At 70.1% G+C, this 54,800-nt stretch carries 47 protein-coding genes and 1 pseudogene (2 of these 48 cut by a window edge); 22 read left to right on the forward strand and 26 right to left on the reverse strand.

The window, feature by feature from the left end; all coding sequences use genetic code 11:
* Positions 1-598 carry the 5' portion of an acyl-CoA dehydrogenase family protein gene (locus tag TCCBUS3UF1_RS05870; RefSeq protein WP_014515593.1) on the reverse strand. It extends 548 nt beyond the left edge of the window, so the window shows 598 of its 1,146 coding nt (coding positions 1-598); its start codon is at positions 596-598; the stop codon falls past the left edge of the window.
* A gap of 53 nt (positions 599-651) precedes the next feature.
* Positions 652-1,743, reverse strand: coding sequence for an IS4 family transposase (locus TCCBUS3UF1_RS05875; RefSeq protein WP_014514485.1), 1,092 nt, complete (start codon positions 1,741-1,743; stop codon positions 652-654).
* A 138-nt stretch (positions 1,744-1,881) separates the two neighbouring features.
* On the opposite strand from TCCBUS3UF1_RS05875, the gene TCCBUS3UF1_RS05880 reads away from it, so the two are divergent.
* The 3 genes from TCCBUS3UF1_RS05880 to TCCBUS3UF1_RS05890 all read left to right on the forward strand — a co-directional run bounded on the left by TCCBUS3UF1_RS05880 (position 1,882) and on the right by TCCBUS3UF1_RS05890 (position 6,276).
* A complete protein-coding gene (locus tag TCCBUS3UF1_RS05880) occupies positions 1,882-4,776 on the forward strand; it encodes an ATP-binding protein (RefSeq protein WP_041433788.1) in 2,895 nt (964 codons plus the stop codon).
* The gene (locus tag TCCBUS3UF1_RS05885; RefSeq protein ID WP_041433789.1) at positions 4,754-5,137 is read left to right on the forward strand and encodes a response regulator transcription factor; all 384 of its coding nucleotides are present in this window, start codon (positions 4,754-4,756) and stop codon (positions 5,135-5,137) included. The genes TCCBUS3UF1_RS05880 and TCCBUS3UF1_RS05885 overlap by 23 nt, the downstream gene beginning before the upstream one ends.
* A 62-nt stretch (positions 5,138-5,199) precedes the next feature.
* Positions 5,200-6,276 (forward strand): TRAP transporter substrate-binding protein, encoded by a 1,077-nt coding sequence (locus TCCBUS3UF1_RS05890; RefSeq protein ID WP_014515596.1) that lies wholly within the window; start codon positions 5,200-5,202, stop codon positions 6,274-6,276.
* A 7-nt stretch (positions 6,277-6,283) separates the two neighbouring features.
* Here TCCBUS3UF1_RS05890 and fdhF read toward each other — a convergent pair whose 3' ends face one another.
* The 5 genes from fdhF to TCCBUS3UF1_RS05915 are packed head-to-tail and all read right to left on the reverse strand — an operon-like array spanning position 6,284 to position 12,302.
* Entirely contained in the window at positions 6,284-8,323 is a 2,040-nt protein-coding gene (gene fdhF, locus TCCBUS3UF1_RS05895; protein WP_041433790.1) for a formate dehydrogenase subunit alpha, read from the reverse strand.
* Positions 8,323-8,925: a 2Fe-2S iron-sulfur cluster-binding protein gene (locus TCCBUS3UF1_RS05900; protein ID WP_014515598.1), complete on the reverse strand. Its 603-nt coding sequence runs from the start codon at positions 8,923-8,925 to the stop codon at positions 8,323-8,325. The genes fdhF and TCCBUS3UF1_RS05900 overlap by 1 nt, the downstream gene beginning before the upstream one ends.
* The gene (locus TCCBUS3UF1_RS05905; protein WP_014515599.1) at positions 8,915-10,387 is read right to left on the reverse strand and encodes an NADH-ubiquinone oxidoreductase-F iron-sulfur binding region domain-containing protein; all 1,473 of its coding nucleotides are present in this window, start codon (positions 10,385-10,387) and stop codon (positions 8,915-8,917) included. Before TCCBUS3UF1_RS05905 ends, TCCBUS3UF1_RS05900 begins: the two co-directional genes overlap by 11 nt.
* A gap of 15 nt (positions 10,388-10,402) precedes the next feature.
* Positions 10,403-11,446: a galactokinase gene (gene galK / locus TCCBUS3UF1_RS05910; protein ID WP_014515600.1), complete on the reverse strand. Its 1,044-nt coding sequence runs from the start codon at positions 11,444-11,446 to the stop codon at positions 10,403-10,405.
* A 7-nt stretch (positions 11,447-11,453) separates the two neighbouring features.
* Positions 11,454-12,302, reverse strand: coding sequence for a metal ABC transporter substrate-binding protein (locus tag TCCBUS3UF1_RS05915; protein WP_014515601.1), 849 nt, complete (start codon positions 12,300-12,302; stop codon positions 11,454-11,456).
* 72 nt (positions 12,303-12,374) lie between these two features.
* Between TCCBUS3UF1_RS05915 and TCCBUS3UF1_RS05920 the strand changes: the two genes are divergently transcribed.
* From TCCBUS3UF1_RS05920 to TCCBUS3UF1_RS05975, 12 genes are all read left to right on the forward strand, one after another.
* Entirely contained in the window at positions 12,375-13,697 is a 1,323-nt protein-coding gene (locus TCCBUS3UF1_RS05920) for an aminotransferase class III-fold pyridoxal phosphate-dependent enzyme (RefSeq protein ID WP_014515602.1), read from the forward strand.
* Positions 13,698-15,368: an ABC-ATPase domain-containing protein gene (locus TCCBUS3UF1_RS05925; protein ID WP_014515603.1), complete on the forward strand. Its 1,671-nt coding sequence runs from the start codon at positions 13,698-13,700 to the stop codon at positions 15,366-15,368. It begins immediately after the preceding gene.
* Positions 15,369-15,370: 2 nt separating this feature from the next.
* Positions 15,371-16,753 carry a PucR family transcriptional regulator gene (locus TCCBUS3UF1_RS12340; RefSeq protein WP_014515604.1) on the forward strand — a complete coding sequence of 461 codons (1,383 nt, stop codon included), beginning with the start codon at positions 15,371-15,373 and terminating at the stop codon, positions 16,751-16,753.
* 68 nt (positions 16,754-16,821) lie between these two features.
* A complete protein-coding gene (gene gabT, locus TCCBUS3UF1_RS05935) occupies positions 16,822-18,123 on the forward strand; it encodes a 4-aminobutyrate--2-oxoglutarate transaminase (protein ID WP_014515605.1) in 1,302 nt (433 codons plus the stop codon).
* Positions 18,120-19,241, forward strand: a complete 1,122-nt coding sequence (locus tag TCCBUS3UF1_RS05940; protein WP_014515606.1) for an ABC transporter ATP-binding protein — start codon at positions 18,120-18,122, stop codon at positions 19,239-19,241. Before gabT ends, TCCBUS3UF1_RS05940 begins: the two co-directional genes overlap by 4 nt.
* Positions 19,234-20,139: an ABC transporter permease gene (locus TCCBUS3UF1_RS05945; protein ID WP_014515607.1), complete on the forward strand. Its 906-nt coding sequence runs from the start codon at positions 19,234-19,236 to the stop codon at positions 20,137-20,139. The genes TCCBUS3UF1_RS05940 and TCCBUS3UF1_RS05945 overlap by 8 nt, the downstream gene beginning before the upstream one ends.
* On the forward strand, positions 20,136-20,927 hold the full coding sequence (locus tag TCCBUS3UF1_RS05950; protein WP_014515608.1) for an ABC transporter permease: 792 nt from the start codon (positions 20,136-20,138) through the stop codon (positions 20,925-20,927). Before TCCBUS3UF1_RS05945 ends, TCCBUS3UF1_RS05950 begins: the two co-directional genes overlap by 4 nt.
* On the forward strand, positions 20,924-21,949 hold the full coding sequence (locus TCCBUS3UF1_RS05955) for a spermidine/putrescine ABC transporter substrate-binding protein (RefSeq protein WP_014515609.1): 1,026 nt from the start codon (positions 20,924-20,926) through the stop codon (positions 21,947-21,949). The genes TCCBUS3UF1_RS05950 and TCCBUS3UF1_RS05955 overlap by 4 nt, the downstream gene beginning before the upstream one ends.
* Positions 21,950-21,958: 9 nt before the next feature.
* On the forward strand, positions 21,959-23,302 hold the full coding sequence (locus TCCBUS3UF1_RS05960) for an aspartate aminotransferase family protein (RefSeq protein ID WP_014515610.1): 1,344 nt from the start codon (positions 21,959-21,961) through the stop codon (positions 23,300-23,302).
* Complete coding sequence (locus TCCBUS3UF1_RS05965) at positions 23,286-23,954, forward strand: GNAT family N-acetyltransferase (RefSeq protein WP_014515611.1); 669 nt, start codon at positions 23,286-23,288, stop codon at positions 23,952-23,954. Before TCCBUS3UF1_RS05960 ends, TCCBUS3UF1_RS05965 begins: the two co-directional genes overlap by 17 nt.
* Positions 23,951-25,420, forward strand: coding sequence for an amidohydrolase (locus tag TCCBUS3UF1_RS05970; RefSeq protein ID WP_014515612.1), 1,470 nt, complete (start codon positions 23,951-23,953; stop codon positions 25,418-25,420). The genes TCCBUS3UF1_RS05965 and TCCBUS3UF1_RS05970 overlap by 4 nt, the downstream gene beginning before the upstream one ends.
* Complete coding sequence (locus TCCBUS3UF1_RS05975) at positions 25,398-27,110, forward strand: aldehyde ferredoxin oxidoreductase C-terminal domain-containing protein (RefSeq protein ID WP_014515613.1); 1,713 nt, start codon at positions 25,398-25,400, stop codon at positions 27,108-27,110. The genes TCCBUS3UF1_RS05970 and TCCBUS3UF1_RS05975 overlap by 23 nt, the downstream gene beginning before the upstream one ends.
* Here the strand turns inward: TCCBUS3UF1_RS05975 and TCCBUS3UF1_RS05980 are convergent.
* Positions 27,083-28,630, reverse strand: a complete 1,548-nt coding sequence (locus TCCBUS3UF1_RS05980) for an acyl-CoA dehydrogenase family protein (protein ID WP_014515614.1) — start codon at positions 28,628-28,630, stop codon at positions 27,083-27,085. The genes TCCBUS3UF1_RS05975 and TCCBUS3UF1_RS05980 overlap by 28 nt on opposite strands.
* Positions 28,631-28,726: 96 nt before the next feature.
* On the opposite strand from TCCBUS3UF1_RS05980, the gene TCCBUS3UF1_RS05985 reads away from it, so the two are divergent.
* From TCCBUS3UF1_RS05985 to TCCBUS3UF1_RS05995, 3 genes are read left to right on the forward strand one after another with little or no spacing between them, the layout of a single operon-like run.
* A complete protein-coding gene (locus TCCBUS3UF1_RS05985; protein WP_014515615.1) occupies positions 28,727-29,128 on the forward strand; it encodes a MarR family winged helix-turn-helix transcriptional regulator in 402 nt (133 codons plus the stop codon).
* Positions 29,125-31,164, forward strand: a complete 2,040-nt coding sequence (locus TCCBUS3UF1_RS05990) for an MDR family MFS transporter (RefSeq protein ID WP_014515616.1) — start codon at positions 29,125-29,127, stop codon at positions 31,162-31,164. Before TCCBUS3UF1_RS05985 ends, TCCBUS3UF1_RS05990 begins: the two co-directional genes overlap by 4 nt.
* A 4-nt stretch (positions 31,165-31,168) precedes the next feature.
* The gene (locus tag TCCBUS3UF1_RS05995) at positions 31,169-32,704 is read left to right on the forward strand and encodes an urea amidolyase family protein (RefSeq protein ID WP_014515617.1); all 1,536 of its coding nucleotides are present in this window, start codon (positions 31,169-31,171) and stop codon (positions 32,702-32,704) included.
* 3 nt (positions 32,705-32,707) lie between these two features.
* Here the strand turns inward: TCCBUS3UF1_RS05995 and TCCBUS3UF1_RS06000 are convergent, their stop codons facing one another.
* Both TCCBUS3UF1_RS06000 and TCCBUS3UF1_RS06005 read right to left on the reverse strand, forming a co-directional pair.
* Positions 32,708-33,910 (reverse strand): acetyl-CoA C-acyltransferase, encoded by a 1,203-nt coding sequence (locus TCCBUS3UF1_RS06000; protein WP_014515618.1) that lies wholly within the window; start codon positions 33,908-33,910, stop codon positions 32,708-32,710.
* A gap of 115 nt (positions 33,911-34,025) precedes the next feature.
* Positions 34,026-35,970: pseudogene (locus tag TCCBUS3UF1_RS06005) on the reverse strand (thioredoxin domain-containing protein).
* A gap of 59 nt (positions 35,971-36,029) precedes the next feature.
* Between TCCBUS3UF1_RS06005 and nadC the strand changes: the two are divergent.
* From nadC to bfr, 4 genes are all read left to right on the forward strand, one after another.
* A complete protein-coding gene (gene nadC, locus TCCBUS3UF1_RS06010) occupies positions 36,030-36,857 on the forward strand; it encodes a carboxylating nicotinate-nucleotide diphosphorylase (RefSeq protein WP_014515620.1) in 828 nt (275 codons plus the stop codon).
* Positions 36,858-37,019: 162 nt separating this feature from the next.
* Positions 37,020-37,943, forward strand: a complete 924-nt coding sequence (gene nadA, locus TCCBUS3UF1_RS06015; protein WP_014515621.1) for a quinolinate synthase NadA — start codon at positions 37,020-37,022, stop codon at positions 37,941-37,943.
* A gap of 2 nt (positions 37,944-37,945) precedes the next feature.
* Complete coding sequence (locus tag TCCBUS3UF1_RS06020) at positions 37,946-39,439, forward strand: L-aspartate oxidase (protein WP_014515622.1); 1,494 nt, start codon at positions 37,946-37,948, stop codon at positions 39,437-39,439.
* 19 nt (positions 39,440-39,458) lie between these two features.
* Positions 39,459-39,935 carry a bacterioferritin gene (gene bfr / locus TCCBUS3UF1_RS06025; protein ID WP_014515623.1) on the forward strand — a complete coding sequence of 159 codons (477 nt, stop codon included), beginning with the start codon at positions 39,459-39,461 and terminating at the stop codon, positions 39,933-39,935.
* Here bfr and TCCBUS3UF1_RS06030 read toward each other — a convergent pair.
* The 16 genes from TCCBUS3UF1_RS06030 to TCCBUS3UF1_RS06105 form a co-directional block, all read right to left on the reverse strand.
* Positions 39,932-40,255: a helix-turn-helix domain-containing protein gene (locus TCCBUS3UF1_RS06030; RefSeq protein ID WP_014515624.1), complete on the reverse strand. Its 324-nt coding sequence runs from the start codon at positions 40,253-40,255 to the stop codon at positions 39,932-39,934. The genes bfr and TCCBUS3UF1_RS06030 overlap by 4 nt on opposite strands.
* A gap of 16 nt (positions 40,256-40,271) precedes the next feature.
* Positions 40,272-42,275 (reverse strand): phenylacetic acid degradation bifunctional protein PaaZ, encoded by a 2,004-nt coding sequence (paaZ, locus tag TCCBUS3UF1_RS06035; protein WP_014515625.1) that lies wholly within the window; start codon positions 42,273-42,275, stop codon positions 40,272-40,274.
* A gap of 9 nt (positions 42,276-42,284) precedes the next feature.
* Positions 42,285-42,740 carry a 1,2-phenylacetyl-CoA epoxidase subunit PaaD gene (gene paaD, locus TCCBUS3UF1_RS06040; protein WP_014515626.1) on the reverse strand — a complete coding sequence of 152 codons (456 nt, stop codon included), beginning with the start codon at positions 42,738-42,740 and terminating at the stop codon, positions 42,285-42,287.
* The gene (gene paaC / locus TCCBUS3UF1_RS06045) at positions 42,734-43,495 is read right to left on the reverse strand and encodes a 1,2-phenylacetyl-CoA epoxidase subunit PaaC (RefSeq protein ID WP_014515627.1); all 762 of its coding nucleotides are present in this window, start codon (positions 43,493-43,495) and stop codon (positions 42,734-42,736) included. Before paaC ends, paaD begins: the two co-directional genes overlap by 7 nt.
* Positions 43,485-44,012, reverse strand: a complete 528-nt coding sequence (locus TCCBUS3UF1_RS06050) for a phenylacetic acid degradation protein (RefSeq protein ID WP_014515628.1) — start codon at positions 44,010-44,012, stop codon at positions 43,485-43,487. Before TCCBUS3UF1_RS06050 ends, paaC begins: the two co-directional genes overlap by 11 nt.
* A 9-nt stretch (positions 44,013-44,021) precedes the next feature.
* The gene (gene paaA, locus TCCBUS3UF1_RS06055) at positions 44,022-44,993 is read right to left on the reverse strand and encodes a 1,2-phenylacetyl-CoA epoxidase subunit PaaA (protein WP_014515629.1); all 972 of its coding nucleotides are present in this window, start codon (positions 44,991-44,993) and stop codon (positions 44,022-44,024) included.
* Positions 44,980-45,558 (reverse strand): TetR/AcrR family transcriptional regulator, encoded by a 579-nt coding sequence (locus TCCBUS3UF1_RS06060; RefSeq protein WP_014515630.1) that lies wholly within the window; start codon positions 45,556-45,558, stop codon positions 44,980-44,982. Before TCCBUS3UF1_RS06060 ends, paaA begins: the two co-directional genes overlap by 14 nt.
* Positions 45,559-45,622: 64 nt before the next feature.
* On the reverse strand, positions 45,623-46,549 hold the full coding sequence (locus TCCBUS3UF1_RS06065) for a tyrosine-type recombinase/integrase (RefSeq protein ID WP_014515631.1): 927 nt from the start codon (positions 46,547-46,549) through the stop codon (positions 45,623-45,625).
* 54 nt (positions 46,550-46,603) lie between these two features.
* Positions 46,604-49,201 (reverse strand): pyruvate, phosphate dikinase, encoded by a 2,598-nt coding sequence (gene ppdK / locus TCCBUS3UF1_RS06070; protein WP_014515632.1) that lies wholly within the window; start codon positions 49,199-49,201, stop codon positions 46,604-46,606.
* A gap of 65 nt (positions 49,202-49,266) precedes the next feature.
* Positions 49,267-50,064: an SDR family oxidoreductase gene (locus TCCBUS3UF1_RS06075; protein WP_014515633.1), complete on the reverse strand. Its 798-nt coding sequence runs from the start codon at positions 50,062-50,064 to the stop codon at positions 49,267-49,269.
* 33 nt (positions 50,065-50,097) lie between these two features.
* On the reverse strand, positions 50,098-50,523 hold the full coding sequence (locus TCCBUS3UF1_RS06080; protein WP_014515634.1) for a thioesterase family protein: 426 nt from the start codon (positions 50,521-50,523) through the stop codon (positions 50,098-50,100).
* Between the two features lie 2 nt (positions 50,524-50,525).
* On the reverse strand, positions 50,526-51,863 hold the full coding sequence (locus TCCBUS3UF1_RS06085) for a phenylacetate--CoA ligase family protein (protein WP_014515635.1): 1,338 nt from the start codon (positions 51,861-51,863) through the stop codon (positions 50,526-50,528).
* Positions 51,826-52,224 (reverse strand): hydroxyphenylacetyl-CoA thioesterase PaaI, encoded by a 399-nt coding sequence (gene paaI / locus TCCBUS3UF1_RS06090; RefSeq protein WP_041433793.1) that lies wholly within the window; start codon positions 52,222-52,224, stop codon positions 51,826-51,828. The genes TCCBUS3UF1_RS06085 and paaI overlap by 38 nt, the downstream gene beginning before the upstream one ends.
* A complete protein-coding gene (locus TCCBUS3UF1_RS06095; RefSeq protein WP_014515637.1) occupies positions 52,221-52,946 on the reverse strand; it encodes an ABC transporter ATP-binding protein in 726 nt (241 codons plus the stop codon). The genes paaI and TCCBUS3UF1_RS06095 overlap by 4 nt, the downstream gene beginning before the upstream one ends.
* Positions 52,946-54,700 (reverse strand): ATP-binding cassette domain-containing protein, encoded by a 1,755-nt coding sequence (locus TCCBUS3UF1_RS06100; protein WP_014515638.1) that lies wholly within the window; start codon positions 54,698-54,700, stop codon positions 52,946-52,948. Before TCCBUS3UF1_RS06100 ends, TCCBUS3UF1_RS06095 begins: the two co-directional genes overlap by 1 nt.
* Positions 54,700-54,800 carry the end of a branched-chain amino acid ABC transporter permease gene (locus TCCBUS3UF1_RS06105; protein WP_014515639.1) on the reverse strand. 877 nt of this gene lie beyond the right edge of the window, so only the last 101 of its 978 coding nucleotides appear in the window; its start codon lies off the right edge, out of view; it ends in the stop codon at positions 54,700-54,702. The genes TCCBUS3UF1_RS06100 and TCCBUS3UF1_RS06105 overlap by 1 nt, the downstream gene beginning before the upstream one ends.

The raw sequence follows: 54,800 nt of genomic DNA on the forward strand, positions 1-54,800 counted from the left end.
GGATCTTCACCGCCTGGAAGCCAGGGGTGCCCTTCTCCACCACCAGGGCCACCACCCCCTTGTGGCGGAGTTCCGGGTTTAGGGTGGCGAAGACCACCACCCACTCCGCCTCCCCCCCGTTGGAGATCCACATCTTGGTGCCGTTGAGGACGTAGTGGTCCCCCTGGCGCACCGCCCGGGTTTTGAGGGCCGCGGCGTCAGAGCCGTTTCCAGGCTCGCTGAGGGCGAAGGCCGCCAGGGCTGGCTTCTCGGTGAGGGGGCGGAGGAAGCGCTCCTTTTGTTCGGGGCTGCCCGCTAGGAGCACTGGGGTGATGCCCAGGTCGCTGGCCATGGGGATGGTGTAGATGCCCATGCAGGCATAGGCCAGCTCCTCCCCCACGATCACCTCGTCCAGCATCTTGAGGCCCATCCCCCCGTAGGCCTCGGGGATGATGGCGTTTAGAAGGCCCACCTCGTGGAGTTTCTCAATGACCGGCCAGGGTACCTCCTCCTTCGCGTCGTACTCCGCCGCCACCGGCAGGATGACCTCTTTGGCAAACCGCCGGGCCAGGGCCTGCAGCTGCTTCTGTTCCTCCGTGAGGCTGAAGTCTATGGGCATGCCCACCTCCTAGAGCAAGGGGCCCACTCTTTGACCAAGTCTAAGATTTTGCCCTATGTACACGTCAAAACCTCCATAGGGCATAACCCCAAGGGACTTCCGCGCCTTCCTCCCCCTGCACCCCAGAGGGCAAGCGCCCAAAGGGTGAGCAGGTCCAGCCCCGCCCGGAAGAGGCTCTGTCCCAGCCTCCCGTGCTTCTTGGGCCTCACCGGACGCACCCGGTGCAGCACAAGCCCCGTCCGAAACGCCCACACGAAGGCCAGGCTCAAGGGGACCAAAAGCCGCGAAAGCCTCTCCCCCCGCGTCACGTGCGTGGCCTCCAGGTCAAATCCCCGCCCCTTCAGGGCCCCAAAGAGCCGCTCTATCCCCCACCTGAGCCCGTACACCTCCAGCACCCGGTGAGGGTCCAGGTCCGTAGCCACAATCAGCCACTCCCGGACCCCAAGGCGCAACCCCACCACCCACATGCGCCGCCCGTAGACCCAGTACCGCCGCCTGGGCACCCGGCTCTCTCCCACCTTCAGGGAGGCAAAGAGCTCCCAGGCCCGAGGGCCCGAGCCCAACCGCCACATCCGGGTGTTGGCCTTGATTCGGATGCACCGGGGGATGCCCTTCTCCTCCAGGTACCGGAACCACGCCTCCCCTATGAACTCCCGATCCGCCAGGAACCCCTCCACCCGGAGGTGGGGGAAGTGGGCCCTCAGGAAAGCCAAGGCCCTCTCCATCAGGGCGATGCGTTCGGGGGTGGAGGAGTTGCCGTCGTGGGGAAGGAAGCTCCAGAACAGGGGGACGGCCAGGCCTTGGTACAGGAAGGCCAGCATCAGGAGGTTGACCTTGCTCTTCCCCAGCTCCCACTCGGTCCGGTCCATGACCAGGAGGAGCCCTTGGGGTCGGAGGAGGGCGAAGATGAAGCGGGCATAGCCCTCCCCGTCCAGCCCCGGCCAGGCCAAGAACCGCTGGAACCTTCGGTAGGCGGAGCGGGGGTCAGGGCTGGCTATGGAGCCGAGGGAAAGAGCGAGTCTGGGGCCGCTTGTGGTGCGGGCGGTGACCAGAGCCATCACCAGGGCGGCCAGGAAGGTGAGGCGCCTGAGGTCGGCCTTCCAGTATCGCTTCAAGGCGTTGATGAGTGGGGTAAGCTGTTCCATGGGGACCACCTCCTATGGGTACCTGCCCATCCACGTGGGCGCAGGTCCATCCTAAAGGGGTGGTCCCACGTTTTGACGTGTACTGAGGATTTTGCCCTTCCCCTTGCAACCCAGCCCCCATGCTACCATTGGAGGCAGATGAGACTCGTGGGCCAGCTAGAGATTCTGGGGCGTTTTCAGCGGGCGCTGCTCAAGGAATTGGAACCCGTACAAATCTTACGCAACCTCCTGGAGGTGGCCACGGAGGAGGGGGTGGAGCGGGCCGCCCTCTTCCTCTACCACCCCGAAACCCGGGAGCTCATGGGGGAGGTGGCCTCGGGCCGGGGGCGGCACTACACGGTTTCCGCCATCGTCCTTCCCCTGTACCAAAAGGGACCGGTGCAGGAAGCCTTCTTCGCCGCGGGACCCGTCAAGCGGGGGGAGGAATGGCTTCTGCCCGTGGTGGGGGAGGAGGACTCCTATTGCTGGGCTGACCCCGAGGCCCGCTGCAGCGTCCGACCCCGGGCCACCCGGGACACCCGGGCCCTGGTCTGCCCCTCCTGTCCCCGTTTTGTCCCCAAGGGGGTGCTGAGCCTGGAGGGGGTTCCCCCGGCCTTGCAGCCCCTTCTGCCCCTTCTGGCCCAGCTCACCGCCTTGGCCCTGAAGAACGGGGAACTCCTGGCCGAGCGTAACGCCGCCTTGTCCCGGCTTTCCCGCCACGTGGAGGCCCTTTCCCACGTGAGCGCCCTGGCCCGCGAGGTGGCCAAGGCCCTGGAGCCGGATGCCGTGCTGGCCACCCTGGCCCGCTCCCTTTCCGAGCGGTTTGGCTTTTACCGGGTCACGGTGGCCCTGGTCAAAGGGGATCGCCTGGAGGGCCACCTGACCGTCAAGGGTTCTTCCTTGTACTGGACGGAGGGGCGAAGCCGTATCCACCTGGCCTGGGGCTCCTCCCCAGACCCCCTGGCCCGGGCGGTGCGGGAGCGTAGGACCCTGGTCCTGACCAAGGGGGAGCTTCCCCAAGGGGTGGCCCAGGAGGCAGGGGCCAGCGTGGCCTATGTCCCCATATTGGCCGAGGCCGAGGTTCTGGGGGCGGTGGCGGTGGACCATGGGCCCGGCGGGGGCTTGGTGAACGAGGACGAGGTGCGCTACGTGGAGCTCCTCTCGGGGGTGGCCGGGGTGGCCCTGAGGAACGCCCAGCTCTACCGGGAGAAAACCCAGCTTTCCCTGGCCTTGGCCGCGGAGCGAAGGCGGCTTTCCCAGGTGCTGGAGGAGCTTCCCGACGGGGTGGTGGTCCTCTTCGGGGACCGGGGCTTTGCCAACAGCCGGGCGCGGCAGGTCCTTGGGGTGGGCCCGGAGGTGGACCTTATGGACCTTCCCGGGGCCTTGGCCCCGGCCCTGGAAGGGGGGCGGTTGGAGCTGGCCCTGCGGGGGGGCAGCTACAGCGTCCGGGGGCGGCGCCTGGAGGAGATGCGCCTTCTCGTCCTCCACGACATCAGCGAGCGCACCCGCATGGAGCGGGTCTTGAGGGAGCAGGTGGCCTTCACCCAGGGGCTGGTGGACGTGGCCCAGGCCGCCTTGCGGCAGACGGGGATGCGTGCCTTGGCCGAGGCCATCGTGAGCCGCCTTCAGGCCCTTTTCGCTGCCGACGAGGGGATGCTCCTGGCCGAGGGGGAAGGGGAGCTGCAGGCGCTCTACAGCACCTGCCCCCTGCCTGCCCCCTTGCCCCGCCCCAACCTCCTGGAGCAGGCCTTGGAGGCCGGGGCCCCCTTGGGGGTGGAGGCCTTGCCTCCGGAAGCCTGCGCCTTGGCCGGGGGCCTGGGGTTAAAGAGTGCCTTGGTGGTGCCCTTCCGGGCCGGGGGATTTGAGGGGGGGCTCCTCTTGGGCTATCGGCAAGGGAGGCGTTTTGGGGAGCGGCTTTTGGGCCGTCTGCACCAGGTGAGCACCCTTCTCGCCTTGGTCTTGGAGAAGGCCCACTTCCTGGAACTCCTCGAGGCCGAGGAGGAGCGCCTGAAGGCCCTCATGGAGAACTCGCAGGACGTGGTCTATGTCCTGGACCGGGAGGGCCTGGTCCGCTTCGTGAGCGCCAGCGTCCGCACCGTTTTGGGTTACGACCCCGAGGGGTACAAGCGCGCCCCCGTGGCCGCCTTGGACTTTGTCCACCCCGAGGACCGGCTGGCGGCGGAGGAGCTTTTGCGCGACCTCCTGGCCCATCCTGGGGAGGTGCGCACCGGGGAGTTCCGCGTCCTCCACGCCGACGGCACGCCCATCCCCATGGAGGCTTGGGGGCGGAACCTCCTGGACGAGCCCCGGGTCCGGGGGGTGGTGGTGAACCTGCGGGACCTGCGGCCAAGGCTGGAGGCCGACCGCCTGAAGGGGGAGTTCATCGCCGCGGTTTCCCACGAGCTCCGCACCCCCTTGGCGGTGATCATGGGCCTGGCGGAGCTCTTGCGGGAGGAAGGGCTTTCCCCCTCAGCCCAGGAGTCGGTGGACCTGATCCTGGAAAGCGCCTTCCGCCTCAAGACCATGGTGGATAACCTCCTCGACACCAGCCGCCTCGAGGCGGGCCGCTTTGAGGTGGCCAAGCGGCCGGTGAACCTCAAGCCCCTCCTGCAGGAGCTGGCCCGAAGCTTCCAGGGGGTGGCCCGGCTTTCGGGGGTGGATTTCCAGGTGGAGTTGGGCGAGCTGCCCCTTTTGGAGGCGGATCCCGATCGGCTGGTGCAGGTGGTGGGCAACCTTCTTTCCAACGCCTTCAAGTTCACCCCCCCAGGGGGGCAGGTGCGCCTGCGGGCCAGGCCGGAAGGGGAAAGCCTCCTCCTGGAGGTGGCCGACACCGGCCCTGGCATTCCCCAAGAGGAGCTTCCCCGGCTTTTCCAGCGCTACGCCCGGGCCAAGAACGCCCGGGCCCGGGGGGTTTCCGGCACGGGGCTTGGCCTATTCATCTCCAAGCACATCGTGGAGGCCCACGGGGGGAGGATGGAGGTGGAAAGCGAGGAGGGGAAAGGAAGCCTCTTCCGGGTTATCCTACCCCTGTATGGCCCGCATCCTGTTGGTTGAGGACGAGCCCCTGGTGGCCCACATGGTGCGCCGCATGCTGGAGCGGGCCGGCCACCAGGTGGCCTGGGCGGCCTCGGGCCAGCTGGCCCTGGAGCGGCTCGCCCAGGAAGCCCAGGGGTTTGACCTGGTGGTCTGCGACCTGGTGATGCCCGGCGTCTCGGGGGTGGAGGTCATCCGGGAGGTGCGGCGCCGGGGAGGGCCACCCGTGCTGGCCCTTTCCGCCAGCGTTTCCGCCCAAAGCCAGGAGGAGGCCTTAAAGGCGGGAGCCCAGGCCTTTTTGGGCAAGCCCTTTGAGGGCCAGGCCCTCCTGGCCCAGGTGGAACGGCTCCTGCAGGGCACCCCGGGGGCAGCCGGGCCCTAGCCTGGTGGGGCTTTGACCTCCCGGACGCTTCCCGGTAAACTGGAGCCCACCAAGGAGGGAGCATGAAGCGGAGGGACTTCCTCAAGCGGGCTGGTGTGGGTCTGGCGGCAAGCCTCGCCTACACCGCCTACGCCCAGGCCCAGCCCCAGGTGCGCTGGCGGCTCGTCTCCAGCTACCCCAGAAGCCTGGATACCCTGTACGGCGGGGCCGAAGACCTGGCCCGGCGGGTGGCCGACCTCACCGAGGGGCGCTTCCAGATCCGGGTCTACCAGGCAGGGGAGATCGTGCCCGGGGCCCAGGTCCTGGACGCGGTGCAGCAGGGCACCGTGGAGGCGGGGCACACCTACGGGCCCTTTTACGTGGGCAAAAACCCCGCCCTGGCCTTTGACGGGGGCGTGCCCTTCGGCCTGACCTACCGCCAGCACAACGCCTGGATGCTCTTCGGCGGGGGGTTGGAGCTCCTGCGGGGGGTGTACGCCGATTTCGGCCTCCTCCAGTTCCCCGGGGGCAACACCGGGGCCCAGATGGGGGGGTGGTTCCGCAAGGAGATCCAGACCGTCAACGACCTTCGGGGCCTCCGCATGCGGATTCCGGGCCTTGGGGGGGTGGTGATGGGGCGGCTTGGGGTGGTGCCCCAGACCCTGGCCGCCGGGGACATCTACCCCGCCTTGGAGCGGGGAACCATTGACGCCACCGAGTTCTCCGGCCCCTACGACGACGAGAAGCTGGGCTTTTACAAGGTGGCCCGGTACTACTACTACCCTTCCTTCTGGGAACCCTCCGCCCAGCTTTCCTTCCTGGTCTCCCAGAGGGAGTGGCAACGCCTGCCCAAGGAGTTCCAGGAGGCCTTCCAGGTGGCGGCGGCGGAGGTCAACCTCACCATGATGGCCAAGTACGACGCCCTGAACCCGCCCGCCCTCCAGCGCCTGCTCAGGGCCGGGGTGCGCCTGAGGCGTTGGCCGGCGGAGATCATGCGCAAGGCCCTACAGGAGGCCCAGGCTCTTTACGAGGAGCAGGCGGCCAAGGACGCCACCTACCGCAAGGTCTACGCCGCCTACTGGGCCTTCCGGGGGGAGCAGTACCGCTGGTTTTCCGTGGCCGAGCTGGCCTACGAGACCTTCGCCTTCCCTTCGGCTTAAAGGGGTTTCAGTCCACCTTCTCCAGGCGCACGGCGCTCACCTTGTATCCGGGGATGCGGCTGATGGGGTCCAGGGCGTCCAGGGTGAGCCGGTTGGCGGGGGCCTCGGCGAAGTGGAAGGGGGCGTAGACCACGCCCTCCGGGGTGCGCTCCGTCACCCAGGCCCGGGCCCTGATCCGGCCCCTCCGGCTCACCACGTACACGGGTTCCCCGTCGGCGAGGCCCAGGCGCTGGGCGTCCAGGGGGTTCACCTCCACCTTGAGCTCGGGGTAGGCCTCCTGCAGGCGGCTGTTGCGGCTTAGGGTGCCCCCGTGCCAGTGGAAGAGGACCCGGCCCGTGGAGAGGGTAAGGGGGTAGTCCGGCGAGGGGGGTTCCACCGGGGGGGTAGGGTGGACGGGGAAGAAGCGGGCCCGCCCCGAGGGGGTGTTGAAGCGCTCCCGGAAGAGGACAGCCTCCCCCGGGTGGTCCTCCAAGGGGCAAGGCCAGCGCACCCCCTCCTTTTCCAAGCGGGCGTAGCTGATCCCCCCCATCATCTCCGGGATGGCCCGGCGCACCTCCTCCCAGATGGCCTCCGGCCCCGGGTATACCGGCCAGGGGCGGCCCAGGCCCCGGGCCAGCCGCCGGCCCAGCTCCTGGGTGATCCACCAGTCGGGCCGGGCCTCCCCCGGGGGGTCCAGGAGCCGGCGCACCCGCTGGACCCGGCGGTCGGTGTTGGTAAAGGTCCCCTCCTTTTCCAGGAAGCTGGCGGCGGGCAGGACCACGTCGGCGAGGGGGGTGGTTTCGTTCTCCAGGATGTCCTGGACGATGAGGAAGGGGAGGGCCTCCAGCTGGGCCTTCAGGTGGTCCTGGTAGGGCTCGCTGGTCACCGGGTCCTCCCCGATGAGGTAGATGGCCTCCACCTTGGGGATGGCCTGGAAGACCTCGGTCATGCGCAGGCCCGGCGTGGGGCTGAGGGGCACGCCCCAGAGGGCTTCAAACCGCTTCCGGGCTTCCCCATCCGCCACCTTGAGGTAGCCCGGGTAGACGTCGGGCAAGGCCCCCATGTCCCCTGCCCCCTGGACGTTGTTCTGCCCCCGCAAGGGGTTCAGGCCCGCCCCTTCCTTGCCCACCTTGCCGGTGAGGAGGGCCAGGTTGACCAGGGCCTGGGCGGTGGCCGTGCCGTGGGTGTGCTGGGTCACCCCCATGGCCCAGTAGGCCCCGGCCCGCTCGGTGGTGGCGTAAAGCCGGGCGGCCTGGGCGATCCTCTCCCGGGCTACGCCGGTGACCCGCTCCGCCTCCTCTAGGGTGTAGGCCTCGAGGGAGGCCCGCCACTCGGCGAACCCCTCCGTCCGCTCCTCCACGTAGGCGCGGTCCCATAGGCCTTCCTCCAGGATGTACCGGGCCATGGCGTTCAGGAGGAAGAGGTCGGTGCCGGGGCGTACCCGGAGCCACAGGGTGGCCGCCTCGGCCATCCCCGTGTACCGCGGGTCCACCACGATGAGCCCTGCCCCCTGGCGCACCCGCTTCTTGATCATGGCGGCGATCACGGGATGGGTTTCCGTGGTGTTGGACCCCACCACCAGGAAGAGGTCGGTCTTCCCGATGTCCTCCAGGGGGTTGGTCATGCTGGCCCCTCCCAAGGAGCGGCTTAGGGCGGCGGTGGAGGAGGAGTGGCAAAGCCGGGAGCAGTGGTCCACGTTGTGGGTGCCGAGGAGAACCCGGGCCAGTTTCTGGGCCAGGTAGACCTCCTCGTTGGTGGTCTTGGCGGAAGGAAAGACGGCCAGGGCTTCAGGGCCTTGGCGCCTTAGCACCTCCAGGAGCCGGGATGCGGCGTAGTCCAAGGCTTCTTCCCAGGTGGCCCGGCGCAGGGGCCTGCCCTTCCCTTCCCGGAGCATGGGGTAAAGGAGGCGCTTCCCCGAGAAGGGGAAGTCCAGGCCAAAGCGGCCCTTGACGCACAAGGCCCCATGGTTGGGGGGAAGGTCCGGGGCCAGGACCCGGACCACACGGCCATCCCGCACCTCGGGCTCCACCTGGCAGCCCACGCCGCAGTAGGGGCAGGTGGTGCGCATCATCCCACCTCCAAGGCCAGGGGCCGGAGGGCCCCTGTGGGGCAGACCTGGACGCAGTTGCCGCAGAAGACACAAGGGGTTTCCGGAAGGGGGCGGTCCAGGGGGGTGGTGGGGTGGGCCAGGAGGCCCCGGCCCTCCAGGGTCAAGGCCCAGACCCCCATGAGCCCGTCCCCGCAGGCGTCCACGCAGCGGCGGCAGTTCACGCACTTGGCGTAGTCCCGCAGGAAAAAGGGGTTGTCCCTCAGGGCCTCCCGGCCCTGCCGGCCAGGCACCTCTCCCCAGCGCCCCGGTTCCCCCCCGTGGCGTTCCAGAAGGGCTCTTAGCCCGGGGGCCTGGGAGAGGTCGGTGGTGAGGGCCAGCCACTCCAGGAGGGTTTTGCGTAGGGCGCGAAGCCCCGGGGTGTCCGTCCGCACCTCCATGCCCTCCTGGGCCCGCGTGGCGCAGGCGGGCAGGAGGCGGCCTTCCACCTCCACCAGGCAGAGGCGGCAGAGCCCCTTGGTTTCGCTAAGGGGGTGGTAGCAGAGGGTGGGCACCTGGACCACCTCCAGGAGAAGGGCTCCTTCTTGGGCTTCCACCTCGCGCCCATCCACCTTAAGCCGCACCTTCCACCTCCAAGAGGCTTTGGTAGGCCCAGTAGGCCGACTGGCCCAGGCCGCAAAGGCTCCCCTTCAGGGTCTGGGCCAGGTCGGCCAGGAGGCCCGGGTCCTTGGCCCGCCGCTTGACCATCTCCACCTGCACCGCCGTGCCCAAGGGGCAGGGGAAGCACTTGCCGCAGGACTCCTCCTGCAGGAAATGGGCCAGGCCCAGGAGGACCTCCCAAAGGTCCACCCCTGGGCCAAAGGCCACGATGGCCCCGGCCCCCAGGGGCCGCTTTTCCCGGAAGCGCAAGGGGAAGTCCCAATCCCGGGTAAAGACCCCGGCGGCTCCCCCCAGGAGGACGGCCTGGAGCGTCCCCGGCTCCCCTCCGGCCCGGCGCAGGGCTTCCCCTAGGGGGGTTCCCAAGGGGAGCTCGTAAAGCCCCGGACGGGCCACGTCCCCGCTGAGGGAGAAGAGCTTGGGCTCCCGCCTGCGCCAGGCTTCCGGGCCTTCCCGCAGGATCAGGGGAAGGTTGGCCAGGGTTTCCACGTTCTGCACCAGGGTGGGCCTTCCCCAAAGCCCACGCTCCACGGGGAAGGGGGGTTTCAGGCGGGGCTCGGCCCGCTTCCCCTCCATGGACTCCAGCAAGGCGGTTTCCTCCCCGCAGATGTAAAGGCCCCCGCTGGGGAAGACCTCGGCGGGAAGGGGAAGGAGGCCGGCCTCCTCCAGCTCGGAAAGGGCCCTTTGCAGGCCCAAGATGGCGGCCTGAAACTCCTCCCGCACGTAGAGGTAAAGGTGGCTAGCCCCCACGGCCAAGGCGGCCAGGAGGGCCCCCTCCAGGACCAGGAAGGGGTGGTGTTCCAGGAGGAAGCGGTCCTTGAAGTTGCCGGGCTCGGACTCGTCGGCGTTGACCACCAGGTACTTGGGGGCCTGCCCTTGGGCCACGGCCCGAAGCTTCACGTGGGCCGGGAAGGCGGCCCCGCCCCGGCCCAGAAGCCCCGCCTCCTCCACCGCCCGGAGGAGGGTTTCCGGGCGGAGGAGGCCTTGGGCCATGGCCTTCAGGCCCTCCATCCCCCCTAGGGCCCGGTACTGGCCCAGGGTGAGGATGGGCTCCGGGGGGAGGAGCCTTTCCCCGTGCCCCAGGGCGAAGGGCAGGCGGAACTCGGTGAAGGGCACCAGGCCTCCTTTCCACTCCACGAAGCGCCCCTCGGGGGTGAAGCGCAGGTACACCGGGGAGAGGGCCTCGAGGCCCAAGGGGGGATGGGTTCCCTCGGCCTCCTCCCGCAGACGGGCAAACCCCCGGGCGCGGGCCACGGGGTCATCCACCAGGAGCCGGCCCTGGGGCAGGCCCCGGTAGCGGGGGTAGTAGCGCACCACCCCCCAGGCCTGGGCCAGGGGTACCCCGGCCAGGCGGGCCGCCTCCGCCACCTTCTCCTCCGTGAGGGGAAGGCGCGCGTCCAGGAGGGGGAGGAGGCTTGGCCTTTCCATGCCCTTAGCTTACCCCTAGAGGAGGCGCAGGCCGGGGAAGCGGTCCCGGAGGGTTCTCTGGAAATCCTCCCAAAGGGCTTCCGCCACCAGGGCCACCACCGCCCCGCCAAACCCGGCCCCGGTGAGCTTGGCCCCAAGGGCTCCGGCCTCCAGGGCGGCCTCCACCAGGGCATCCAGCTCGGGCAGGCTCACCTCGTAGTCCTGGGCCAGGGAGCGGTGGCTTTGGGTCATGAGCGCGCCGAACCCCCCGGCATCCCCTTTCCGCAGGGCCTCCACCCCCCGCAGCACCCGCAGGTTCTCGCTCACGATGTGCCGGGCCCGCCGGTCCAGGGGGGAGGGGAGGCTTTCCACCAGGCACAGGTCGGCCACCTCCCGCAAGGAGCGCACCCCCAGGCGTCGGGCAGCCTCCTCGGCCTCCTGCCGCCTTTGGTTGTACCCCCCCTCGGCCAGCCTGCGGGAAAGCCCGAGGTCCAGCACGGCCACCCGGGTGCCCTGGGGTAGGGGCAGGTTCTCGTGCTCCAGGGTCCGGGTGTCCAGGAAGAGGGCCTGCCCCACCTCCCCCAGGCTTGCCGCCATCTGGTCCATGATCCCGCACCGCACCCCCACGTAGGCCACCTCGGCCCGCTGGGCCAGGAGGGCCACCTCCAGGTCGGAAAGGGGCAGGCGGTAGAGGGCGCGCAGGGCCTTGAGGGCCGCCACCTCCAGGGCGGCGGAGCTGGAAAGCCCCGCCCCCAGGGGCACCTGGCTCCTCACGTAGAACCGGGCCCCGGGCACAGGGTGCCCCGCTTCCCGCAGGGCCCAGACCACGCCCAGGAGGTAGTCCAGAAAATCCCCCTGGGCGGGGCTGGCCAGGGGCCTGGCCCTAAGCTCCCCCAGGGTTTCGCTGTAGGCTTCCACCCGCCCCTCGGCCCGGCCGGCCTCCACCTGGGTGAAGTACGGGATGGGGGTGGGAAGGACGTACCCCTCCTGGTAATCCGTGTGTTCCCCTAGCAGGTTCACCCGCCCCGGGGCCCGGGCGCTGGCCTCGGGCAGGGCGCCGAAGACCTCTTGAAAGCCCATGCCTCCATTATGGGCAAAGGGCCTTCCGGTTGTGGTCCAAAAGGGCCAGGTAGCTGGGCACCCTTGGGTCCAGGGTATCGGTGTAGAGCACGGCCACCTGGGCGGAAAGGGCCTCCGCCAAGGCCTTTAGGGCTGTGCCGCGGAACTGGGGTTCGGCCAGGATCAGGCGCACCCCCTCCCGCTTGGCCCTGGCCAGGAGGTTGAGGAACCCCCTACTCCCCACCTCCTGGGCCCCCCCCTGGCTCAGCACCCCCACCACCTGGAGGCCGTAGCGGCGGGCGAAGTAGCGGAAGGCGTCGTGCTGGGCCACCACCTTGACCCCCTTGAGGCCGCAGGCCTGGAAGGCCTGGTCCCGCTTTTCCACCTCCTTTTGGAAACGAACCAGGTTGCTTTGGTAGAGGGCTTTCCCCGCAGGGTCTAGGCGGGAAAGCTCCTCGGCGATCCGCTCGGCGTAGCGCAGGGCGTAGGTGGGGTCCAGCCAGAGATGGGGGTCGCAGGGGCCGTGGTCGTGGCCTTGGTGGGGTTTTTCCTCCCCTGGGCAGATGAGGCCGGGCTGGCCCTCCCCCAGGCGGACCACCCGGGCCCCCGGGGGCAGGAGGTTTTGCACCTTGGGCAAGAAGGCCTCGAGGCCCAGGCCGTTGGCGAAGAGGAGGCGGCTTTGCCCCAGGGCCTTGGCGGTGGAGGGGGTGGGCTCAAAGGTGTGGGGGTCGGCCCCCGGGGGCACCACGCCCACCACCTGGACGCGGCCTCCCCCCACCTGCTTCACCAGGTCGGCCAGGATGGGGGTGGTGGCCGCCACCCGCACCTGGGCCAGGGCGGGGGCTAGGGAGAGGAGGAGGATCAGGGCAGCCCTCATGACAATACTGATAAACTATTTTCACTTTCTGGTCAAGCCCCGGGCCCGCCCCGCGGCGTATAATCCCCCCAAATGGACCTCAAGGCCCTGCACAAGAAGCACGTCCTCACCCCCTGGGTGGCCCAGGCTGCCCTCAACCCCCCCCTTGTGGTGCGAGGGGAGGGGGTCTGGCTTTACGACCAGGAGGGGCACCGCTACCTGGACTTCTCCGCCGGCCTGGTGGCGGTGAACCTGGGCCACGCCCACCCCAGGCTGGTCCGGGCCATCGCCGAGCAGGCGGGGAGGCTGGCCTACGCCCCCCCCAGCTTCTTCCATGACGGGCGGGCCCTCCTGGCCCAGGCCCTCTCCCAACTGAGCCCCTGGCCCGAGGGGGGGCGGGTCTTCTTCACCCCTTCGGGGACCGAGGCCAACGAGGACGCCCTGAAGTTCGTCCGCCACCTCACGGGCCGGCCCAAGGTCCTGGCCGCCTACCGTTCCTTCCACGGGGCCACCCACGCCGCCGCCAGCCTGACGGGGGAGAACCGCCGCTGGCCCGCGGAGCCGGGGGTCCCCGGCGTGGTGCACTTCTTCGCCCCTTACCCCTACCGGAGCCCCTTCCACACGGAAGACCCCAAGGAGGAAACCCGGCGGGCCCTGGACCACCTGGAGCGGGTCCTCCTCCACGAGGACCCTGGGAGGGTGGCGGCCATCTTCCTGGAGCCCGTGGTGGGCTCCAACGGGGTCATCGTTTACCCCGAGGGGTATCTGCAGGGGGTGCGGGCCCTTTGCGACCGGCACGGGATCCTTCTGGTCTTTGACGAGGTGATGACCGGGTTTGGCCGCCTGGGTGCGGCCTTCGGCGGGGAGCGCTTTGGGGTGGTGCCGGATCTCATCACCTTCGCCAAGGGGGTGACCTCGGCCTACGTGCCCTTGGGGGGGGTGCTCCTGCGGGAGGGCCTGGCCCGGCGCTTTGACGAGGTTCCCCTGCCCACGGGCCACACCTACGCCGGCCACCCCTTGGCGGTGGCCGCGGGGCTTGCCGCCCTCCGGGCCTACCAGGAGGAGGGGATCTTTCCCCGGGTCCGGGCCATGGAGGGCTTCTTCCGCGAGGTGCTTGGGGACCTGGCTGCCCGCCACCCCTTGGTGGGGGAGGTGCGGGGGCTTGGGGCTTTCTTCGGGCTGGAGCTGGTGCGGGACCGCAAGGACAAGGAGCCCCTCTCCCCCTGGCACGGCCCCGTTAGCCCCCCCATGCAGGCCCTCCAGAGGGCCCTCCTGCAGGAGGGGGTCTACCTCATGGCCAAGCACAACATCCTCCTGGTGGCCCCGCCCCTCACCATCCGCGAGGAGGAGTTCCTGGAGGGGGTGGAGCGGCTTTCCCGGGCCCTGAGGCGGGTGGAGGTGGAGGTCCTGGGCTAAATGCGGCGGCTTTCCGACCTCTTCTCCCTTCTTGCCTCCCTCGAGGGCCGCCCCTACCCCCTGTACAAGGGCCTTGGGGGGGCCTGGCAGGGGGAGGGGTTTACCCTCTGCTTCGTCCACGTTCAGGGGGACCCCTTCGCCTCCCCCAGCGTGGTGGAGGTGCGCTACCCGCCCCAGGCCCTAGAGGGGCTTTGGGTCTTTACCCGGCCCGAGGGCCGGGTGGCGGTGGAGGACTTCCTCCTGCGCACCCTGAAGTCCCGCCTCCGCCACCTGCCCCCTGTGGGGGGGAGCGGCCACTCGGGGAGGGTTTGGGTGGAGGTGGAAAGCCCCAAGATCCTGAAGCGGGCCGGGGCCCACCTGGGGGAGGGGGGGCTTTACCTCCGCTTCCGCGTGGGCCTGCCCGCGGCGGGCCGGCGCATCCTGGGCAAGGAGGCGGAAAGGCTCTTCCGGGCCCTAGCGGAGCACCTCAGGGGCCTTCTTCCCGAGCTGGAGGGGAGGGCCCTCCTGCGCCATGTGCACCAGGCCGAGGACTTCGCCCACATCCAGGAGGGCCTGGCCGGGCGGGGCCTGGTGGCCTTCGTGGGGGAGGGGGCCATCCTGCCCCGGGAAAGCGGGGTGAGCCAGCGCCCCCTGAGGGGGGCCGTCCCCTTTCTCTCCCCTCCTGCCCTCCGGGTGGGTTTCCGGGTACCCCACGCGGGGGAGGTTTTCGGCATGGGCCTGCCCCAGGGCCTCACCCTCATCACCGGCGGGGGCTTCCACGGCAAGACCACCCTCCTGGAGGCCCTGGTCCACGGGGTCTTCCCCCACGTGCCCGGGGATGGGCGGGAGTGGGTGGTGACGGAGGCCCGGGCCCAGCGGGTCCAGTCCGAGGACGGCAGGAGCGTCCAGGGGGTGGACCTCAGGCCCTTCGTCCACGGCCTCCCCCTGGGCTTGGACACCGCCTTCTTCTCCACCGAGGACGCCTCGGGCTCCACCAGCCTGGCTGCGGCCATCCTCGAGGCCTTGGAGCTTGGGGCCCAGGTCCTCCTCCTGGACGAGGACACCTCGGCCACCAACCTCCTGGTGCGGGACGCCCGCATGCAGGCCCTGGTGCGCCAGGAAACCCTCACCCCCCTCCTGGACCGGGTGGCGGAGTTCAAGGCCCAAGGGATCAGCCTGGTCCTGGTGGTGGGGGGCGTGGGGGACTACCTGGAGCTGGCGGACACCGTGGTCCTCATGGAGGCCTACCGCCCCCAGGAGGTGACGGCGGAGGCCCGGAGGGTGGCCCAGGCCCACCCCACGGGCCGGCGCTTCGGCGGGCCCGGCTACCCCTTGCGGGTGGTCCCCCGGGCCCCCTTGCCGGAAAGCTTTGACCCCCGGCGGGGCCGGAAGGCCCGGGTGAGGGGAAGGGGCCTGCGGGAGCTCCTCTATGGGGAGGAGGTGGTGGACCTCTCTGCCCTGGACCTCTTTGAAGAGGCCCAGGTGCGGGCCATCGGCGCCCTTTTCCGCCTCCTGGAGCGCCGGGCGGACGGGAAGACCCCCTTGCGGGCCCTGGTGGAGGGGGTCCTGGGGGAGGGGGACCTTTTCGCCCTGGAGGAGGTTCCCGAGCTGGCCCAGGTCCGTCCCCTGGAGCTGGGGGCGGCGGCCAACCGCCTGCGGGGCCTCCTGGTGCGGCAGGTGGCGGGGGGGTAGGCATGGGCCTGCCCCTGGAGGAACTCCTCACCCTCCCGGCCCTGGCGCGGGCCCGCCTCCTGGGGGGTGACCCCAGGCGCCGGGTTTCCTGGGTGCACGTGGTGGACCTGCCCGACCCCGGGCCCTGGGTGCGGCCCGGCCAGCTGGTCCTCACCACGGGCTACGCCTGGCCCCGGGAGGAGGGAGCCCTAAGGGGCTTTGCCCAGGGGCTGGCCGAGCGGGGGCCCGCCGCTGTGGCCTTGGCGGTGCCCCAGTTCTTTGAGCGCTTTCCCCAGGCGGCCCTCGAGGTCCTGGTGCCGCGGGGGATCGCCGCCTTGGAGCTGCCCTGGGAGGTGCCCTTTGCCCAGGTGACCGAGGAGGTCCTCCGGCACCTCCTGGCCCGGCAGCTTTCCCTGCAGGAGAGGGTGCAGACCCTGCACCGGGCCCTGATGCAGTCGGTCCTGGACCGGGAGGACCTGGGGGCCTTTCTGCAACGGCTATCCCAGCTTCTGGGCCGGCCGGTGCACCTGGCCCAGGCCCCCCAGGGCCTGGCCGTGCCCATCCCCTTGGGCCGGGAGCGGGGGGGGTACCTGGTCCTGGAAGGGGAGGGGGAGGAGTGGGAGCGCCAGGCCCTGGAGAACGCGGCCTTGGTGGCCGGCCTCATCCTGGCCCACCAGCGGGCCTTGGCCGAGCAGGAGGCCCGGCTGGGGTACGCCTTCCTGGACGCCCTCTTGGAGGGCCGTCGTGAGGCCCTCACCCCGGAACGGGCCCGGGCCTTTGGCCTGGACATGGCGGGCCGTTACCGCTTGGGCCTCCTCTTGCTTCCCCTGCCCCTGCCCCTCAATGAGGAAGGCTTCCAGGAAAGGGAGCGGGTCCTGCGGGAGGTGCGGGGGATTTTGCGGCGCCGGGGCGGTTCGGCCCTGCTTTCTGTGAACCTAAACCAGGTGCGCTTCCTCCTGCCCGAGGGCCTGGACCCCAAGGGCTTTTTCCTGGAGCTTCCCGGCCCTTGGCCCCTTTACCTTTCCCGGCCCCGGACCCTGAGCGAGTTGGCGGGGGCCTTGGAGGAGGTGGAGCGCCTTCTGGCCTTTCGCGAGCCCGGGGTTTACCTGTACGAGGCCCACCTGGTGCCCCGCCTTCTCCTGGGGGACCTCGAGGCCCGCCGGGAACTCCTGGCCCGGCTCGCTGCCCTCCGCCAGGCCGAGCGGGCCTCCCTGCTGGCCTGGGTCCGCCAGGGCTTCTCCTACAAAAAGGCCGCGGAAGCCCTAGGGGTCCACCTCAACACCCTGCGCTACCGCCTGGCCCGGGCGGAGGCCAAGCTGGGCCTTTCCCTGGGGGACCCGGAGGACCGCTTCGTGGTGGAGCTGGCGGTCCGGATCTGGGTTTTAGAGCACAAAGAAGACGCCTGAACCTTGTGCTTTGCAGCCGTAGCAGCCGCCGCTCCCAGGGCCTAGCCTTTTAGCTCAAAGGAGGCAACGTGGCCCTGGTGGAGTCGCGAAACCAAGCCCTTTGGCAGTTGCGGGAGCAGTACATCCCCCGGGGGGTGGCCCAGGCCCACCCTATCTTCGCCGCCCGGGCGGAGGGGGTTCGCATCTGGGACGTGGACGGCAAGGAGTACCTGGACTTCGCCGGGGGCATAGGGGTGATGAACGTGGGCCACGGGCATCCCCGGGTCCTGCAGGCGGTCCGGGCCCAGCTGGAGCGCTTCACCCACGTGGCCTTCCAGGTAACCCCCTACGAGGTCTACCTCCGCCTGGCCGAGCGGCTGGCCCACCTGGCCCCCGGGGAAGGCCCCAAAAAAACCCTTTTCCTCACCACGGGGGCCGAGGCGGTGGAGAACGCGGTGAAGATCGCCCGGGCCTTCACCGGCCGCCCGGCGGTGGTGGCCCTAACCCACGGGTTCCACGGGCGCACCCTGCTGGGCATGTCCCTCACGGGTAAGGCGGGCTACTACAAGCAAAACTTTGGACCTTTCGCCCCCGAGGTCTACCACGCCCCCGTGCCCTACCCCTACCGGGGGGTTTCCGAGGCCCAGGCTTTGGAGGGCCTCGAGGAGCTCTTCCGCACCCAGGTGGATCCCGAGCGGGTGGCGGCCCTCATTCTGGAACCGGTCCTGGGCGAGGGGGGGTTTATCCCCCTTTCCCCGGACTACCTGCAGGCGGTGCGCCGGCTTACCCAGGCCCACGGCATCCTTCTGGTAGCGGACGAGATCCAGTCCGGGTTTGGCCGCACCGGCCGCTTCTGGGCCATCCAGCACAGCGGGGTGGTGCCCGACCTCCTCCTCTTCGCCAAAAGCGTGGCCGCTGGGCTTCCCCTTTCCGGGGTGGTGGGCCGGGCCGAGGTCATGGATGCCCCCAGGCCCGGGGGGCTTGGCGGCACCTACGCGGGCAACCCCCTGGCCTGCGCCGCCGGCCTGGCGGTGCTGGAGGTCTTCCAGGAGGAAGGTTTGTTGGAGCGGGCCCAGACCTTAGGGGAGCGTCTTTGGCAGGGCCTGGTCTCCCTGCAGGCCCGCTTTCCCCAGGTGGGGGAGGTGCGGGGCCTGGGGCCCATGGTGGCCCTGGAGCTGGTTCGGGACCCGGTGGGCAAGGCGCCCGCCCCTGAGGCAGCCCAGCGGGTCCTGGAGGCGGCCCGCGCCCGGGGCCTCATCCTGCTCAAGGCGGGGATGTACGGGAACGTGATCCGGGTGCTGGTGCCCTTGACGGCCGGCGAGGAGGAGGTCCAGGAGGGGCTTCGCCGTTTGGAAGGGGCTTTGGAGGAGGCCTTGACGGAGGAGGGGTGAGAGGAATCTTCGCGCTCGCCAGGCGGAAACGCAAGGGGGAGGCCGGAACCTGGGAGGGGCCTCCTCCCGGGGCCCAAGGGGGTGGCCGGGCCGAGGCCCTGGGGGCGGGGGCGGAGGGGCTTCGCCTCCAGGGCCTTAGGAAGCGCTTCGGGGAGCTGGAGGTCCTGAAGGGGATTTCCTTGGAGGTGCGCCGGGGAGAGTTCTTTACCCTTTTGGGACCCTCGGGCTGCGGCAAGACCACCCTGCTGCGGGTGGTGGCGGGGTTTGAGGTGCCGGACGCCGGACGGGTGGTGCTTTCCGGACGGGACCTCACCGGGCTTCCCGCCCACCAGCGGCCGGTAAACACCGTGTTCCAGAACTACGCCCTCTTTCCCCACCTCAGCGTGTACGAGAACGTGGCCTTTGGCCTGCGAAGCCGCCGCTTCCCCGAGGACCAGGTGCGGGCCAAGGTGGGGTACGCCCTGGGCCTTTTGCGCCTGGAGTCCTTGGTCCACCGCTACCCCCACCAGCTTTCCGGGGGGCAGAAGCAGCGGGTGGCCCTGGCCCGGGCCCTGGTCAATGAGCCGGAGGTCCTGCTGCTGGACGAGCCCATGAGCGCCCTGGATGCCCAGCTGCGGGCCGAGGTGCAGGTGGAGCTCAGGAACCTCCAGCGTCGGCTAGGGGCCACCTTCATCCTGGTGACCCACGACCAGGAAGAGGCCATGGCCGTTTCCGACCGCATCGGGGTCATGGAGGGGGGGCAGCTTCTGCAGGTGGGGAGCCCCGAGGAGGTCTACGAGAGGCCCCGGACCCGCTTCGTGGCGGAGTTCCTGGGGGCGGCCAACCTCATTCCTGCCCGGCGGACCCCCCTGGGGGTGGAAACCCCCTTTGGCCCCTTCCCCCTAAAGGTGCCTTGGGAGGAAGGCCTTTTGGCCCTGCGCCCCGAGCGGGTGGAGGTCTTTCCCCATCCCGTGCCGGGGGGGGTGCCCCTCCGGGTACGCCAGGTGGTCTACCGGGGGGCCTACCTCGAGGCCTTCCTGGAACCCCCTTTGCGTGTGCGCACCGCCTTGCGGCTGGAGCCGGGGCAGGAGGTCTTCGTCCGTTTGCCCCAGGAGGGGTTGGTGGTCCTCTATGGCTAGGCTTTTGGTTTGGTACGGGGAGCTCGCCACGGCCAGAAGCCTTTTCCTGCGGGGCCTCCTCCTGGTGTTGCCCGGCCTGCTTTGGCTTCTGGCCTTCTTGGTCCTGCCTGGCCTTCTCCTCCTGCCCCTCTCCCTGGCGGAGCGGGGGAGCTTTGGCGAGGTGGTGTGGACCTTCAGCCTGGAAAACTACCGGCGGCTCCTGGGCTTTGGCGTTTTGGGCTATAGTCCCGACAACCTGCTGGCCCTCCTGCGCACCCTCTGGGTGGCCTTGGTCACCACGGGGCTCTGCCTGCTCCTGGCCTACCCCATCGCCTTTTTCATCCGCTCCCAGCCCCCTAGACGGCGCTACCTCTACCTCGCCTTGGTCCTCATCCCCTTTTGGACCAACCTGGTGATCCGCACCTACGCCTGGCAGCTCCTCCTGGCCCCGGAGATGCCCCTGGCCCGGGGGTTTTCCGCTTTGGGATGGCTGGAGCCCGGCATGGCCCTTTTCCCCAGCGGCCTGGCCGTCTACCTGGGCATGGTGAGCGCCTTCTTGCCCTTCATGGTCCTGCCCCTTTACTCCAGCGTGGAGCGGTTGGATGAGAGCCTTCTGGAGGCGGTGCGGGACCTGTATGGGGGGCCCCTGCGCGTCTTCCTCCACGGGGTCTTGCCCCAGACCCTGCCGGGCCTGACCGTGGGGGTCATCCTCACCTTCATCCCCGCCATGGGGATGTTCGTGGTGCCGGACCTTCTGGGGGGGGCCAAGCACCTTCTGGTGGGCAACCTGGTGCAGCAGGCCTTCTACACCATGCGGGACTGGCCTTATGGGGCCGCCCTGAGCCTGGTCTTGATCGTCTTTACCCTGGTAGCCCTGCGCCTTTACCGCCGTTATGGGAAGGAGGTGGAGCTGGCGTGAGGGCCTCCCCCTTGACCCAGGCCGTGGCCCTGGCCTCCCTGGCCTTCTTGTACCTGCCCATGCTGGCCGTGGCCCTTTTCTCCTTCAACCGTACCCGCCACGGCCTGGGTTGGGGCGGGTTCACCCTGGACTGGTACGCCCGCCTCTTCCAGAACCAAGCCCTCCTGGAGGCGGCCTGGAACACCCTTCTCCTGGCCTTTTTCTCCACCCTGCTGGCCACCTTCTTGGGCACCCTTTTGGCCTTGGGCCTGGAGCGCCACCCTTTTGGCCGCCGGGCGCGGGCCTGGTTGGAGACCGCCTTGTACCTCCCCGTGGTTACCCCGGACCTGATCCTGGCCGCCGCCTTGGTGGTGGCCTTCAGCGTTCTGCGCCTCTTTGTCCCCCTATTTGAGCCTGGCCTTCCCGCCATGGTGGTGGGGCACGTTACCTTCCAGGTGGCCTTTGTGGCCCTGGTGGTGATGGGCCGCCTGAAGAGCCTCCCCCGGGAGCTGGACGAGGCGGCCCGCGACCTTTACGCCACCTACCCCGACTACCTCCGGCGGGTTCTCCTGCCCCTCCTGGCCCCGGGGATCGTGGCCGGGGCCATGCTGGCCTTTACCCTCTCCCTGGACGATTTCGTCATCAGCTTCTTCACCGCCGGGCCCACCAGCCAGACCCTTCCCCTCCTCATCTACGCCTCCACCCGGCGGGGCATCACCCCCGAGATCCACGCGGCGTCCACCTTGCTTTTCCTCCTCACGGTGGTTCTGGTCCTCGGCGCGGAGCGCTTTACCAGGAGGTCGGCATGAACAAGGTACTGGCGTGGTTAGGGGTTCTCTTGGCCTTGGCCCTGGCGCAGAAGGGGGAGCTTAGGCTTTTCATCTGGTCGGAGTACATCGATCCCGCCCTCCTCGAGGCCTTCACCAAGCAGTACGGTTACCGGGTGCGCGTGGACCTCTACGAGTCCAACGAGGAGATGATCGCCAAGCTCCAGGCGGGCGGGGTGAGCCAGTACGACCTCATCTTCCCTTCTGACTTTTACGTGCCTTCCCTCATCCAGCTCCGCCTGGTCCAGCCCCTGGACCAGGCCAGGATCCCCAACCTCAAGAACCTGGACGAGAAGTTCAAGAGCCCCCCCTTTGACCCGGGAAACCGTTACTCCGCTGCCTACCAGTGGGGGACCACGGGCCTCATCTACCGCAAGGACCGGGTGGCGGCCCCGCCAAGCTGGGCGGTCCTGTTCCAAGAGCCCAAGGCCCCCTTTGTTCTCATGGACTCCTCCCGGGAGATGCTGGGGATCGCCCTTCGGTACCTGGGCTTCTCCGTGAACACCAAAAATCCCAAGGAGGTGCAGCAGGCCGGGCAGGTGCTCCTCCAGGCCAAGCGGAGCCGCTACTTCTTGGGATTTGAGGGCGGGGTAGGGGGGAAGAACCGGGTGGTGGCGGGGGCGGCGGCCTACGCGGTGGTCTACAACGGGGATGCGGTGAGGGCCGCCGATGAGTACCCGGACCGGGTGGGCTTCGCCATCCCCAAGGAGGGGGCCACCCTTTGGGTGGACTCCATGATGATCCCCGCCCGGGCCCCCAACCCCGAGGCTGCCCACCGCTTCATCAACTTCATCCTCGAGCCCAAGGTGGGGGCCCAGCTCTCCAACTTCAACCGCTACGCCACCCCCAACAAGGCGGCCCTGGCCTACATCAACCCCACCGACCGCAAGAACCCCGCCATCTATCCCAGCGCCGAGGCCATGAAGCGCCTGGAGTTCATCCTGGACCTAGGCAAGGACAACCGCCTCTACGACGAGGTCTGGACCGCGGTGAAAAGCCGCTGAGGAGGGGGTATGGGTTACATTCGCTTGCGTACGGAGATCCCCGGACCCAAGAGCCGGGAACTGCTGGAACGCAGGGCCAAGGCCGTCTCCCGGGGCCTGGCCCAGGCCAACCCCATCGCCGTGGCCCGGGCCCACGGGGCCTTGGTGGAGGACGTGGACGGGAACCTCCTCGTGGACCTGGCGGGGGGGATTGGGGCCCTGGCCGTGGGCCACACCCCGGAGGGGGTGGTGGAGGCCCTGAAGGCCCAGGCGGAGCGGTTCATCCACGTGTGCGCCATCGTGGCCAACTACGAACCCTACGTGGCCCTGGCCGAGGCCCTGAACGCCCTCTACCCCGGTCCTGGACCCGCCAAAACCCTGCTGGCCAACGGGGGAGCGGAGGCGGTGGAGAACGCGGTGAAGCTGGCCCGGGCCTATACCGGAAGGGCCGGGGTCATGGTCTTCGAGGGGGCTTACCACGGGCGCACCAACCTCACCATGGCCATGACCTCCAAGTACGCCCTCTTCAAGAAGGGCTTTGGCCCCTTCGCCCCCGAGGTCTACCGCCTGCCCGTCCCCAACCTCTACCGCACCCCCCAGGGGATGACCGAGGCCGAGTACCTGGAGTGGTCCTTGTGGAACCTGGAAAACGCCCTGGTGGCCCACATCGACGGCTCGGCCTTGGCGGCCATCGTCATCGAGCCCGTCCTGGGGGAGGGAGGGTTTATCCCGGTGCCCCACGCCTTCTTGCGCAAGTTGCGGGAGATCGCCGACCGCACGGGGGCCCTCCTCATCGCCGACGAGGTGCAGTCGGGCTCGGGGCGTACGGGGCGCATGTGGGCCATTGAGCATAGCGGGGTGGTGCCGGACCTCCTCGTTTCCGCCAAGAGCCTGGGGGCAGGGATGCCCATCAGCGCGGTGACGGGGCGGGCCGAGGTGCTGGATGCCCCCCATGTGGGCGGGGTGGGGAGCACCTACGGGGGCAACCCCTTGGCGGCGGTGGCGGCCCTCGAGGCCCTGCGGATCCTCCAGTCCCCCGGTTTCCTGGACCGGGCCCGGGAGATAGAGGCCAAGGTGCGGCAGGTGTTCGAGCCCCTCAAGGCCCGGGTACCCGCCCTGGGGGATGTGCGGGGCCTGGGGGCCATGATGGCCCTGGAGTTCGTAAAGGACCCCAAGAGCAAAGAACCCTGGCCCGAGTTTGTCTTGGAGTTGGTGCAGCGAAACGCCGAGAAAGGGGTGATCACCATCCGGGCAGGGCTTTACTCCAACGCCCTCCGCTTTCTTCCCCCCTTGGACATCCCCTTGGACATGCTGGAGGAGGCCCTGGGGGTGGTGGCCGAGAACATCCAGGAGGTGTATGCCGCCCTTGCCTGAACCCCTCCTTCTTTCCCCGGACGGCCGCTTCGCCGTGGTCCAGTCCCAGCCCTGGATGGCCGGGGCCCTGGAGGCCATCCAGGAGGCCAGTTTTCCCACCCTCTCCCGGGAGGAGCGCATGACCCGGGAGCATTACCTTGCCCACATGCGCATCTTCCCCGAGGGTCAGCATGCGGTGGTGGAGCGGGCTACGGGAAAGGTGGTGGCCTGTTCCACCGATTTCCGCACCCGGGTGGATTTCCACCACTATCTCCACCGCTACCTGGAGGCCGTGGCCGGCAACTGGCTTACCCGCCACGACCCCGAGGGGGATTGGCTCTATGGGGCGGATATCGGCGTCCTGCCCGAGTACCGCGGCCAAGGCCTTTCCAAGCTCCTCTACCAGGCCCGGCAGAACCTGGTGCGCCGCTTGGGCCTCAAGGGCCACGTGGCGGGGAGCATGCCCAAGGGGTACCACCGCTACGCCCAGGCCATGCCCATTGAGGAGTACGTGCACCGGGTGGTCCGGGAAGAGCTGATGGACCCGGTGCTTTCCGTCCAGCTCAAGCGGGGCTACCGGGTCTACGGCATCCTCCCCGACTACCTGGAGGACCCCAGCTGCGGGAACTACGGGGTCTTCGTGGTCTGGCGCAACCCGGAGGTGGGCTGGTGAGGGAGGTGGTGGGCCGCATCTACGCGCCCGATGCCCAGGGGCGGTACCGCCCTTACCGCCGCCTCTGGGTGCGGGAAGGGCGGGTGGCGGGCCTGGAGCCGGGACCAGGAGAGGGTGAGGCCGTTCTGCCCGGCTTCCACGACGCCCACGTGCACGTCTGGAAGGTGGGCCAGCTCCTCACCGACCTGCTGGACCTGCGGGAGGTGCGCTCCCTGGATGAGCTGGCCAGCCTCCTGCAAGAGCGCGACCGGAGGCTACCTCCAGGAACCTGGTTGCTTGGCCGGGGCTGGAACGAGGCGGGGCTGGGGGGGATTCCCAATCGGGATTTCCTGGACCGGATCCTTCCGGGCAGGCCCGTCCTCCTCACCCGCACCTGCGCCCACATCCACGCCCTGAACTCCCGGGCCCTGGCCTTGGCGGGGATCGGCCCCGACACCCCAGACCCCCCCGGCGGGGAGATCCGCTATGGGGAGGGCCTTCTCCTGGAACGGGCCTACGGCCTGGTGGAGCGGGTCCTTCCCCGGCGCACGGTGGCGGACTACCGCCGCTACGTCCTGGCGGGGGCCCGGCACCTCCTCGCCCAGGGGATTACCTCGGCCCTCGAGGCGGGCGCCGACCCCCTGCTCCTGGAGGCCTACCGCTCCTTGGACCGGGAGGGGCTCCTCCCCTTGCGGGTTTCCGTCTTGGCCATCCTGCGCCCCGACGGGGAGGAGACCACCTACCCCCTGCCGGAACCCTACCGTTCAGAGCGGCTTCTCATCGCCGGGGTGAAGCTCTTTGCCGATGGGGGGCTTTCCGGAGCCTCGGCAGCGGTGAGCCGCCCCTACCGCGGGGTGGGGGGGAAGGGGGTGTTGCGCCTCCGCGCCGAGGAAGTGTACGCCCTAGCCCTCCCCGCTCACCGCCAGGGCTTCTTCGTGGCCACCCACGCCATCGGCGACGTGGCCATCCGCGAGGTGCTCCTGGCCTACGCCCGGCTTTACCGGGAGGATCCCCGGCCCCTCAGGCACCGCCTGGAGCACTTCGGCCTGCCCGGGCCCAGGGAGCTGGCCCAGGCCCGGGCCCTGGGGGTGTGGGCGGTGCCCCAGCCCATCTTCCTTCAGGAGCTGCGGGAGAACTTCCTCCGCTACCTGCCCGAGGGTTTCCTGCCCCGCTGCTACAACCTGGGGCGCATGGAGCGGGCGGGGCTATCCTTGGCCTTTTCCTCCGATGCCCCGGTGGTGCGGGAGGTTTCCCCCCTGCGGGGGGCTTTGGCCGCGGCCCGCCACCCCCTCTTTGGGCGCGGGCTTCCCTTGGAGCGGGCCCTTCTGTACTACACTCGCCCTGAGGCCAGCGGCTTCCCGGCCATGCGCCTCTGGCCTGGGCACCCGGCGGACCTGGTGGTCTTTTCCCATGACCCTTTCGCCCACCCGGAGGAGGCCCGGGTGGTGCGCGTGGAGGTGGACGGTGTGGCGGTCTTTACGGCTTGACCTGAAGGCGCAAAAGGCGTACTGGCAGGAGGTTTCCCCCGAGGAGGTGGCCTGGGGCGGGCGCTACCGTACCGGAAGCCTCCTCCTGGAGCGGGAGGCCTACCGCTTCGACCCCCTTGCCCCGGAAAACCCCCTGGTTTTCGCCGTGGGCCCCCTGGCGGGCACGGGCTTCTCCAACGCCAACCGCACCAGCGTGGGCACCCGCAGCCCCCTCACCCTGGGCATCAAGGAGGCCAACGGCGGGGGCACCTTCGGCTACGCCCTGGGGCAGATGCGGCTCGCCCACCTGGTCCTGGAGGGGGAAAGCCCCAGCTGGGTGGTCCTGCGCCTCACCCGGGAGGGGGAGGTCTTCTTTGATCCGGCGGAGGGGCTTTTGGGCCTGGGGAACTTTGAGGCGGCCAAGAGGCTGTTCGCCGCCTACGGCCGCAAGATAGCCTTCGCCCTCCTGGGCCCGGTGGGGGAGTACGGGGGCCTCCTTTCCGGCATCGCTTTCTCCGATACCGATGGGCGCCCTTCCCGCCTGGCGGCCCGGGGCGGGGTGGGGGCGGTGATGGGGCGGAAGCGGGTGAAGGCCATCGTGGTGGAGGTCCCGGGCAGGGTGGAGGTTTGGGACAAGCCCAAGGTCACCGAGGCCATCCGCCGCTACGCCGGCCTCCTGCGGGAAGACCCCCTGGTGATGCAGTTCTACAACGCCATCGGCACCATGGGCATGGCCGACTTCCAAAATGCTTTCGGCGGACTGCCCGTGCGCAACTTCCGCGAGGGGCGCCTGGCCCCTCCCGAGGCCTTCCGCATGGGGGGGCAGTACATCGCCCCCCTCAACCGGGCCCGGGGGGGGAAGCACACCCACGCCTGCATGCCGGGGTGCGTGATCCAGTGCTCCAACGTGATCGTGGACGAGAAGGGGGAGGAGGTGGTCTCCCCCCTGGAGTACGAAACCATCGGCCTTTTGGGCACCAACTGCGGCCTTTCTGACCCCGACGCCCTGGCCCGCCTCAACCGCATGGCCAACGACCTGGGGGTGGATACCATCGAGACCGGGGCCACCCTGGCCCTCCTCATGGAAAAGGGCCAGGCCGCCTGGGGGGACTACGCCTTCATGGAGGCCAAGCTGAGGGACCTCTACACCCCTTCGGAGGAGTCCCGCCTCCTCGCCCAGGGCACGGCCCGGGTGGGGGAGGCCCTGGGCCTCAAGCGGGTTCCCGTCATCAAGCGCCAGGCCATCAGCGCCTACGACCCCCGGGTGGTGGAGGCCACGGGCATCACCATGATGCTCACCGCCCAGGGGGCCGACCACACCGCGGGGAACGCCCCCCGGCTGGAAACCCGGGCCATGGGGGTGGCGGAGGTCCTCGAGGCCAGCTACCAGGCCCAGGTGAACGCCGCCGCCAACGACGCCCTGGGGCTTTGCGTCTTTGGGGGCAGCGTGACCAACAAGCAGGTGGCCTTCATCGTGGAGAGCGTGAACGCCGCCCTGGGCACCGCCCTCACCCCGGAGTTCTGGCGGACCCTAGGGGAGGAGGTCTTGCGGCTGGAGCACCGCTTCAACCACCTGGCGGGCTTCACCCACGAGGACGACCGCCTGCCCGCCTTCTTCTACGAGGAGCCCCTTCCCCCCAAGGGCTACACCGCCCGCTTCCGCCCCGAGGACCTGGCCCCCCTTTACGCGAGGCTCCACCAGGGATCGTAAGCTTCGGGCCGCCGCGCCCCAGGGGGAAGCCCCTCCCCCAGCAAAAAGGCCTTGGCGAAGAGGCGGGCCAGCTCGGGGAAGGGGTCTTTGGGGATGCGTTCCAGGGCGTAGAGGCTCACCGCGTCCGCCAGCCCCCTTAGGGCCTCCTTGGCGTACCAGGAGCCTTCCTCCTCCAGGCGCTTCAGGACCCTTTGCGCGTGGGCCAGCGCCAGAGGGCTTGCGGCCAGCAGGGCCAGCAAGGGCTCGTGGGCCCGCTTTTTGGCCAGGGCCTCGGCCATGTCCAGGGCCTGGATGTTGGCCGGTCCCTCCCATATGGGGGTGATGAGGGCTTCCCGGTGCCAGCGGGCCACCCCGTACTCCTCCAAAAAGCCCAGGCCCCCAAAGAGCTCCATGGCCAGGCCGGTGATCTCCGCGGCGTGTTCCGCGGTCCGCCCCTTGGCCAGGTGGGAGAGGAGCCGGGCCAGGTGGTAGTCCGGGCTGTAGGGGGGGCGTTCCTGCCACACCCGGTCAAAGGCCTGCACCGCCAGGAAGGCCAAGGCGGTGCCCGCCACCTGCTTGAGGCGCATCCAAAGGAGGTCCCGCTGGATGAGCTCGTGCTCCAGGAGGGTTTTCCCGAAAGCGGTGCGCCGCCTTACGCGGAAGAGGGCTTCCAGATGGGCCTTTTTGGCGATGCCCATGGCGGCCACGGCGTTGGCCAGCCGGCTCACCGTAAGGTTTTCCAGGGTGTAGTAGATCCCCTCCTCGGCCTGCCCGATCAGGTAGGCCAGGCTCCCCTCCAGCTCCACCTCCCCCGAGGGCACCGCCCGGGTGGCCAGCTTCTCCTTGAAGCGCCGCACCCGGAAGTTGAGCTCCCCCCCTACCCGCCGGGGCAGGAGGAAGAGGGCCAGGCCCTTGGGTCCGGGCGGGGCGCCCTCGGGCCGGGCCGTGACCAGGGCGTAGTCCGCCAGGCCGGCCCCCGAGGCGAAGTACTTGTCCCCGGCGTAAAGGCGGTAGGCTTCCCCTTCCCGCCGGGCCACGGTCCGGTTGGCCCCCAGGTCGCTTCCTCCCTGGATCTCCGTCATCCAGGTGGCCCCGTAGGCCTGGCCATAGAGGAGTTCCCGCTTTACCCCTTCCCACTCGGGGGCGTACTTGTGCAGGGCGTAGGCGGTCTGCTGGGTGATGGTGAGGATGCAGTAGAGGCCCCCGTCGGCCAGGAGGTAGCCGAAGGCGTAGTGGAGGGGCCAGCCCCGGCCCTCGTAGGCGGGGCGCATCATGGGGCGCAGCTTGGCCAAGAGGGCCTCCTGGGCAGGGGAGAGGAGGGCCTGGTCCAGGCGGCGGCCATCCAGGTCGTGCATGAGGAGGCGGGGCGGGGCCTCCTGGTCCACGTGGTGGGCCACCTTCAAGACCTCCTTCCCCACCAGCCGGCCAAAGGCCCCCAGCTCCTCCTGGGGAAGGCCGGGGGCAAAGGTATCTAGGATCGCTTTCAGGTCCGGGTCCAAAGCATAGTGATCCTCGCCTTGGCTGTAGAAGCGGGCTTTCATGGGTACCTCCGCCCCCGAGGCTACCCCTGCGGCCCCGGGCGGGTCAAGGGGGCTTACTTCACAATCAAGTAGTTTGAAGTAAAATAATATGGCGGCATGGTCTGGGAGGTGCTGGGCCGCATCTGGCGCCTGCAGCGGGCCCTGAGGGAAGAGGCCGAGCGGGGCCTGGCCTCCTTGGGGCTTTCCGGCCTCGAGGCCTGGCTCCTTTGGGTGCTGAAGCGCCACCCCTACCCCTCCGAGGCCGCCCGGCGCATGGGCCTGCCCCTGCCCACCGTGAGCCACATGCTCCGCCGCTTGGAGGAGGGGGGGTTCGTGGCCCGCTCCCTGGACAGGGCCGACCTGCGCCGCTTCGCCTTCCGCCTCACGGCCAAGGGGGAGGAGGCCTTTCGCCGGGCGGAAGCCCTTATGGAGGAGGCCCTGGGCCGCCGCCTGGCCCGCCTGCGCCCGGATGAGGTCCAGCACCTCCTGACGCTTTTGGCCAAACTGGAGGAAACATGAACCCCACACCGCAAGAAGTCCGCTACACCATGGTGGGCATCCTTCTGGGGATGTTCTTGGCCGCCTTGGACCAGACCATCGTCTCCACCGCTATGCCCCGGATCGTGGGGGAGCTTAAGGGGGCCGAGTACTACGCCTGGGTCACCACCAGCTACCTCCTCGCCTCCACCATCTCCGCCCCCATCTTCGGCCGCCTCACGGAGCTTTTTTCCCGCAAGGCCATCCTCCTTTGGGCGGTGGGGCTTTTCCTCCTGGGCTCAGCCCTCTCCGGGCTTTCCCAGAACATGGGCGAGCTCATCCTCTTCCGCGGCCTCCAGGGGGTGGGGGGCGGGGCCCTTTTCGCCCTGGCCCTCACCACCATCGCCGTCCTCTTCCCGCCCCGGGAGCGGGGGCGGCTCGCTGGGGCCTTTGGGGCCATCTTCGGCCTTTCCTCGGCGGTGGGGCCTTGGCTTGGGGGACTCCTCACCGACCACCTTTCCTGGCGCTGGGTCTTCTACATCAACATGCCCGTGGGGGCGGTGGCCCTCGGGTTCATCCTCCGCTACATGCCCCGCCTGAAGCCCGCCCACCGGGAGCCCTTTGACTTCCTGGGGGCAGGGCTTCTGGTCCTCTGGACGGTGCCCCTGATGCTGGCCTTCTCCTGGGGGGGGAGCACCTACCCCTGGGGGAGCCCGGTCATCCTGGGCCTCCTGGCCGGGGCCTTGGTGGGCCTGGGGGTCTGGATCCTGGCCGAGGCCCGCATCCGCCACCCCCTCTTTGACCTCTCCGTCTTCCGCATCCCCACCTTTTCCCTCTCCGCCCTGGCCGCCTTCTTCTACGGACCGGCCTTCCTGGGGGCTGTGGCCTTCCTGCCCCTTTACCTGCAGGTGGTGAAGGGGGCGTCGGCCAGCCAAAGCGGGGTGACGGTCCTCCCCCTCACCCTGGGGGTGATGGTGGGGAGCCTGGGGGGCGGGCAGCTCCTGGCCCGGCTGGGGCGCTACAAGGGCCTTCTCTTGGGAAGCGCCCTGTTTCTCCTGGGCCTTTTCCTCCTCCTGCACTTCGTGTTGGCCGTGGAAACCCCCTTGTACCTGGTGGTCTTCCTCTTCTTCCTCCTGGGCCTGGGGCTGGGCCCCGCGCAGAGCGTCCTCAACATCGTGGCCCAGAGCGACCTCCCCCGGGAGCGCGTAGGAAGCGGCACCAGCATGGTCCAGTTCACCCGGCAGATCGGCTCCACCATGGGCATCGCCCTCCTGGGCACCGTCCTGGCCGGGAGCCTAAGCCAGCACCTGGCCCAGGCCTTCCCCGGGGGGAGCACCCCGGCCATGGCCCGGGCCGGGGAGGGGATGGCCCTGGACCTGGACCGGGAGTTTGCCCGCCTCGAGGCCCTCTTGCCCCAGGCCCTGGCGGGGGAGGAGGCCGCCTACCGGGCCCTGGTGCAAGACCCCTTCTTGCCCGCGGCGTACAAGGAGGCCCTGGAGCCCGGGGGGCTTCCCGCCCGCTTCGCCCGGCTGAAAGAGGAGGTGACCAAGGCCCTGGCCGGGGATGAGGCGGCGCGAGAAGCCCTTGCGAAGGAACCCTTGCTCCCCTCAGAGCTCAAGGCCCTCCTCCTGCCCGGAGGCCTGGTCCGGGGCACCCTAGACCTCCTGCAAAGGGCCTGGTCGGGGGATGGGGCGGCCCGGGAGGCCCTCCTGGCCACCCCCCTGGGGGCCGGGCTGAGGCCCCTCCTGGACACCCCTCCTCCCCCTGCCCTTCGCCCCACGGTCCTGGCCCAGGTGGAGGCCCGCCTCCGGGGGGAGGCCGGGGCCCTGGTGGCCCGGGTGGGGGCGGGCTTGAAGGCCGCCCAGGCCCAGGCCCTCCAAGAGGTACCCCGCCAGGTCCTGGCCCAGCTGGAGGCGGTGAGGGCCAAGGTCAAGGGGGCCCTGATGGAGGGCATCGTGGAGGCCCTAAAGCGCATCTTCCTCTTCGGGGCGGGCTTTGTGGCCCTGGCGGTCCTGGCCATGGCCTTCCTCCCCAACCGGGAACTCCAGGCCGCAAGGCCTCTCCCCTCGGTAGAGTGAGGGCGTGGAGGGCCTTTACCTGGTCTTGGGCGGTGGGCTTTCCGGGGTTTCCGAGGAGGCGGGCCGCTTGGCCCAGGCCCTGGCCCGCTTCCTCCTGGCCTCCCCTCCGCCGGGGCTTCGGGAGGCCGTGCCCGCCTACAGCACCCTCTACCTGGAGTACGACCCCGCCCTCCTTCCCCGGGCCCGGCTCCTGGCCCACCTCCGCCGCGCCCCCTTGGCCGAGGCGGAGGGGCGCGAGGTCATCCTCCCTGTGCGCTACGACGGGGAGGACCTCCCGGAGGTGGCCCGGCGCACCGGCCTTTCCCTGGAGGAGGTGAAGCGCCGCCACCAGGCCCCCCTGTACCGGGTCTACGCCCTGGGCTTCACCCCGGGCTTCCCCTTCATGGCCCCCGTGGACGAGGCCCTGCGCCTTCCCCGCCGCCCCCACCCCAGGCCCCGGGTGCCCGCCCACGCCGTGGCCATGGCCGGCCCCCAGACGGGGGTCTACCCCCTGCCTTCCCCCGGGGGGTGGCACCTCTTGGGCACCGCCCTGGTGGCCGTCTACGATCCCCACCGCCCCGAGCCCTTCCTCCTCCAGCCTGGGGACCGGGTGCGCTTCCGGGAGGCCCAGGGCCCCGCCCCGCCCGAGCCCCTTCCCCTGGAGCTCCTTCCCCCAAGCCCCAGGCTCCCTGCCCTTAGGGTGGAGGAGGAAGGGCTTTTGGACCTGGTGGTGGACGGGGGGCGGTTCCTCGCTGCCCACCTGGGCCTGGCCCGCTCGGGGCCCCTGGACCCCTATTCCGCCCATCTGGCCAACCGCCTGGTGGGGAACCCTCCTGGGGCTCCCCTCCTGGAGGTGGCCTACCGGGGTCCCGTCCTCACCGCCCTCAGGCCCCTGGTGGCGGCCGTGGCGGGGTACGGCCTGGTGGCCCTCCTGGAGGGGGAGGAGATCCCCCCGGGGCAGAGCTTCTTCTGGCCCCAGGGCAAGACCCTCCGCTTCCGGCCCAAGGGCAAGGGGGTGCGGGTCTACCTGGCCCTGGCCGGGGGCCTCGAGGCCCACACCTTCCTGGGCTCGGCTTCCCCCGACCTCCGGGGCCGGGTGGGCCGTCCCTTACGGGCCGGGGACCTTCTGGGCCTAGGGGAGGAGCGGCCCGTCCGCCCCGGGCGGGCCTTTCCCCAGAGGCCCCTCCTGCCCTTCCGCTTCCGCCTCCTCCCCGGGCCCCAGTACAGCCCGGAGGCCCTGGCCGCCTTCCTTTCCGGAAGCTTCCGCGTGGTCCGGGCGGACCGGATGGGGGTGGAACTGCAAGGCCCCGAGGTCCCGGGAGGGGAGGGGCTTTCCGAGGCCACGCCTCTAGGGGGGATCCAGGTCCCGCCCTCGGGCAGGCCCCTGGTCCTCCTGGCCGACAAGGGCAGCCTGGGCGGCTACAGCAAGCCCCTGCGGATCCATCCCCAGGACCTTTGGCGGCTGGGCCAGGTTTGGCCAGGAGTCGAGCTTATTTTCACGAGCGAGGGAAATCGTGAAAATATACACAAAATCATCCCCCGCCTGCCCTGGGAAGGGTAGGGGCTAGAGGGCCTCCACCACCATGGCGATGCCCTGGCCGACCCCGATGCACATGGTGGCGAGGCCGAACTGGACCTTGCGCCTTGCCATCTCGTGGACCAGGGTGGTGAGGATCCGGGCCCCCGAGCACCCCAGGGGATGGCCCAGGGCGATGGCCCCGCCGTTGGGGTTGAGCCTGGGGTCTTCCATGGGGAGGCCCCACTCCCGCAGCACCGCCAGGGCCTGGGCGGCGAAGGCCTCGTTGAGCTCCACGAGGCCGAGGTCCCCTAGGGTAAGCCCTGCCCGTTCCAGGGCCTTCCGGGTGGCGGGCACGGGGCCGAGGCCCATGATCCTCGGGGGCACCCCGGCCACGGCCACGCTGCGGATGCGGGCCAGGGGCTTGAGCCCGTGGGCCTTGGCGTAGGCATCGGAGACCAGGAGCACCGCCGCCGCCCCGTCGTTTAGGGGGCTGGAGTTGCCGGCGGTCACCGTCCCCCCTTCCCGGAAGACGGGCTTGAGCTGGGCCAGGCGCTCCAAGGAGGTGTCCCGCCTGGGCCCCTCGTCCACCGCCACCAGGGCCTCCTCCTTGCCCCGCTTCACGGGGATGGGGACCACCTCCTCCTGGAAGCGCCCCTCGTCCCAGGCCCGCACGGCCTTTTGGTGGGAGAGGAGGGCGAAGCGGTCCTGCTCCTCCCGGGGGATGCGGTACATCTCCGCCAGGTTCTCTGCGGTTTCCCCCATGCTCTCCGTGCCGTAGAGGGCCTGCATCCTGGGGTTGACGAAGCGCCAGCCCAAGGTGGTGTCGTACATCACCTGGTTGCCGGTGGGGAAGGGCTTTTCCGCCTTGGGCACCACGAAGGGGGCGCGGGACATGGACTCCACCCCGCCCCCCACGTACACCTGGCCCTCCCCGGCCCAGATGGCCCGGGCCGCCTGGGCCACCGCCTCTAGCCCCGAGCCGCAGAGGCGGTTCACCGTGCAGCCGGCCACCTCCACGGGGAAGCCGGCCAGGAGGAGGGCCATGCGGGCCACGTTGCGGTTGTCCTCCCCGGCCTGGTTGGCGCAGCCGGCGTAGACGTCCTCCACCTCCTCCTTGGGGACCCCGGCCCGTTCCATGAGGGCGCCCAGCACGTGGGCCAGGAGGTCGTCGGGGCGCACCGGGGCCAGGGCCCCCCCGTGCCTGCCGATGGGGCTTCGCACCGCTTGTACGATCCAGGCTTCGGGCATGGTTTTACCTCCCACGGAGGGTATGGCTGGAGTCTAAAGGGGGTGGGGGGAGGCGTCAACGCCTGTGGTTGAGAAGGTAAGCACGAACCGGGATAATCGTGAACACAAGCACAAACTAAAACCCCCGTCCGTACACCACCACCAACTCCCTCTCCAGCCCCTCGAGGCCCTCCACCGGCAGGCGGCAGGCTCCTTCCCGGCAAAGGTAAAGCCGGCCAGGCTCCTTGCCCTCCAGGCCGGGAAGGGCCCCCGCAGGCCCCACCACCAGCTGGGTCAGGGGCAGGTGGAGCCGCCGCACCTCCTCCCAAAGGGGAGAGGGGAGGGGAACGGCCAGCTCCGAGCCCTGGGCCAGGAGACGGTGGGCCAGGAGGAAGCCCGGCAGGGCCTGGGGGTAACGGCCAAGCCAGAGGGCCTTCCCCTGCAAAAGGGCCTCCGCCCGTTCCCGAAAGTCCCCGCCCAAAAGGGCCTGCAGCCGCCAGAAGGCCTCGGCCAGGGCGCTTTCCCCGGAGGGAAGGGCCCCTTCTTCCACCTCCCGGGCGGGCAGGGGCAGGGCTCCCTCCTTCCCCAGGGCCTCCCAGGCCGCCTCGGCCAGGCTCCGGGCGGCGTCCAGGTAGGGCCACTCCCCGGTGGCCGCATAGAGTTCCAAGAGGGCCAGGGCGGCGAAGCTCTGGTCGCTGAGGAAGGCCTCCTCCCCGAGGCTTCCCTCGCGCCAGACGTGGCGCAGAAGGCCCTCCCTTCGCATCCTCCCCAGGAGGAAGTGGGCCCCCTTGCGGGCGGCCTCGAGGTACCGCCCTTCCCCCAGAAGCCTCCCCCCTTGGGCCAGGGCCCGGACCGCCAGGGCCGACCAGTCCGCCAGGACCTTGTCGTCCAGGGCAGGGGGCATGCGGCGGCGCCGGGCGGCCAGGAGCCTGGCCCTAACTCCCTCCCGCCAGGCGGCAAACCCCTCGCCCAGCTCCCGCCCCACCACCTCCTCCCCCCAGGCGGTGAGGACGGACCGCTCCCCCAGGTCCTCCCCCAGGGCGAAAAGGCGCTCCGCCAGGGAAAAATCCGCTCCCAGGGCCGCCTTAAGCTCCTCCCTGGTCCAGGTGTAGTACCGCCCCTCCTCCCCCTCGCTCTCCGCGTCCAGGGCGGTGTAGAACCCCCCTTCCCGCCCCTGCAGGGAAAGGAGCCAGTCCAGGGTTTCCCGGGCCACGCGCAGGAAAAGGGGGTCCCCGAACACCCGGTGGGCCTCGAGGTAGACCCGGGCCAGGAGGGCGTTATCGTAGAGCATCTTCTCAAAGTGGGGCACCCGCCAGAAGCGGTCCACGCTGTAGCGGTGGAAGCCTCCCCCCACCTGGTCGTACACCCCGCCCAGGGCCATGGCCCGAAGGGTTTTGCGGAGGATGCGCCTGGGCTTCTCCTCCCCCTGCCAGGCCCGGGCCAGGAGGTAGAGGAGGAGGGGGGGCTTGGGGGAAACTTGGGGGCGGGGAGGAACCCCCCCACTCGGGGTCAAAGGCGCGCTCCAAGGCCTCCAGGGCCCTTTCCTCCATCCCTTGGGGCAGGGGCCCCGGGGGCGGGGAGAGGCTTCGCCAGAGGGCCTGGGCCAGGCGTTCGGCCTCCTCCAGGATCCCTTGCCGCTCCTCCTGCCAGGCCCGGGCCACCGCCAGGAGGACCCGCTTGAACCCGGGAAGCCCCTTTTGGTCCTCCTTGGGGAAGTAGGTGCCCCCAAAGAAGGGCTTCCCCTCCGGGGTGAGGAAGAGGCTCATGGGCCAGCCCCCCTGGCCGGTCAGGCTCACCAGGGCCCGCATGTAGGCGGCGTCCACATCGGGCCGCTCCTCCCGGTCCACCTTGACCGGGACAAAGTGGGCGTTGAGGAGGGCGGCCACCTCGGGGTCCTGGAAGCTTTCCCGGTGCATCACGTGGCACCAGTGGCAGCTGGAGTAGCCCACGGAGAGGAAGAGGGGCTTGTCCTCGGCCCGGGCCCGGGCGAAGGCCTCCTCCCCGAAGGGGTACCAGTCCACGGGGTCCTGGGCGTGGGCCAGCAGGTAGGGGCTCCTTGCGCCTTGCAGGCGGTTGGCCATGCCCTCCAGGCTAGCCTAAAGGGGGGAAGGGCGGCCTCCCCTTCCTTACAATGGGGGGCATGGTGCCGGACGAAACCCTGAGGGCCTGGCTCCAGGAGGACCTGGGCCACGGGGACCTCACCAGCCTCCTCACCGTGCCCGAGGGCCTCGAGGGCGAGGCAGTCATCCTGGCCAAGGAGCGGGGCGTTCTCGCCGGGCTGCCCGTGGCCGCGCGGGTCTTTGCCCTGGCGGAGGCGCGCCTGGCCTTCCTTCCCCAAAAGGAGGAGGGCGACCCCATCGCTCCCGGGGAGGAGGTGGCCCGGATCCGGGGCCCCTTACGGGGCATCCTGGCCGGGGAGCGGCTGGCCCTCAACCTCCTCCAGCGCCTTTCGGGCATCGCCACCCTCACCCGGGCCTACGTGGAGGCCCTGGCGGGGACCCGGACCCAGGTCCTGGACACCCGCAAGACCACCCCCGGCCTCCGGGCCCTGGAGAAGTATGCCGTCCGGGTGGGCGGGGGAAGGAACCACCGCTTCGGCCTCTTTGACGGCATCCTCCTCAAGGAGAACCACCTCCGGGCCGCTGGGGGGGTCAGGGCGGCGGTGCGCCGGGCCAAGGAAGGGGCCCCCCACTACCTCCAGGTGGAGGTGGAGGTGACGAACCTGGAGGAGCTGGAGGAGGCCCTGGCGGCGGGGGCCGACCTCATCCTCCTGGACAACTTCCCCCCGGAGGCCATGCGCGAGGCCGTGCGCCGGGTAGGGGGGAGGGTCCCCCTCGAGGCCAGCGGCAACATGACCCTGGAGCGGGCCCGGGCGGCGGCAGAGGCCGGGGTGGACTACGTGAGCGTGGGGGCCCTCACCCATTCCGCCAAGGCCCTGGACCTTTCCCTTCTCGTGGTCCGCCCGTGAGGAGCTGGGGTGCTACCATGAGGGCATGGCGCGCTTCCAGACACGCCAGGCCGCGGCCCTGGAGGGGTTCTCCCATGCCCGGTGGCCCTTGGCCCTCCCTAGCCTCCTGGTTCCAGCTGGCGCCAGGTGAGCCTGGCGGAGCGAGGTTTCCTTGACCCAACCATGGAAGGAAAAACCCTGAACGAAGCGGTAGAGCGGCTCAAGCGGGAACGGCAGGCGGTTATCCTGGCCCACTCCTACCAGCTCCCCGAGGTGCAGGAGGTGGCGGACTTCGTGGGGGACTCCCTGGGCTTAGCCCGGGAGGCCCAGCGAACCCGGGCCCGGGTGATCGTCTTCGCCGGGGTGCACTTCATGGCCGAGACCGCCGCCATCCTGAACCCGGAGAAGACCGTGCTCCTGCCGGACCTCGAGGCCGGCTGCTCCCTGGCGGACAGCATCCGCCCCGAGGACATCCTGGCCTGGAAGGAGGCCCACCCGGACGGGATCGTGGTGGCCTACGTGAACACCAAGGCCGAGGTCAAGGCCCTGGCCGACGTCTGCGTGACCAGCGCCAACGCCGTGGAGGTGGTGGCCCGCCTGCCCCAGGACCGGCCCATCTTCTTCGTGCCCGACATGTTCCTGGGGGCCCACGTGGCCCGGGAAACCGGGCGGAAGCTGGACCTTTTCCCAGGGGAGTGCCACGTGCACGCCGGGATCCGGGAGGAGCACCTAAAGGCCCTTTTGGAAACCCACCCCGAGGCGGAGTTCCTCATCCACCCCGAGTGCGGCTGCGGCTCGGGCTGCCTCTACCTGAAGCCCGACGCCAAGCTGCTCTCCACCGAGGGCATGGTCCGCTACGCCAAGGGGGCCCAGGCCCAGGCCTTCGTGGTGGCCACGGAGGTGGGCATCCTCCACCGCCTCAAGAAGGAAGCCCCGGGGAAGGCCTTCATACCCGTCAAGCCCGACGCGGTCTGCCCCTACATGAAGCGGATCACCCTGGAAAAGATTTACCTCTCCCTCAAGGAGATGCGCCACGTGGTGCGGGTACCCGAAGGGGTGGCCCAACGGGCCAGGCGGGCCCTGGAGGCCATGGTGGCCGTGGGGTAGGCATGCGCACCCTCACCGCCGACCTCCTGGTCCTGGGGGCTGGGGTGGCGGGGGTCTACGGGGCCCTGGCCGCCGAGGCCCGGGGGGCCAGGGTCCTCCTCCTGAGCAAGGACCCCCTGCCCTCGGGCTCCACCCCCTGGGCCCAGGGCGGGGTGGCCTTCCCCTTGGACGAGGCCGACCTCGAGGCCCACCTCCAGGACACCCTCCGGGCAGGGCGGGGCCTGGTGGAGGAGGGCGTGGCCCGCTCCATCCTGGAGGAGGCCCCGCGCCACCTGGAAAGGCTTCTGGCCTGGGGGCTTCCCTTCCACCCCGAGCCCACCCGGGAGGGGGGGCACTCCCGCCCCCGGGTGCGCCACCTGGGGGGGGACCGAAGCGGCCTCCTCCTCCTCCAGGGCCTCCTGGCCCGGCTTAGGGGCCCGGTGCTGGAGGGCCACCTGGCGGCAAGCCTCCTGGTGGCCGGGGGGCGGGTGGCGGGGGCCTACGTCCTCTCCCCCGAAGGCCCCCTTTGGGTGCGCTCCGGGGCCGTACTCCTGGCCACAGGGGGCCTGGGGCGGCTTTTCCCCGTGACCACCAACCCCCCGGGGGCCACGGGGGACGGGATGGTCCTGGCCTGGCGGGCCGGGGCCACCCTGAGGGACTTGGAGTTCGTCCAGTTCCACCCCACCGCGCTTCCCGACGGCTCCTTGGTGAGCGAGGCCTGCCGCGGGGAAGGGGCGGTGCTCCGGAACGCCCGGGGGGAGCGGTTCATGCCCCGCTACGACCCCCAAGGGGAGCTGGCCCCCCGGGACGTGGTGGCCCGGGCGGTGTTCGCCGAAGGGCAGGCCACGGGAGGGGTTTACCTGGACCTCCGCCCCATCCCCAGGCTGGAGGAGCGCTTCCCCAGCGTCGTGGCCCAGGCCCGGGCCCTGGGGCTGGACCCTTTGCGGGAGCCCCTCCCCGTGGCCCCCGCCGCCCACTACGCCATGGGGGGGGTGCGGACGGACCCAAGGGGCTTCACCGGCCTCCCGGGCCTCTTCGCCGCGGGGGAGGTGGCCTCCAGCGGCCTCCACGGGGCCAACCGCCTGGCCTCCAACAGCCTCCTGGAGGGCCTGGTCCTGGGGGAGCGGGCGGCCTTGGCGGCCCTGGAGGACCTGGCCTTTCCCCTAGGGGCCGAACCCCTGCCTGCCCCGCTCCTGGATCCCGGGCTTCTTCCCGCCCTTCGGGCCCGCATGGGGGAGGCGGCGGGGGTGGTGCGCCGGGGGGAGGGGCTGCGGGAGGCCCTGGCCTGGGTCCAGGGGCTTCCCCTGGAGGAGGGCCTGCCCGGGGCCCTGGAGGCAAGGCCCCGCCTCGAGGCCGGCCACCTGGCCCTCCTGGCCCGCCTCCTCCTGGAGATGGCCCTCCTCCGTGAGGAAAGCCGCGGGGCCCACTTCCGCCAGGACTTCCCCCAACCAGGCCCCGAGGCCTACCACCTGGAGGCCCAGGGCACTTCCCTCCGCAAGGTGCCCGTGGGGGTATAATGGGCTCCGGAGGTTTCCCATGAAAGGCCACCCGGAGGTCATCCAGAGCCTGCAGGAACGGCTTTCCGAGGAACTCGCCGCCATCTTGCAGTACATGGTCCACGCGGAGATGGCGGAGAACTGGGGCTTCAAGGCCCTGGCCCGCCACCTCAAGGCCCACGCCATCACCGAGATGCGCCACGCGGAAAAGCACATTGAGCGCATCCTCTTCCTGGAGGGCTTCCCCGAGGTGAGCCGGATTGGGGAGATCCGGATCGGGAAAAACGTGGAGGAGATTCTCTTCAAGGACTACGAGGGGGAGCTTCAGGCGGTGAAGGGATACAACGAAACCATGAACCTGGCCCAGTCCCTGGGGGATAACGGCACCCGGGACCTGGTGGCGGAGATCCTCAAGGACGAGGAGGCCCACGTGGACTGGCTGGAAAGCCAGCGGGAGCTCAAGGAGCAGATGGGCCTCGCCAACTACCTGCAGTACCTGGCAGGGGAGGCCGACTAGCCCACGGGGGCCTTCAGGTTCCTCCGGGCCCAGCGGTCAATGGCCTGGATGACTTCCTCCAGCTCCCGCCCGGCCTGGGTGAGGCTGTACCGGGTCCGGGGTGGCATGTAGGACTCCACCCGCTTCTCCACCACCCCCAGGGCCACCAGGTGCTCCAGGCGCTGGGAAAGGGTGGCGGGGTTCACCCCCCCGATGGCCCGGGAAAGTTCGTTGAAGCCCTTGGGCCCCTCCAGGAGGGCCCGGACGATGTGCAGGGTCCATTTCTCCTGGAGGAGGTTCAGGGCGGCGTAGACCGGGCAGAAGGCCTCGGGCTCGGCCATACCCCCATGGTACCACCTAGGGGGCGTCCCCGGTCCCCTGGCGGGCCACCAGGGTGAGGACGGTGTAGGCGGCCACGGTCTTCCCCTCCTGGTTCACCACCTCCACCGCCCACTCCACCACCCCCGTCTTCTCATCCCGGGGGCGTTTGGCCTTCACCGTGAGCCGGGCCTGGAGGGTGTCCCCCGCCCCCACGGGCTCGGTGAAGCGCAGGCCCTCGAGGCCGTAGTTGGCCAGGACCGGCCCTGGGGCGGGGTCCACGAAGAGGCCGGCGGCGGCGGAGAGGACGAAGTACCCGTGGGCCACCCGGCGGCCAAAGAGGCTCTTCTGGGCCGCGATCTCGTCGGTGTGGGCGTAGAAGTGGTCCCAGGAAAGGTGGGCGAAGAGGGCGATGTCCGCCTCGGTGAGGGTGCGGCGGTGGGTCCAGAGGGTTTCCCCCACCTCCAGGGCCTCGTAGGGCTTGCGGAAGGGGTGGACCGTGGCGGGCTTCTCCCCTCCCTTGGCGTACTCCCCCGTGAGGGCCTGGAGGGTCAAGGGGTCAGCCTGGAGGGCCAGGCGGGCCAGGTGCCGCCTCACCGAAAGCATCCCTCCCAGCTCCTCCCCCCCTCCCGCCCGCCCCGGCCCCCCGTGGAGCAGGCGGGGCAGGGGAGAGCCGTGGCCGGTGGAGCTGTGGGCGTTCCTGCGGTTCAGGAGGTGGAGGCGGCCCACATGGCCGGAGAGGCCCTCGAGGAAAAAGCGGGCCTCCTCGGGGTCGGGGGTGGCCAGGGTGGCCGCCAGCATCCCCCCGGCCAGGCGGGCCAGGCCCACCGCCTCCTCCAGCGTGCGATAGGGGAAGAAGGTGGCCACGGGGCCGAAGGCCTCCACCTGGTGGAGGGGAGGGCCATAGGGGTCCTCTGCCAGGAGCAGGGTAGGGGGGAAGAAGGCCCCGTCGGCCCGGCCGGGGTGGCGCCAGGCCAGCCTGGCCCCCCCCTGAAGGAGGGCTGCCACCGCTCCCTCCACCTCGGCCTTCTGCTCCAAGGAGGCCAAGGGGCCCAGGTCCACCGCCTCCTCCCGGGGGTCCCCCAGGCGGAGGCCCTCCAGGCGGGCCTGGGTGGCCTGGAGGAGGGCCTGCAGGCGGTCTTCGGGCACCAGGACCCGGCGGATGGCCGTGCACCGCTGTCCCGACTTGATGGCCAGTTCCTGGGCGATCTCCTCTGCCAGCCTTTGCAGTTCTTCCTCCCCGGCCTCCATCCCCAGGATGGCGGCGTTGAGGGAGTCGGTTTCGGCGTTGAAGAAGGCCCCCCGTTCCAGGAAGGCGGGGTGGCGCCGCAGGCGGTCGGCGGTGGCCTTGGAGCCCGTGAAGTAAAGGCTATCCCGGTGGTCCAGGGCCTCGAGGGCCTCCCCCAACCCCCCGGCCACGAACTGCAGGCTCCCCTCGGGCAGGAGGCCCGAGGCCACCATGCGCCGCACCAGCCCCTCGGCCACGTGGGCCGTGGGGGTGGCGGCCTTGGCCAGGGTGGGCACCCCGGCCAAGAAGGCGGGGGCGAACTTCTCCAAAAGCCCCCAGACGGGGAAGTTGAAGGCGTTCACCTGGACCGTGATCCCCCCCTTGGGGCCCAGGAGGTGCCGCCCCTGGAAGGAAAGGTCCTTGCTTAGGGGGAGGTTTTCCTCCTCGGGGAGGAAGTTGCCCTCGGGCAGGTTCCGGGCCAAGCTGGCGTAGCTGTAGAGGACCCCGATCCCCCCGTCCACGTCGTACCAGGCGTCCCGCCGCGTGCCCCCGGTGGTGGCATAAAGGCGGTAAAGCTCCTCCTTGTGCTCGGAAAGGTAGGCCGCCAGGGCGCGAAGCCTCCTTCCCCGTTCGGGGAAGCCCAGGGCCAGAAGGGCCCTGCCCCCCACCTCCCGCCCCCAGGCCAGGGCCTCGGCCAGGGGCAACCCCTCCGAGGTCACCCGGGCCAGGACCTCCCCGGTGGTGGCGTCCCGGAGGGGGACCCCCTCCCCTTGGCCCTCCCGCCACGCCCCCATGAGGTAGCTCTTCACCTTCATCCCCACCCCCTAGACCGCCTTGAAGGCCTCAAAGGGCTCGCCGCAGGCGGCGCACTGGTAGAGGCGCTTGCACAGGGTGGAGCCGAAGGGGTTCTTGAGGAAAACCTCCCGGCTCCCGCACCGGGGGCAGGGGGGGTCCTCCTCGGCCAGGGGTAGGGGCAGGGGCGGGGCGATGCCGTAGGCCAGGAGTTTCTCCCGGGCCTCCTCCCCCAGGGCCTCCGTGGACCAGGGGGTCCGGGCCTCCACCACCTCCACCTCCTGGGCCCCCGCGGCCAGGAGGGCCCTTTGGATCTCCTCCCGGATGGTCTGGAGGGCGGGGCAGCCCGAGAAGGTGGGGCGGAAGCGGACCCGGACCCTTTCCCCTTGGGCCTCGAGGTCCAGGATCATCCCCATCTCCACGATGTTCAGCACGGGGATCTCCGGGTCCTTGACCCCCTTTAGGGCCTCCCAGTAGCGGGCTACCATGCCTTGGCCTCCCGGTCCCAACGGGCCACGGACTGCATCTCCGCCAGGAGGGACCAGAGGTACTCCGTGTGCTCCTGGCGGCCCTTGGGCACATACCCTCCCTCGGGGGGCTTGAGCCCGGCCCTTTGCAGGTGGGCGCCCACCGTCTCCAGGTAGACCCCTTCCAGGCCCTTTAGGTCCGGCACCACCCCCGCCTCCACCAGGGCCTCCTCCTCGGGGAGGGGCTGGAAGAGCTGGCGGGCGTAGGGGAAGAGGAGGTCCAAGGCCTCCTGGGCCCGGCGGTGGCTTTCCTCGGTGCCCAGGCCCAGCCGTTCCACCCACAGGCCGCTATGGCGCAGGTGGAAGCGTTCCTCCTTAAGGATCCGGCCCGCCACCTCGGCCAGGGGCCCGTAGGCGCTCCTTTGGGCCTCCTTAAGCCACAGGTTCTCGTAAGCGTCAAAGAGGTACTGCCGCACCAGGCTAAAGGCCCAGTCCCCCTTGGGAAGCTCTACCAGGACGGCATTGCGGTACTCCAGGGGGTCGCGGAGGAAAACCAGCTGGTCGGGGTCGGAGCCGTCCAGTTCCTGGCGGAGCTCCAGCCAGAGCTTGGCGTGGCCCAGCTCGTCCTGGGCCAGGTTGGCGATGGCGATGTCCTCCTCCAGGATGGGGGCGTGGGCCACCCACTCGGAAAGCCGCTGGGCCAGGACCACCTCGTCGTCGGCCAGGGCGGTCAGCTTGGCCACCAGGGCCTCCTTCAGGTACGCGTCAAGCGTCATCCCCCACCTCCTTGGCCGTGATGAGGCCGTAGTAGCTCTGCAGGCGGTAGGTTTTCTCCTTGGCCGGGGCGAACCAGCTCTCCACCACCTCGGCCGTGGGTTCCGTGCCCACCACCTCCCGTTCGGGCACGGCCCAGAAGGCCACCCCCTGGGCCTGGAGGAGGGCCTGGGCCACGGCCTCCTCAGGGCTTGAAGCGGCAAACCGCCCCACCAGGTCCCCGTAGACCATGCTCCGGCGGTGGCCCCGCTTGGCGAAGACCCAGTAGGCCTCCTCAGGCCCTGGGCCCTTGGGCCTTAGGGCCTCGGGATCCTTAAGCCCCTCCTGGGTGATGTGGAAGAAGGCCTCCGCCGGGGCCACGAAGAGGGCGTAGCAAGAGGGCCTCCGGACAAAGACGTGCCGGGCGATGAGGAGGGCGTGCTCGGGATCCGCGGCGTGGACCGAGCCCACCATCTGCGGCAGGGCCTTGGGGGTGTCCTGCTTGATCACCTCGTAGCGCGGCCACTCGGTGCCCCACATGCCGCCCCCCTAGTCCGCCGCTTGGGCCAAGCGGCGCTTGGCGTAGGCCTCGAGGGCCTCCCGTACCCACCGCCCCTCCTCGTGGGCCTTCCTTCGGGCCAGGAGGCGGTGGCGGTTCATGGGGCCCTCCCCACCGATCACCTTCCAGAACTCGTCCCAGGGGATGGGGCCGTGGACCCAGTTCCCGGTCTTCTCGTCGTAATGAAGCCCGGGGTCCGGGGGGACGAGGCCCGCCTCCAGAAGCTCGGGGACGTGCTCGTTCAGGAACTCCTGGCGGATCTGGTCGTTGGTCTTGGTCTTGATGCCCCAGCGCAGGAGAAGGGGGGTGTGGGGGGAGTCGGTATCGTGGGGGCCCGCCATCATCAGGGTGGGCCACCACCAGCGGTTCAGGGCATCCTGGACCATCTGGCGCTGCTTCCTGGAGCCCTTGGCGTAAAGGAGAACCGCCTCCTTCCCCTGCTTGTGGTGGAAGGTCTCCTCGGCGCAGATGCGCACCATGGCCCGGGAATAGGGCCCGTAGGAGCACTGGGCCAGCATGGTCTGGTTCTTGATGGCCATCCCGTCCACCAGCCAGCCGATGATGCCGATGTCGGCCCAGGTGAGGGTGGGGTAGTTGAAGATGTTGGAGTACTTGGCCCTGCCGGAAAGGAGGGCCTCCACCATCTCCTCCCGGGTGATGCCCAGGGTTTCCGCGGCGTGGTAGAGGTACTGGCCGTGCCCGGCCTCGTCCTGCACCTTGGCCAGGAGGATGAGCTTCCGCCTCAAGGAAGGGGCCCGGGTGATCCAGGCCCCCTCGGGGAGCATCCCCACCCACTCGCTGTGGGCATGCTGGGAGATCATGCGGATGAGCTGGCGCCGGTACTCGGCGGGCATCCAGTCCCCGGGCTCAATCTTCTCCCCCCGGGCGATCCGGGCCTCAAACTCCGCGAGCCTCTCCCCGTAGTCGGGGTCTTCCGGGTAGCCTATCCTAAGCCGCACCATCCTCGCCCTCCTTCACGCCCAGGGCCCGCAAGGCCATCCGGGCGTAGATTTCCCCAAGCTCTTCGGGGGATAGGGGCCCTTCCGGGCGGTACCACTGGTAGGTCCAGTTCAGGGCGGAGAGGAGGAAAAGGGTCGCCAGGCGCACGCTTTCCACCCGGAAAACCCCCTTCTCTACCCCCTCTTGGATCACCCCCTGCACCCCTTCCTCGTAGCGGCGGCGCAGGGCCTTGGCCTCCTCCAGGAGGGGAGGGGAGAGGTGTTTCCACTCGTGGAAGAACACCGTGGCCCGGGGGAGCTCCTCGGCGATGACCCGAAGATGCCCCCGCACCAAGGCCCGCACCTTGGCCACGGGGTCCCCTTCCAGACCCTCCAGCACCGCCAAAAACCGCGCCGCTGCCTGGCGGACCACCTCCAAAAGGAGTTCCTCCTTGGAGGCGATGTGGGCGTAGAGGCTTCCCCCTTGGAGGTTGAGCTCCTTGGCCAGGTCCCGCATGCTGGTGGCGTGGTAGCCCCTCTGGCTGAAGAGCTTGCCCGCCACGTGGAGGATCTGGTCTCGGCGCTCCATGGCTAACGGTCGTTTGTTAGGTTAGCACGCCAAGGGGGAAGGGACAAGTGTCCTCCCTCACCATTCAGAGCTCGGGCAACCGGGAGGCCGCCTCCTTCAAGCGCTCCCTCGAGGCGTGGAGGTAGATCTGGGTGGTGGCGATGGACTCGTGGCCCAGAAGGTCCTTGACCGCGTCCAGCTCCACGCCCACCTCCACCAAGAGGGTGGCGTAGGCGTGGCGGAGCTTGTGGGGGGTAAAGCGCCGGGGGTCCAGGCCGGCCCGGAGGGCGGCCATGCGGAACTTGGCCTCCACGTAGCGGGCGGAAGGCACGTGTCCCTTGCGCTTGCCCTGGGCAAAAGTGAAAATGGGCACATTACCCTGGGGAAGGCCCAGCTCCCCCAAGGCCTCCTGGGCCGTTTTGGAAAGGGGTACCAGGCGCTCCTTGTTGCCCTTGCCCACCACCCGCACCGCCGCGGGCCGCCCCCCCTCCAGGAGCACGTTCCGCCCCTTGAGGGAAAGGGCCTCAGAGATGCGCAAGCCCGTGCCGTAGAGGAAGCGGGCCAAGGCCGTGAGGAGCCTGGCCTCTTTTTCCTCGACGAAAGCCTGGAGGAAGCGCTTGAGCTCCTCGGGGTTGGGGTGCAGGGGAAGCCGCCGCCCTGCCTTGGGGCGGCCGATGCCCTCCGTGGGGTCCTCCACGGCCTCCCCCCGCACCTGGGCCAGGTAGCGGTAATAACTCCTCAGGGCGGCCAGGAAGCCCTGGACCCGCCTCGGGGCCCAGCGCTCCTCCAGGAGAAGGGCCCGCACCGCCTCGGGCCCCGGGGGAAGGGCGTGGGCCTCGAGGAAGCCCAGCCAGAGGACCAGGTCCTGGAGGTAGCGCCGCACCCCCCGGGGGGAGTAGCCCCGTTCCAAGAGGAGGTACTCCGCGTAGGGGGCCAGGACCAGAAGGGCCTGGCTTGGCCTTCTAATGCCCAAGGTTTTCCAAAGAGCGTGGGCGGGAAGGCTGGGGTCCATGGGGGCATTATATGCGCGAAATGTACCTTTCGCGCAAATTGGCTTAGCGGTTCCCTAGCCCGCCGCCACGCCTTCCTTTAGGCCTGCCTGGGCCGCGGCCAGCCGGGCGGTGAGGACCCGGTAGGGGCTCGCCGAGGTGTAGTCCAGGAGGGGGGCCACCAAGGCCACGCTCCGGGCCTCCCCCCCGTGCTCCCCGCAGAGGCCCACCTTGAGCCGGGGGTTGGCCCGCCGCCCCTCCTCCACCGCCAGCCTGAGGAGGCGGCCCACCCCCTTCTCGTCCAGGCGCTCCGTGGGGTCAAAGGGGAAAAGCCCTTCCTCCACGTACCGGGGCAGGAACTTCCCCGCATCGTCCCGGGAAAGGCCGAAGGCCATCTGGGTGAGGTCGTTGGTGCCGAAGCTGAAGAAGTCCACCAGGGGGGCGATCTCCCCCGCCAGGAGGGCGGCCCGGGGGGTCTCGATCATGGTGCCGAAAGGGATGGGCCCGTAGACCCGGAAGAGCTCCTCGGCCAGGGCCCGGGCCCGCTCCACCTCTTTGGGGTCGGCCACCAGGGGGACCATGACCTCGGGGCGGGGGTCCAGGCCCTCCTGGCGGAGCTCCTGGGCGGCCTCGAGGAGGGCCCTAAGCTGCATGCGGAGGATGCTGGGCCTAAGGAGGAGGAGCCTAACCCCACGGAAGCCCAGCATGGGGTTTTGCTCCCTTAGGGCCTGGGCCCGCTCCAGAAGGGCCTGGGCCTCCTCGTCCCCGGCCTCGGCCTTGGCCTTGAGCTCCTCCCAGGGGGGGAGGAACTCGTGCAGGGGCGGGTCCAGGAGGCGGACGGTGACGGGGAGGCCGTCCATGGCCCGGAGGATGGCCTTGAAGTCCTCCTTCTGGAAAGCGAAGAGGGCCGACAGGGCCGCCTCTTCCTCCTCCTCCGTGGCGGCCAGGATGAGCCTTCGCACCCAGGGCAGGCGCTCCTCGGCGAAAAACATGTGCTCCGTGCGGCAGAGCCCGATCCCCTCGGCCCCGAAGGCCCGGGCCCGGCTGGCGTCCAGTGGGGTGTCGGCGTTGGCCCTCACCCCCAGGCGGCGGTGGGGCTCGGCCCAGGCGAGGAGCTTGGCCAGCAGGGCCTCCCCCTGGGCCTCCACCAGGGGGACCGCCCCCAGGTAGACCGCCCCCGTGCCCCCGTCCAGGGTGAGGAGGTCCCCCTCCCGGATCTCCACCCCCTCCGCCACGGCCCGCCCCTCCTCGGGGTAGACCCTAAGGGCCTCGGCCCCCACCACCGCCGGCACCCCCAGGCCCCGGGCCACCACGGCGGCGTGGGAGGTGAGGCCCCCCCGGGCGGTGAGGATCCCCTTGGCTAGGTACATGCCCGTGATGTCCTCGGGGGTGGTCTCCGGCCGCACCAGGACCGCGGGGAGGCCTTGGGCGGCGTAGCGTTCCGCGGCCTCGTTGCTGAAGACCGCATGGCCAAAGGCGGCCCCGGGGCTTGCGGGAAGCCCCTGGAGGAAGGGCTTGGGAGCCCTTTCCCGGTCCACGGCGGGCCGGAGGAGGCCAGGGAGGGCGTTGGCCTCCACCCGGAGGACCGCCTCCTCCCGGGTGATGAGCCCCTCCTCGGCCATCTCCACGGCGATGCGCACCGCCGCCTGGGCCGTGCGCTTGCCCGAGCGGGTCTGGAGGAGGTAAAGCCGCCCCCGCTCCACGGTGAACTCAAAGTCCTGCATGTCGCGGAAGTGGCGTTCCAGGAGCTGGGCGATGGCCTCAATCTCCCGATAAAGCCCAGGGGCGTAGTCCAGAAGGCGCTCCAGGGGTTCGGGGGTGCGCACCCCGGCCACCACGTCCTCCCCTTGGGCGTTCCGCAGGTACTCCCCGTAAAGGCCCCTTTCCCCGGTGGCGGGGTTGCGGGTGAAGCCCACCCCGGTGCCCGAGTCCTCCCCCAGGTTGCCGAAGACCATGGCCTGGACCACCACCGCGGTCCCCAGGTCCTCGGGGATGCCGTAGATGCGGCGGTAGGTCCTGGCCCGGGGGTTCTGCCAGCTTCGGAAGACGGCCTCCACCGCCCCCCGGAGCTGGGCCCAAGGGTCTAAGGGGAAGGGGGTGCCGCGGGCCTCCAGGTGGCGCAGGTACCCAAGGGCCAGCTCCTCCAGGTCCTCGGCGGAAAGCTCGGCGTCCGTGCGCACCCCCCGCCGGGCCTTGAGGGCGGATAGCCTTTCCTCAAAGACCTCGGCCCGCTCCCCCAGGACCACCTCCCCGTACATGGCCAGAAGGCGGCGGAAGGCGTCCCAGGCGAAGCGGGGGTTGCCCGTGGCCCGGGCCAGGGCCCCTACCCCTTCCAGGGAAAGCCCCAGGTTCAGGATGGTGTCCATCATCCCCGGCATGGAGACCGGGGCCCCGCTCCTCACGGAAACCAGGAGGGGAGGGGCACCCCCCTCCCCCTGGCCAAACCGCTTCCCCGTTAGGCCCTCGAGGGCCGCCACCTTGGCCTCCACCTCCTCCCAAAGCCCCGGGACCTTCCCCTCCTGGAGGAAGCGGCGGCAGGCCGCGGTGCTCAGGATAAAGGCCGGGGGCACGGGGAGGCCGGCCCGGTGCATGGCCACCAGGCCGAACCCCTTTCCGCCCAGGACCTCGCGGGAAAGCCCTTGGGCTTCCGTTAGCAGATAGGCAAACCGCTCCACGCCTCCAGTCTCCCCCGGGGCATGGAAGCGTGGAAAGGTGTAGGCGCGCGACCCCTACACCGCCCTTAGGAGAGGAGGTGGCGCATGCGGCTTTGGATGAGCCGGGTGGCGCGAAGGGGGCTTAGGCGGTAGAGGAGGTCCATGGTGCGGGCGTCCTGCCCCAGGAGGACCCGGAAGGCGTCCCGCTCCACGGCATCCAGGAGGATCTGGGCGGCCCTTTCCGGCTCCAGGATGGGCACCTTCACCTGCCCCCCGGCCCCCGGGGCCGCCACCCCGGAGTGCTCGGCGATCCCGGTGCGCATGGCCCCGGGCAGGGCCAGGGTCACCCGCACCGGCGTACCCTGGAGCTCGGCCCAAAGCCCCTCGGTGAGAAGCTTCACCGCCGCCTTGGAGGCCCCGTACACCGTCTGCCCCGGGACGGGCAGAAACCCCCCCATGCTGGAGACGTTGACCAGGTGGGCCTCGGGCCGGGCCAAAAGCCGGGGCAGGAAGGCCCGGGTCATGTAGAGGGTGCCCCAGAAGTTCACCCGCATCACCCGCTCCAGGGTGGCCTCCTCCAGCTCCCAAAGCCGCTTGAAGGGCTGGATGATGCCGGCGTTGTTGATGAGCCCGTCCACCTGGCCGTGCGCCGCCTCCACCTCCTGGGGCAGGGCCTCCACCCCCTCGCGGTGGGTGATGTCCAGGACGTGGAGGCTCAAGCCCTGGGCCAGGCGGCCCGCCCGCTCCTGGGTGGCCCTCAGGCCCTCCTCCCTCAGGTCCACCGCCGCCACCCTCGCCCCCCGCCTAAGGAGCTCCAGGGCCAGGGCCTGGCCCAGCCCGCTTCCCGCCCCCGTGACCACCACCACCTTGCCGGCCAGCTTCATAAGGGCCTCCTTCCCCCTAAGGATAGGGCTTCCTCAGGCGGGACCCGCCCCTTCCCGCCAGCGGGCCCTGAGCCGGGCGAAGAGGACCTCCACCTTGGCCTTGGGCAGGATCACCTGCTCGGTGCGCCCCCGGCCGATGAGGTCGCCCAGCTCGTTGAAGGCTTCCATGGTGGCGTGGACCCGGTTTCCCTCGGTGCGCTCGTGCCGGGCTACGATGCGCACCCGCATGCCCGGCAGGGCCGAGGCCAGGTGGCGCACCTCCACGTAGCTCCCGATCCCCTCCTCCCCCTCCTCCAGAAAGGGCAGGATGATCTTCCGCCCGGCCAGCTCCATGTGCTTGGCCATCCAGTAGGTGGCGTAGACGGGGTGGACGGGCCCCAGCTCCTCAAAGTCCACGGTCATGGCCTCGGTGACCACCAGCTCAAAGGTGGCCTCGTAGCCCGGAGGGATGGGGCGCATGGCTAGGCCTTTCTCAGGTCCAAGACCCGCCGGAGCTTCCCCCCCTCGCTCCTTGGGGCCCCCCCTGGGGCCAGGAGGGTCACCTTCATGCTCACCCCGATGGTGTCCTTGATCCTGTGGGCCACCCTCTCCCTCAGGGCATGCAGGCGGTGGTCGGCCTCAATGACCTCGTCGGAGAGGGCCTTTTGCCCGATCTCCCGGAAGAAGGCCTCGGAAACCTCCACCTTGAGCTCGGCCTCGTCCAGGGTGCCCTCCCGCCGCACCACGATCTGGTAGTAGGGTTCCACCTCAGGGATCCCCAGGAGGACCGCCTCCACCTGGGTGGGGTAGACGTTGACCCCGCGGATGATGAGCATGTCGTCGGTGCGGCCCAGGACGGGGCCCATGCGCACGTGGGTGCGGCCGCAGCTGCAGGGGGCGTAGGTGAGGAAGGTGAGGTCCCCCGTCCAGTAGCGCAGGAGGGGCATGGCCTCCTTGGTGAGGGTGGTGAGGACCAGCACCCCCACCTTCCCCTCGGGCAGGGGTTCCCCGGTTTCCGGGTCCACCACCTCGGGGAGGAAGTGGTCCTCCCAGATGTGGCTTCCTTGCCGCTCCTCCACGCACTCGTTGGCCACCCCGGGGCCGATGATCTCGGAGAGGCCGTAGATGTTGGTGCTCCTCACGCCAAGCCCCTCGTCCACCTGCTTCCTTATGGCCTCCGTCCAGGGCTCGGCCCCCAAGACGGCGTACGCCAAGGAGAGCTCCGCCGGGGATACCCCCCGCTTGCGAAACTCCTCGGCCAGGGTCTGGGCGTAGGAGGGGGTGCAGGAGATCACCTCGGGGCGCAGATCCTGGATGAGGGTGAGCTGCCGCTCCGTCATCCCCCCGGAGGCGGGGACCACGTTGAGCCCCAGGGCCTCCGCCCCCCCGTGGAGGCCAAGCCCGCCGGTGAAGAGGCCATACCCGTAGGCGTTGTGCAGGGTCATGCCCGGCCTGGCCCCGGCGGCGGCCAGGGAGCGGGCCACCACCTGGGCGAAGACCCGGAGGTCGGCCTTGGTGTAGCCCACCACCGTGGGCTTGCCCGTGGTGCCGCTGGAGGCGTGGATGCGGGCAAGCTCCTGCCGGGGGACGGCGAAGAGGCCGAAGGGGTAGTTCTCCCGCAGGTGGTCCTTGCGGGTGAAGGGGAGCCGGGGGAGGTCCTCGAGGCCCCGCACCCTGCCGGGGTCCACCCCGGCCTCGTCCAGGAGGCTTCGGTAAAAGGGCACCCGTTGGTAGACGTAGGCCACGATGTGGCGAAGCCTCTCCTCCTGCAGCTGCCTAAGGCTATTCCTGGGAAGGGTTTCCAGTTCCGGCTGGTACATCCTCACCTCCTAAGCGGAACACCGTGCCCGTGAAGAGGGCGATGCGCTTCTCCTCGGAAACTACCTCCACCTGGTAGGTGGCGGTGCGGCGGGAAAGGTTCACCTCCTTGGCCCGGGCCTCCACCCGGGCCCCTGGAGGGAGGGGGCGGAAGTAGTCCATACGGCAGGAGAGGGCCACCGCCGGCCCCCGGGCGTTGGAGGCCAGGGCGAAGGCGCTGTCCGCCAAGGCGTAGAGGAAGCCTCCGTGGGCGGTGCCGTGCAGGTTCAGGTGGGCCTCCCCCACCACCCCCGCCACCACCGCCTCCCCCGGGGCCAGGTGGAGGAGGCGGAAGCCCAGGGTTTCCATAAAGGGATCCCTCATCCCTCCTCCACCTCCCGGGCCAGGCCCAGGTAGGCCTCCACCACCTTGGGGTCCTGCCTGAGCTCCTCCGCCCGCCCGGCCAAGGCCACCTCCCCCGCCTCCAGCACCACCCCCCGGTCGGCCAGGGCCAGGGCCACCTTGGCGTTTTGCTCCACCAGGAGGAGGGTGGTCCCTTCCTCCTTGAGCCCCCGCAGGATGCGGTAGATCTCCCGCACCATCAGGGGGGCAAGGCCCAGGGAAGGCTCGTCCAGGAGGAGGATCCGGGGCCGGGCCATCAGGGCCCGACCGATGGCCAGCATCTGCTGCTCCCCCCCGGAAAGGGTCCCCGCGGGCTGCCGCCGCCTCTCCAAAAGCCGGGGAAAGAGGGCGTACACCCTCTCCAGATCGGGCTTCAGGTTCTCCCGGCGGCGGAAGCGGCGGAAGCCCCCCAGGAGGAGGTTGTCCTCCACGGAAAGCCCGGGGAACAGGGCCCGCCCCTCGGGCACCAGGACTACCCCCCGCTCCAGGAGGGCCTCTGGGCTTCGCCGCCCGAGGGCTTCCCCCTCCAGCACCACCCGGCCCTCGGCCCGGGCCAGGCCCAAAAGCCCCCGCAGGACCGAGGTCTTCCCCGCCCCGTTGGGGCCGATGAGGGCCAAGGCCTCCCCGGCCTCCAGGGCCAAGGACACCCCCCGTACCGCCTCCAGGGGGCCGTAGCGCACGGTGAGGCCTTCCACCCGGAGCATCAGGCCGCCTCCTCCTCCCCCAGGTAGGCCGCCCGCACCGCGGGGTTCCGCTGCACCTCCTTGGGGATACCCTCGGCGATCTTCTCCCCGTAGTTCATCACCACCACCCGGTCCGCCAAGCCCATGATGAGGTCCATGTCGTGGTCCACCAGGAGCACCGTGTACCCCTCCTTGGCCAGGGAGCGGAGGAGGGCGGCCAGCTCCCGCTTCTCCCCGGCCCGCAGGCCCGCCCCCGGCTCGTCCAGGAGGAGGACCTCCGCCCCCGAGGCCAGGAGGCGGGCGATCTCCAAGAGGCGCTGCTGCCCCACGGAAAGCCGCTCGGCCCGCTCCAGGGCCAGGCCCTCCAGGCCCACCCGCTTCAGGGCCCCATAGGCCGTGGCCAGGGCCCGGGCCTCCTCCTGGCGGAAAAAGCCTAGGAGCACGGAGAAAAAGCCCGCCCGGGTGCGGGCGTAGGTACCCAGGGCGGCGTTTTCCAGCACCGAGAGCTCGGGGAAAAGGTGGGGGTGCTGGAAGGTGCGCCCCAGGCCCAGGCGGTGGACCCGCTGGGGGGGTAGGCCGGTGATCTCCTGGCCGAAGAGGACCACCCGCCCTCCATCCGGGGGGAGGGCCCCGGTGATGAGGTTGAAGGTGGTGCTCTTCCCCGCCCCGTTGGGGCCGATGAGGGCCAGGATCTCCCCCCGCCTCAAGGCAAAGGAAACCCCGTTCACGGCAAGAAGCCCGCCGAAGGCCTTCTTTAGGCCCTCCACCGCCAAGACCACCTCCCCTCGAGGCCCTGAGGGGGCGGAAAGGGAAAGGGGCTCGGCCCGGGGCAGCCGCCCCTCCCGCTGGGGAAGGCGGCGCTCCAGTAGGGGCCAAAGCCCCTTAGGGGCCAGGAGGAGGATCAGGGCCAGGATGAGGCCGTAGGCGATGGTCTCGTAGTTGCCCTGCCGGCCCAGGAGGAGGGGGAGGAGGTCCTTGAGCCAGTCCTCGAGGCCGGTGAAAAAGGCCGCTCCCAGGAGGACCCCGGGGACGCTCCCCACCCCCCCGGCCACGGCCATGACCAGGTACTTGATGGAGGCCTCCAGGGAAAAGGGGGTGGGGTTCACGAAGCGCAGGAAGTGGGCGTAGAGGAAACCGGCAAGCCCGGCGATGGCCCCGGAGAGGAGAAAGGCCTTAAGGCGCAGGCTGGCCGGGTCCACCCCGAAGCTGGCCGCCGCCAGGGCGTCCCCCCTGAGGGCCAGAAGGGCCCGGCCCAGGCGGCTATGCCGCAGGTTGGAAAGGGCCAGGACCAAAAGGACCAGGAGGAAGAGGCTCAGGAGGGCGTAGCGGAAGCCCGTGTCCAGGGGAAGGCCGAAAAGGGAAAGGGGCGGCAGGTCGGTAAGGCCGGTATGCCCCCCGGTGAGCCAGACCAGGTTCCCCGCCAGGATGTACAGGGCCACCTGCCAGGCGATGGTGGAAAGGGGGAGGAAGTGGCCCTTGAGGCGCACCGTAAGCCCCCCCAGGACGAGGGCCAGGAGGAGGGAAAGCCCCAGGCCCGCCAATAGCCCAAGCCAAGGGGAAAGCCCCGCCTTCACCGTGATAAGGGCCGTGGCGTAGGCCCCCATCCCCATGAAGGCCGCCTGGGCGAAGCTGGTCATCCCCGCCAGGCCGGTGAGCACGTAAAGGGAAAGGGCCACCATGCCGGAAAGGGCGAAGAAGTTGAGCAGGGTGAGGTAGAAGGGGAAGGGGGAAAGGAGAAAGGGCAGGGCCAGGAGGGCAAACCACAGGTAGCGCATCACTCCTCCACCGCGCGGGCCCGCAGGCTCTGGTAGAAGAGGGCGGGCACCAGGAGCAGGAAGACCAGGGCCTCCTTGTAGGCGCTGGCGTAAAAGCTGG

The sequence above is a fragment of the Thermus sp. CCB_US3_UF1 genome, from assembly GCF_000236585.1.
Taxonomy (GTDB): Bacteria; Deinococcota; Deinococci; order Deinococcales; family Thermaceae; genus Thermus.

What these genes read in the sequence shown, in the direction of transcription:
- TCCBUS3UF1_RS05875 (WP_014514485.1), bottom strand. Translation starts at nt 1,743, where the DNA reads ATGGAACAGCTTACCCCACTCATCAACGCCTTGAAGCGATACTGGAAG.
- TCCBUS3UF1_RS05880 (WP_041433788.1), top strand. Translation starts at nt 1,882, where the DNA reads ATGAGACTCGTGGGCCAGCTAGAGATTCTGGGGCGTTTTCAGCGGGCG.
- TCCBUS3UF1_RS05885 (WP_041433789.1), top strand. Translation starts at nt 4,754, where the DNA reads ATGGCCCGCATCCTGTTGGTTGAGGACGAGCCCCTGGTGGCCCACATG.
- TCCBUS3UF1_RS05890 (WP_014515596.1), top strand. Translation starts at nt 5,200, where the DNA reads ATGAAGCGGAGGGACTTCCTCAAGCGGGCTGGTGTGGGTCTGGCGGCA.
- fdhF (WP_041433790.1), bottom strand. Translation starts at nt 8,323, where the DNA reads ATGCGCACCACCTGCCCCTACTGCGGCGTGGGCTGCCAGGTGGAGCCC.
- TCCBUS3UF1_RS05905 (WP_014515599.1), bottom strand. Translation starts at nt 10,387, where the DNA reads ATGGAAAGGCCAAGCCTCCTCCCCCTCCTGGACGCGCGCCTTCCCCTC.
- galK (WP_014515600.1), bottom strand. Translation starts at nt 11,446, where the DNA reads ATGGGCTTTCAAGAGGTCTTCGGCGCCCTGCCCGAGGCCAGCGCCCGG.
- TCCBUS3UF1_RS05915 (WP_014515601.1), bottom strand. Translation starts at nt 12,302, where the DNA reads ATGAGGGCTGCCCTGATCCTCCTCCTCTCCCTAGCCCCCGCCCTGGCC.
- TCCBUS3UF1_RS05920 (WP_014515602.1), top strand. Translation starts at nt 12,375, where the DNA reads ATGGACCTCAAGGCCCTGCACAAGAAGCACGTCCTCACCCCCTGGGTG.
- TCCBUS3UF1_RS05925 (WP_014515603.1), top strand. Translation starts at nt 13,698, where the DNA reads ATGCGGCGGCTTTCCGACCTCTTCTCCCTTCTTGCCTCCCTCGAGGGC.
- TCCBUS3UF1_RS12340 (WP_014515604.1), top strand. Translation starts at nt 15,371, where the DNA reads ATGGGCCTGCCCCTGGAGGAACTCCTCACCCTCCCGGCCCTGGCGCGG.
- TCCBUS3UF1_RS05945 (WP_014515607.1), top strand. Translation starts at nt 19,234, where the DNA reads ATGGCTAGGCTTTTGGTTTGGTACGGGGAGCTCGCCACGGCCAGAAGC.
- TCCBUS3UF1_RS05955 (WP_014515609.1), top strand. Translation starts at nt 20,924, where the DNA reads ATGAACAAGGTACTGGCGTGGTTAGGGGTTCTCTTGGCCTTGGCCCTG.
- TCCBUS3UF1_RS05960 (WP_014515610.1), top strand. Translation starts at nt 21,959, where the DNA reads ATGGGTTACATTCGCTTGCGTACGGAGATCCCCGGACCCAAGAGCCGG.
- TCCBUS3UF1_RS05965 (WP_014515611.1), top strand. Translation starts at nt 23,286, where the DNA reads ATGCCGCCCTTGCCTGAACCCCTCCTTCTTTCCCCGGACGGCCGCTTC.
- TCCBUS3UF1_RS05980 (WP_014515614.1), bottom strand. Translation starts at nt 28,630, where the DNA reads ATGAAAGCCCGCTTCTACAGCCAAGGCGAGGATCACTATGCTTTGGAC.
- TCCBUS3UF1_RS05985 (WP_014515615.1), top strand. Translation starts at nt 28,727, where the DNA reads ATGGTCTGGGAGGTGCTGGGCCGCATCTGGCGCCTGCAGCGGGCCCTG.
- TCCBUS3UF1_RS05990 (WP_014515616.1), top strand. Translation starts at nt 29,125, where the DNA reads ATGAACCCCACACCGCAAGAAGTCCGCTACACCATGGTGGGCATCCTT.
- TCCBUS3UF1_RS06000 (WP_014515618.1), bottom strand. Translation starts at nt 33,910, where the DNA reads ATGCCCGAAGCCTGGATCGTACAAGCGGTGCGAAGCCCCATCGGCAGG.
- nadC (WP_014515620.1), top strand. Translation starts at nt 36,030, where the DNA reads ATGGTGCCGGACGAAACCCTGAGGGCCTGGCTCCAGGAGGACCTGGGC.
- nadA (WP_014515621.1), top strand. Translation starts at nt 37,020, where the DNA reads ATGGAAGGAAAAACCCTGAACGAAGCGGTAGAGCGGCTCAAGCGGGAA.
- TCCBUS3UF1_RS06020 (WP_014515622.1), top strand. Translation starts at nt 37,946, where the DNA reads ATGCGCACCCTCACCGCCGACCTCCTGGTCCTGGGGGCTGGGGTGGCG.
- bfr (WP_014515623.1), top strand. Translation starts at nt 39,459, where the DNA reads ATGAAAGGCCACCCGGAGGTCATCCAGAGCCTGCAGGAACGGCTTTCC.
- TCCBUS3UF1_RS06030 (WP_014515624.1), bottom strand. Translation starts at nt 40,255, where the DNA reads ATGGCCGAGCCCGAGGCCTTCTGCCCGGTCTACGCCGCCCTGAACCTC.
- paaZ (WP_014515625.1), bottom strand. Translation starts at nt 42,275, where the DNA reads ATGAAGGTGAAGAGCTACCTCATGGGGGCGTGGCGGGAGGGCCAAGGG.
- paaD (WP_014515626.1), bottom strand. Translation starts at nt 42,740, where the DNA reads ATGGTAGCCCGCTACTGGGAGGCCCTAAAGGGGGTCAAGGACCCGGAG.
- paaC (WP_014515627.1), bottom strand. Translation starts at nt 43,495, where the DNA reads ATGACGCTTGACGCGTACCTGAAGGAGGCCCTGGTGGCCAAGCTGACC.
- TCCBUS3UF1_RS06050 (WP_014515628.1), bottom strand. Translation starts at nt 44,012, where the DNA reads ATGTGGGGCACCGAGTGGCCGCGCTACGAGGTGATCAAGCAGGACACC.
- paaA (WP_014515629.1), bottom strand. Translation starts at nt 44,993, where the DNA reads ATGGTGCGGCTTAGGATAGGCTACCCGGAAGACCCCGACTACGGGGAG.
- TCCBUS3UF1_RS06060 (WP_014515630.1), bottom strand. Translation starts at nt 45,558, where the DNA reads ATGGAGCGCCGAGACCAGATCCTCCACGTGGCGGGCAAGCTCTTCAGC.
- TCCBUS3UF1_RS06065 (WP_014515631.1), bottom strand. Translation starts at nt 46,549, where the DNA reads ATGGACCCCAGCCTTCCCGCCCACGCTCTTTGGAAAACCTTGGGCATT.
- TCCBUS3UF1_RS06075 (WP_014515633.1), bottom strand. Translation starts at nt 50,064, where the DNA reads ATGAAGCTGGCCGGCAAGGTGGTGGTGGTCACGGGGGCGGGAAGCGGG.
- TCCBUS3UF1_RS06080 (WP_014515634.1), bottom strand. Translation starts at nt 50,523, where the DNA reads ATGCGCCCCATCCCTCCGGGCTACGAGGCCACCTTTGAGCTGGTGGTC.
- TCCBUS3UF1_RS06085 (WP_014515635.1), bottom strand. Translation starts at nt 51,863, where the DNA reads ATGTACCAGCCGGAACTGGAAACCCTTCCCAGGAATAGCCTTAGGCAG.
- paaI (WP_041433793.1), bottom strand. Translation starts at nt 52,224, where the DNA reads ATGAGGGATCCCTTTATGGAAACCCTGGGCTTCCGCCTCCTCCACCTG.
- TCCBUS3UF1_RS06095 (WP_014515637.1), bottom strand. Translation starts at nt 52,946, where the DNA reads ATGCTCCGGGTGGAAGGCCTCACCGTGCGCTACGGCCCCCTGGAGGCG.
- TCCBUS3UF1_RS06100 (WP_014515638.1), bottom strand. Translation starts at nt 54,700, where the DNA reads ATGCGCTACCTGTGGTTTGCCCTCCTGGCCCTGCCCTTTCTCCTTTCC.